Origin of the sequence: Providencia sp. PROV267, assembly GCF_028477825.1 — a bacterium.
GTDB lineage: Bacteria > Pseudomonadota > Gammaproteobacteria > Enterobacterales > Enterobacteriaceae > Providencia > Providencia stuartii.
Genome location: NZ_JAMPLX010000002.1, coordinates 115,344 through 173,014, shown reverse-complemented (window position 1 = coordinate 173,014; position 57,671 = coordinate 115,344). Strand labels below are relative to the sequence as shown.

Below are 57,671 nucleotides of genomic sequence, written 5' to 3'. Positions count from 1 at the left end.
ATCTCATCTAATGGCAAAACGGTAGGTTGGGTCATTGCAAGTAGTGGAGATGGGATTAGCAATGAAATTGACCGCCGTTTTGATGATCAACAGATGCTCACCAGTTGGTTTATTGCTGGCTTATCATTAATCGTTGCCTTGATTGCTACATTTTTCTTAGCTCGTGGTTTTTTAAGACCCATCAAACGGCTGTTAGATGGGACGAACCAACTTGCCAATGGCGACTTTTCAACCCGCGTTCCTGAAGTCGGTCACGATGAACTCGGTCAGCTAGCAAAAGACTTTAATCACCTCGCATCAACGCTGGAAAAAAATGAGCATATGCGCCGAGACTATATGGCAGATATTTCTCATGAACTGCGCACCCCCCTATCCGTTCTGCAAGGTGAACTCGAAGCCGTTCAGGATGGCGTTCGCCAAGCGACACCTGAGACCATCAATTCATTACTGGCAGAGACACACACATTAATCAAATTAGTCAACGACCTACATCAACTTTCCCTATCGGATAGAGGCTCGTTGGTGTATCGCATCCAATCTGCTGATATTGTGCCTTTAATTAATATGACCGTTGGGCAATCACGCTGGCGGCTCGAAGAAAAACAGCTTTCAGTTACGCTAAATTTACCTGAGCAGCAGATCATCAATATTGACCCAGACCGAATCACGCAGCTATTTTACAATTTGATGGAAAATAGCCTACGTTATACCGACCCGCAAGGTGAAATAGTCATTCGAGCCTTGGTTGAAGAGAATCAATTTTCTATTTATTGGGAAGACAGTGCACCGGGGTTAACTATCCAGCAGTGTAGCCACCTATTTGAGCGTTTCTACCGAGCCGAAGGGTCTCGTAACCGCGCTAGCGGAGGCTCTGGCTTAGGGTTAGCGATTTGCTATAATATCATTGAAGCGCATAAGGGAAGCATACACGCTAGCCCTTCCCCTTTAGGCGGCGTGTGTATTGCTATCCACTTACCGCTCAATCAAAAGGAAAGTGAACAGTGACAGTGTTAGAGCCTTCAAGTGCCAACGTATTAGTTGTTGAGGATGAGCCAAAACTTGGGCAACTGCTTTATGATTACCTTCAGGCGGCAGGTTATCAGCCTTCAATATTGCAGCGTGGTGATGAAGTCATTGACTATGTGCGTCAGCAACAACCCGACATTATCCTCCTTGATTTGATGCTACCGGGGATGGACGGGCTAACAATCTGCCGTGAACTGCGCAAATTTTGCGAGATACCGATCATTATGGTGACGGCTAAAACGGAAGAAATTGACCGCCTGTTAGGGTTAGAAATTGGTGCCGATGACTATATCTGTAAACCCTTTAGTCCTCGCGAAGTAGTCGCAAGGGTGAAGACTATTTTACGGCGTTGCCAACGCGCGGCTTCTCCGGATAAAAGCAGACCCCAGCTCATTATCGATGAAAATGCGTTTCAAGTCCGCTATGGCGAACAACTGCTTGAGTTAACTCCCGCCGAGTTCCGTTTACTCAAGTTTATGTCGGACAACGCTGGCACCGTCTTTTCCCGTGACCAGCTATTAGATATTCTGTATGACGATCACCGCATCGTCACCGATAGAACAATTGATAGCCATGTTAAAAACTTACGGCGTAAACTCGAATTACTCGATAACGAGAAAACATTTATTCGCTCTATTTATGGTTTAGGTTATCGCTGGGATGAGGTGTAATCCTAGACATTGAGGCAAGTCAGTTATACTTACTATTTGTAGGGAATATTTTGATTTCCTGAAAAATAGAGTTAAAATCAGCTCCCTTTAAAATGCTTATCCGCCCTAGGGTAAGTACTGACTTGATATCAGACTGAGAAGCAACATGTTTACACCAGAATTATTATCGCCCGCAGGTTCATTAAAGAACATGCGTTATGCTTTTGCTTATGGCGCAGATGCCGTTTATGCAGGGCAACCTCGTTATAGCCTTCGCGTGCGTAACAACGAATTTAACCACGAAAACCTTGCTAAAGGGATCCAAGAAGCCCACGAACTTGGCAAAAAGTTCTATGTCGTTGTTAACATCGCACCGCATAATGCCAAGCTAAAAACCTTTATTCGCGACCTAACCCCTGTCATTGAAATGGGGCCAGATGCGTTGATCATGTCAGACCCTGGTTTGATTATGATGGTTCGTGAAGCCTTCCCTGACATGGATATTCATTTATCCGTACAAGCAAACGCAGTTAACTGGGCATCGGTAAAATTTTGGAAGCAAATGGGTCTGACTCGCGTCATTTTATCACGTGAGCTTTCACTTGAAGAAATCGCTGAAATTCGTAAACAGGTGCCTGATATTGAATTAGAGGTATTCGTTCACGGTGCACTGTGTATGGCCTACTCTGGCCGTTGCCTACTGTCAGGTTATATCAATAAACGCGACCCAAACCAAGGTACTTGCACCAACGCCTGCCGCTGGGAATATAAAGTTGAAGAAGGCAAAGAAGATGATGTGGGAAATATCGTGCATATGCATGAGCCTATCCCTGTCAAAAACATAGCGCCAACTTTAGGTGAAGGTGCCCCGACCGATAAAGTGTTTATGATCGAAGAGGCTAAACGTCCGGGTGAGTATATGACCGCCTTTGAAGACGAACATGGCACTTATATCATGAACTCCAAAGATTTACGCGCGATAGAACACGTTGAAAACTTGACTAAAATGGGTGTGCACTCCTTAAAAATTGAAGGACGCACAAAATCATTCTATTACTGTGCACGTACAGCACAAGTCTATCGCCGTGCAATTGATGATGCGGTTGCCGGTAAGCCATTCGACCCAACTCTCCTTTCGACCTTAGAAGGCTTAGCTCACCGTGGCTATACCGAAGGCTTTTTACGCCGTCACACCCATGATGCCTATCAAACCTATGAATATGGCTATTCGGTTTCTGAAACTCAGCAATTTGTGGGTGAATTTACGGGTAAACGTGTTAACGGCCTCGCAGAAGTTGACGTCAAAAATAAATTTAGTCTAGGTGATAGCTTAGAATTAATGACTCCAGCTGGAAACATTGTGTTTACCCTTGATGCGCTCCATAACCGTAAAGGGGAAGCCATTGACGTGGCACCGGGCAACGGTCATATTGTTTATCTGCCTGTTCCTGATGATGTTGATCTAAATTTTGGCCTGCTAATACGTAACCTATCAGGCACAACGACTCGCTCACCACATCAAACTGAATCATCAACTACGGCTTAATTTCGTTACGCATTAAGCTAATTGATTATAATGCTAGAATTCATTAATTTAATTGATTGAATTTCTAGCATTTTTTATTTTTCCGTTTCAAACTATCTCAGTATAAAACATCAACTTCAATTGATAATCATTCTCATAAATAGTGTTTTACCGTAAAAATGTATTTAATATCCATTTTTATGCAATAGATCACAACAATTAGCTATTCAATGTCGTATAGTCACAATCGAAAATGAAGAACTAGAAAGTCATAAAATAAGACTAGGAACCACCTCCTTGGCTGGCTCAATCTCCCTTGAGCTAGCCATTTCTTTTTTATCTCCCCTATAGAATGATTTAATCTATCAATGTGATTATTGAATTATTGTCATTTATCCCTCCGTTGTGTCTATACTGTGATCACTGTTGTTATCACTACAAGGATCAAAATGGCTATCGATAAACTTCATCGCGCACTTATCATCCTCAACGGTAAACAATCTGCCAACCCTGAGCTAAGAAAAGCCATCTACCAGCTACGTGAAGAAGGTCATACAATTTTGGTGAGGATCCCATGGGAAACCAGTGAATTACCTACTTTTATTGATGAAGCAATCCGCGAAGGTGCAGAAACAATTATCGCCGGTGGCGGCGATGGCACAATTAACGCTGTAGCCAGTGCGTTAATGCGCTTACCTGAAAAGCAACGCCCCGCGATTGGTATCTTACCGCTAGGTACAGCTAATGATTTTGCTACTGGCGCCAACATCCCTATGGATATCCATGCTGCTTTAGCATTAGCAGTAAAAGGCAAATCAGTGGCGATAGATATTGCTAGAGTCAATCATGATGCTTTTTTTATGAATATGGCCACGGGGGGGTTTGGCACTCGGATCACAACAGAAACGCCGGATGCTCTTAAGTCAGCACTGGGTGGCGCAGCTTATGTTATTAATGGCTTGTTGCGCCCTGACACACTGAAAACCGACACCTGTCGAATTGAAACAGAACATTTTCATTGGGAAGGCGAAACTCTGGTTGTTGCTATCGGTAATGGAATACAGGCGGGTGGTGGACAACAATTAACCCCCGATGCATTAATCGATGATGGTAAATTGAATTTGCTCATCATACCCGCTCGCGATGTGATACCCGCTCTACTGACCAATTTGTTCAGCAATGATAAAAATCAGCATTTAATTGAAAAAACAACTCGTTGGGTAAAAATTTCATCGCCCCATGAAATGGTATTTAATTTGGACGGAGAGCCGCTTTCTGGTGAAACTTTCACCTTTGAATTGCTACCTGAAGCGATCCACTGCCGGTTACCGCCTCAATGTGGCTTGTTATCTTAAATTTTATGATTAACATCCCCTAGACTTTTGTTAAATGGAGGAAGTCATGACTGATATCGCTAAGCTGTTAGGTTCCGAAGCTTCAACTCTTTTAGACCATCGTTGCCAAACTATCCCTCGTGAAAACCTTTATCTGCCTGGCTCAGATTTTGTTGACCGTGTGATGATCGATAATAACCGCCCCAATAGTGTACTTCGTTCAATGCAGACTTTATTTAACCATGGTCGCTTAGCTGGCACAGGTTATCTGTCTATTCTTCCCGTTGACCAAGGCGTTGAACACTCAGCCGCTGCCTCATTTGCTGCCAACCCGCTCTATTTTGACCCTAAAAATATTGTCGAATTAGCGATTGAGGCTGGTTGTAACTGCGTAGCCTCTACCTATGGTGTCTTAGCTGCCGTTTCGCGCCGCTACGCGCATAAAATTCCTTTCTTAGTCAAACTGAACCATAACGAAACCCTCAGTTACCCTACTCAATACGACCAAACCTTATATGCCAGTGTTGAACAAGCGTTTGAAATGGGTGCCGTTGCGGTCGGTGCGACTATCTATTTCGGCTCTCCTGAGTCTCGTCGCCAAATTGAAGAGATTTCTGCGGCATTTGAACGAGCACATGAACTCGGCATGGTAACCGTTCTATGGGCTTATTTACGCAATTCCGCATTTAAAAAAGATGGCGTTGATTACCACGCAAGTGCCGATTTAACGGGGCAAGCAAACCATATCGCGGCAACTATCGGTGCAGATATCGTAAAACAAAAAATGGCTGAAAATAACGGCGGCTATAAAGCGATTGGCTTTGGTCACACCGATGAGCGCGTGTATACCAAACTCACAACCGATAACCCAATCGACCTTGTTCGTTATCAATTAGCGAACTGTTATATGGGGCGTGCAGGTCTTATCAACTCAGGTGGCGCTTCTGGACAAAATGATCTGAGCGAATCAGTACGCACTGCGGTTATCAATAAACGTGCAGGCGGCATGGGGCTCATCTTAGGCCGTAAAGCCTTTAAGAAATCCATGCAAGAAGGTGTGGCATTGATCAATGCCGTACAGGATGTTTACCTCAGTAAAGACGTGACTATCGCTTAATTCGCCTCGCATATGCCCTCATACGAGGGCATTTTCAATCTATTCATTACCACCATGCATGAAAATGGTGAACCGGCCCAATCCCCGACCCCACTTCTAAGCTATCTGCTTGCTCTAACGCCGCTTGTAAATAAGCTTTTGCTTCCGGAACAGTCTGTTGCCAATCCTTAAAGCGTGGCCTTAATGCAGCGAGTGCAGCAGACAATGTACATCCCGTACCGTGTGTATGACGAGTATTCACTCTTGGTGAGGTAAAACGCCATTCACCTTCTGAAGTTATTAACCAATCAGGGCTTTCACTGTCGCTAAGATGCCCCCCTTTCATCAAAACAGCTTGGCACCCCATATCCAGTAATCGATGCCCTTGACTTAACATTTGAGATTCTGTTTTGGCAGTGTGTTCACCTAATAGCGAGGCAGCTTCAGGTAAATTCGGGGTAATCAATGATACCAATGGCAACAGCTTTCGTCTCATTGCATCAACGGCATCAGGCTGTAGTAGAGGATCGCCACTTTTGGCAATCATGACCGTATCTAAAATCACATGAGGGATGTTGTACTGCTCTAAAGCCTGAGCAACGACCGCAATCACTTTCTGATTAAACAGCATGCCAATTTTAGCACTGTCAATGCGTACGTCACTGAGTACGGATTCAAGTTGTGCTGCCACGAACGTCTCAGGGAGTTCATGAACTGATTGAACACCACGGGTATTTTGCGCCACCAACGCCGTCATGACACTCGTGCCATAAGCACCAAGAGCCGAAAAGGTTTTTAAATCTGCTTGGATCCCCGCTCCACCCGATGGGTCTGTTCCCGCGATGGTTAACGCATTGATTCTCATGAAATCTCACTCCTAAGCACAACGTAAGGAGCGGTCTTATTGGAAGGTTTATCATTGACGCTTCCGACTTCCCTACGCTGGCATTATCCAGATCAGGTAATACGGGTGCTTCTCAGTCTTTATCGACGCCCCGAGCCAAAAATACTTATAGAGTATCGCATTTTTCCTTGCTACAAACCAGCCTATCCACCACTTGCTGACGCCTGTTATTCAGGAAAAACCGAATAATACTCGCATTAGTATCTAAATAATTAAGACTATTGCCAATATTAGTAAATATCAATTAATGCTGTTATATCGCACCTAGGTAATCTAAAATAATTAATGAGCACAATCATTTCGTGAGCAGTGATATTTTTGGCTCACTACCTCAATCTACAATATCCAAAACATGCATTAACCTGAGTCGGATTTACCATGAGAGTTAACAAAAAATTGCAGCAAGTTGTAGGGGCATCAGCCTTAATGATGACCTCCTTCTGCTTTGCTTCATCCCCTTCTACTGATAAGGAGTCTGAGGGGCTATGGGATAAATTTACCCGAAATGTCAGTACCACTTGGGATTCAAATCAATACGATATCTATGTTCCCGTTTTAACATGGCATAACCGCTTTACTTACGATAAAGAGAAAACCGATAGTTATAACGAAACCCCATGGGGATTTGGGCTAGGTAAATATCGCTATGATGAAGACAATGACTGGCATGCACTATATGCTATGGCATTCATGGACTCTCATAATAAAGTAGAGCCAATCGCGGGCTATGCTTATCAAAAAATGTGGATCCCTGGGGAACTAGACGGTTTTAAAATGGGGGCTGGCTTCACCTTGAGTGTAACCGCGCGTGATGATTATTATTACATCCCGCTGCCACTTCCTCTTCCATTAGTTTCTATGGAGTATGACAGATTAGCACTGCAAGCAACCTATATCCCTGGAACATATAACAACGGTAACGTGCTCTTTGCTTGGTTACGTTGGCAATGGTAATACCAACCTTTTATTAAGCACCTAAAAAAATAGCCAGTCACAACGCTCTGTCACTGGCTATTTTATTGTTTAAATGAAGTTATTCAGCAACTTTCCGATAAGTTAAATACCCGATAACGCCACCACCGCCATCTTTTGGGTGATTTACGCCATCCATCACATTGACTGTCTCGAAATCAAAAGGTGAAACACCCTCTAGGCAAGCCACATTGACCCCATACTGTTCAGGGTTTGAACGTCGTTGATGAAAGGTATAAATGCCACACATTGAGCAGAAAAAGTGGGCGGCTTGGCGTGTATTGAAACGATACTCCGTCAATTTATCTTTGCCTTCGATAATTTCAATACCTGATAACGGAGCAGAGACCGCAATTGCTCCCCTCATACGACAGTAGGAGCAATTGCATCTTCTTGCGGTATTCAATCCATCGGATAGTGTGACTTTGAATTTAACGCTGCCACAGTGGCACTGAGCAAACCGTGTATCCATAGTGTCTCCTATCAATGTATTGAATAATTACACTAATTGATATGAGTGCTAATTAATTAGCTGTCGATGCCTTCTTTTTCGCCATTCCTTGTTTTTTCGCACCTGAGAATTGATAGCCAATCCACAGGACGCCTATCCATAATGGCATAATCAGTACAGAAATTCTCAAACTCTCCATCATCAAAATCACAATCAAGATCAATGCCAAGAAAGCGAGACACAAGTAGTTGCCGAACGGATACCAGATACTTTTAAACTTAGTTTCAATACCTTGCTTGTTCATTTGCGCTCTAAACTTTAAGTTAGAAATACAAATCATAATCCAGTTAATGACTAGCGTTGTCACAACTAATGACATTAAAAATACAAAGGCTTTCCCTTCCATCACAAAATTGATCAAGATACCTACCGAAGTCACAATACCTGAAACAATTAATGCCATAATAGGTACACCACCTTTATTGACTTTCGCCAGAAACTTAGGTGCATTATCTTGTTGAGCAAGGCCAAATAGCATACGGCTGGTACAGTATACGCCGCTGTTATAAACGGACAGCGCCGCTATCAACATAACCACATTTAATGCGTTGGCGACCAGAGCATCACCTAAATTATGGAAGATGATATAGAATGGGCTTGTATCGTTATCTAATTTAACCCATGGGTACAACAGCAATAAAATTAATATCGAGCCTATATAGAAAATCAAGATACGATAAACAACTTGGTTAATCGCTTTAGGAATGCTTTGTTCAGGTTTTTCAGCTTCTGCGGCGGTGATCCCGACCAACTCTAAGCCACCAAATGAAAACATAATAATAGCAAGAGCCATTAATAAACCAAGAAAATCGTTAGCAAAGAAGCCGCCATATTCCCATAGGTTAGACAGCCCAGATTCTGAACCACCTCGCCCACTAAACAGTAAATAACAACCAAAGAGGATCATCGCAACAATTGCAACCACCTTGATTAAGGCAAACCAGAACTCAGTTTCACCATAAGCGCGCACATTAATAAAGTTGACCGCATTTACAACGATAAAAAAGACGATGGCAGAAACCCAAATCGGTAAATCAGGCCACCACCCTTGCATATATTTCCCCGCGGCAGTCAGTTCCGTCATCCCAACGAGGATAAACATAAACCAATAATTCCATCCGGAGAGGAAGCCTGCAAAGCCTCCCCAATACTTAAATGCGAAGTGGCTAAATGAACCTGCAACAGGCTCTTGAACGATCATTTCCCCTAACTGGCGCATGATCAGAAAAGCAATAACCCCACATAATGCATACCCTAACAATACCGAAGGGCCTGCCATTTTGATGGTTGTTGCTATTCCAAGAAACAGCCCTGTGCCAACGGCACCTCCCAAAGCAATCAATTGGATATGCCTATTCTTTAATCCACGCTTTAGCGTTTGCTGCTCTTGCGCCATAACTTTACCCTTATCATCCTATGTACTTGCTTGTTATCTCTATTGATTGAGCTAAGCATACAAGTTTATTTGAATTTTATTATTAACACTACTGAAACACATACTCTGCCCTATCTTGAGCCTTTATCATATTAAATATTGATGTTATCTGATAAAGATGCGCAAGACGCACAGTATGGCGTATTAAAGGATAAAATCAAAACGGTAACAAGTCAGTTATTTGACATATTCCAAATATAAAATTTTCACCACCTTGGTCGCAAAGGCTATCCATGGCTAAAAGATATAAAAAAATACAGGTTATCACGATGCATACACCGATGATCAATTTGTATTTCAACAATACTCTCCCTTAAAAAAACAGCACCATAATTATTAATTATCAATAAATTACGGTAAAGCTAAGATAAACAGAATGATACTATTGGCGAATAGACTATGTTTTGATGCCAAATGTTACCTCAGCCATCAGAATAAAATTTGAGGAAAATAAGCAGTTCATGTCAATTTTCGTCTTTATGCTTATTTTTCCTACTCATTGCCAAAAATTGTGTTTAATTGGCTTTTTTTTCATCAATTTAATCGTAATACCGCACAAGCGGCCTTTGTCATGATCAAATGAAGTTGTGTATACTTCAGCTACCTTATTTAGCCCATTAGCTATTCGTGTTTATTTTTTAGTCTTACCAATAAATACTTAGCTAATCTCTAAATAAATGAAGCTGGGTAGATACGTTTATGCGAGATCGCTGTACCATGCTAAAAGGGGTATAAACTCGCCCTATGGGGTTCGGATGCAATCTGTTTTACTATTGTTTTCTATTACGTGATTGAGGAATAATGCTTTCGTTGACTCAATTCGACAAAACAGATGTATTTTGAACAAAAATCTAACACCAAAAGGTCAACGACCTCAGTAATTGAATCGAGATGCCACAAGACAACCACTTAGCACTTGTTGATGCTCTAAGCAAATGGATCGAAGAACATTTAGGTCGTGTTATCCATTTGGAAGAGCTTGCCGCCTACTCAGGCTACTCCCTCTGGCATATGCAGAAAATCTTTAAGGAAGTCACAGGGATTTCATTAGGTAAATATATTCGCCAACGTCGACTGGCGGGTGCAGTCAACCTATTAAGAAATAGCGATCAGTCTATTTTTGATATCGCCTTAGACTTTGGATTTGGCTCACAATCACATTTTACCTATATGTTTAGAAAGGAATACGGCATTACACCGTTTGATTTCAGACAAAATGTTGATATTGATTTAGATGTAAAGGAGCCACTGCATTTAACCCATAACGGTGAGTGAAGATGCCTTATTTGCGTTGAGGCCCCTCCCCCTACATCACCCAATGCCATAAGCCATTGTCACTTATGCCGTTTTATTTTCTAACTCAGTTAGGTTATCAATAAGCGGCAAAAATCATTTACTTAATCATTTTAAGATCGTGGCGAACGATAAAATGGCTCATGTTGCACCGGTTTCTCGTTATTGCTCTTTTTTAGCTAATTTACATTTTGTGTAAATAGAGTAAGGTATTTCAATAAAACATCATTAACCGGAGGCGTTGATGTCTATCAAACTGGTAGCGATTGATTTAGATGGCACTTTACTCAACTCTCAACACCAAATCACCCCTGCTGTTAAAGAGGCGGTTATTCAGGCAAAAAATAAAGGTGTCCGTGTCGTACTTGCATCTGGGCGGCCATTTTCTGGGATCTTCCCCTACCTTCAAGAACTTGGGCTAGATAATGCATCAGATTATTGCATCAGCAATAATGGTAGTGTGATACATCAAGCCAATGATGGTACCCATTTAATTGAAAACCTTCTCGATTTTGAGGATTACCAATATTTTGTTTCTCTCGCTAACGATGTTGGTGTGCATATGCATGCACTTGCACAAAACACCATGTTCACCGCCAACCGTCACATTAGCCATTACACCGTCCATGATGCTTATTTGACAAATACTCCACTCGTATATTGTCCAGCAAACGAAATGGATCCCAGTCTCAAATTTACTAAAGTGATGATGATAGACCAGCCTGAAAAGCTGAGCGTTGGGATCAGTTATATTCCTGAAGATACTTTTGAAAGTTATTCTCTCATAAAAACCAGCCCTTACTTTTTAGAAATCTCCAGTAAAACGGCAAGTAAAGGCGCAGCACTACAGCTAATTTGTGAAAAACTCGGCATTACACCTGATAAAGTCATGAGTATTGGCGATCAAAATAATGATATACAAATGCTGCAATACGCCAAATTTCCCGTCGCTATGGGAAATGCTATCGATAACGTTCGTGATATTGCAAAATTTGTCACTGCCACCAATAACGAAGACGGTGTCGCCGTTGCGCTAAATAAATTTATTAACCAACAATAATCTTTTTGGCAGTGATATTCACTGCCAATTAATCATATCTTACAGAATCAGACTGCTTGTTTACCCATTCCCTTCCCTATTTCCCTACATCCAAAAGCCAAATGGATGACTAAAACCTTACTTAGCTTTCTAAATTTGATACTATCTGCCCCCTTAAAAATACTGTAATACTAAAATATTCATTGCAAAATATACATTACAAACAGGTAGTAACATGTTTTCGACTAAAGATATGGTAATTCTTGGGATGATGGTCTTCGCGCTATTTTTAGGCGCAGGAAACATTATTTTCCCTCCTATGGCAGGCTACCAATCGGGTACAGATTGGTTCAGCACATCGCTTGGCTTTATTATTACGGGTGTTATCCTGCCCTTTATGACTCTGGTTACCGTCGCCGTTAAAGGCCGTGGTGAGCGCCTGTCTGTGGATTTACCTAAGTGGGTTGCTGTCATTTTTTGGGTGGCGCTATACTTAATTGTAGGTTCAACCTTTGCGATGCCAAGGGTGACAAATACGGCTTTTGAAATGGGCTTCATTCCATTAGGTTTCATTGAAAAAAGCACCACCTCACACCTTACCTTTGCCTTGATTTTTAACGTGTGCTCTTTGTTCTTTATGCTTAAACAAGGCACGATGATCAGCGCAATCGGCAAGTTTATGACCCCAGCCTTGCTTATTCTATTGGTTGTGGTCGGGATCGCTGTGGTGGCAGAGCCATTATCTCCGATTAATGCACCAGTAAAACAATATGCCGATTATGCCTTTTTTGGTGGGGTAATTGATGGCTATCAAACCATGGACGTGCTATCTGCCATGGCCTTTGGTGGGATTGTCGCTCGTGCTTTAGCATCAAAAAATATCACTCAGCCTCGCCAAGTGGCTTTTATTACCATCAAAGCAGGCTTAATCTCTGTTAGCTTACTCGCTGCACTCTATATTTGCTTATTCTATCTTGGCGCAACCAGTGAACTTGTAGCCAATACAGCAACCAATGGTGGTCAAATATTCTCACGTTACGTGGATACATTATTCGGCTCAATTGGCACATGGATCATGTGTGGGATTGTCTTATTAGCTAGCATGACAACCCTTGTTGGCGTAACGAGTGCTTGTGCTGACTACTTTGCGACTTTCCACCATCGCTTAGGTTACCGTTTTTGGGTGGTCTTTTTCACATTGCTGACCACCATTGTCTCTACTTTCGGCCTAGACACATTATTAAGAGTGACTATTCCTGCGCTATTAATGATCTACCCATCTTCGGTCACCATTGTATTCCTGCAATTTGCAAGACGTTATATGGCTGCACCAAGAGTCACTTACGGTATTACTATCGCTGTTATCGTCTTTATGAGCCTATTAGATACATTAAATAATATGACGTTGCTAAGTGATAATGTGAAGGGCTTCCTTGTTTCAAACTTACCACTATTTGAACAAGGTATGGGCTGGTTAATACCGGGGGTTATCGCTTTCATAATTTCACTGTTTGTTGGCAACCTCTTTTGCAACAAAACCGTGCAATTAACCGATGAAAAAGCATAATTAATTACCAACGATAGCGCCCTACTTTATTGGGCGCTTTTTACCTTAGATGGCCGCCGAGTTGCAAGAAAGCAGATAATCGACCCAAGAGTTACCATTACCACTCCTTGCCAAAAACCTAATGTCAGCGCAGTGCTTAATAGAATTGACGAAAACGCCGTTGATATGACAGGTGTAAAGTAAGATAACGTACCTAATAAAGCGACATTGCCTCGGATCACAGCGAGCGTCCATAACGCATTCGCACCGCCTGTTGCTAAGGATGCCACTAACAGTAATGTGATACTGTGCCATGAAATATTAAATTGCTTATTAGGTTCAAACGCAAAAAGTATCCATAACCCTATCGCAGTGAGTAGAAAAAATAGCACCATTCCATTATGCCCCCCAGAAATACGCTTAGTCACATTGCTATAAAACGCCCAGAGGACAGCTCCAATAAAAGCGAGTAAATAACTTAATGGGTTACTTGAAATATTATCCGCAATTGCCGCGACTGAAATAGGTTGATCACCCGAAATGACCCATATTAACCCAGCAAATGCTAACAGTAGCCCAATACCAAGCAATAGAGTAAACCGCTGGCGATTAAACAAAACAGCTAATGCTATCGTAAAGCTGGGCCATAAATAATTCACCATCCCTAATTCAATAGCCTGTTGTCGGTCTTTTGCCAACCCCAGAGCTAATACAAAACACATTTCATAACTAACAAAGAGTAATGTTCCCCAAATTAAGTAGCGCTTAGGATAAGCACGAATTTTGGGAAACCCCATAAATACAACCAGAATGGCAGTACCAAGGCTATAAATTAATGCGGCTCCACCAACAGCACCAAAGTTTTCACTCGCACTTCGCACTAAACCAACAATCGTACTCCACAGTAAAATAGAGACTACGCCATAAAATGTTGCTGCATGTTGCCCTAATTTCATTGTTTACTCAATTTAACCGTTAGTTTTGAATTTATGAGAAAAACCTTAAAGCTCAGCCTATTAGAAAGCAAGTATTATTGATAACCTTTATTAAATTGAGTGAAAATGGGCTAGCTGACATCGGCGTCAATAAGAGGGAAATAAGAGCCAGCCAGAATGACATGACTCTTATTTTTATGATGATTAAATAGATTTTTGCTTATCCCACTGGGCTACATTTTCCTTATCCCAAATCCCCTCTTCTACCTGCGTTTTTAATTCAGGGTGCTGAGCAATATCAAATGTAGGAATTTTTCCTGCTTTCCTTTGCAAGTTATAATCTTTGGTTAATTTAAACGCGATACCAGACAGTAGCAAGATGGCAATTAAATTAGTAATTGCCATCAGCCCCATCGATAAATCCGCCATTTTCCATATCAATGGCATCTCGGCTAAGGCACCAAACATCACCATGCCTAATGCAGCTAGGCGCAAGATAAGCAAACCTGCGGTGTGATTATTTTCTAAGAATATCATATTGCTCTCTGCGTAAGCATAGTTGGCAATAATTGAAGTGAATGCAAAGAAAAAGATTGCGATTGCGATAAAGGTTGAACCCCAACTTCCCACAACAGATGACAAGGCCTGCTGCGTTAATTCAATTCCGCTGATTTTATCCATTGGGTTTTCAAGTACACCAGACGAGAGAATAATGATCGCCGTCGCACTGCAAATAACAATCGTATCCATAAAAACACCCAGCATTTGCACATAACCTTGTGAAGCAGGATGTGGGGGATATGGAGCGGCAGAAGCGGCTGCATTCGGTGCAGACCCCATCCCCGCTTCATTCGAAAATAACCCGCGCTGGATACCTTGAGTCATCGCTTGAGCAACACCGTAACCAATTGCCCCCCCTGCCGCTTCCTGTAACCCAAAAGCGTTGCGGATAATCATCATAAAGACGTCAGGTAAGCGTTCAATATGATGTCCAAGTACCCAAAATGCTAGCAGTAAATAAGCCAATGCCATAATAGGAACGATTAGCTCAGCAACCTTTGCAATTGATTTTAATCCGCCAAAAATAACAACACCACTCATCACCACAAGCGCAATGCCAACATATAGAGGGTTAAAATCAAATGCTACAGCAGTTGCTTGTGCAATTGAGTTTGCTTGAACGGCATTGAATACCAATCCAAATGCAATAATTAAAAAGATGGAAAATAACACGCCCATCCAACGGCGGTTTAACCCTTTTTGCATATAGTAGGCAGGACCGCCTCGATAATTTCCTTGGTCATCTTTTGTTTTGTACAATTGAGCGAGGGTTGATTCAATAAATGAGGTTGCCATCCCTAACATCGCAACCACCCACATCCAAAAAATGGCTCCAGGGCCTCCTGCCGTTATCGCAATGGCAACACCGGTTAAGTTCCCTGTTCCCACCCGAGCCGCTAAGCTGGTACACAATGCTTGAAAAGACGATATCCCTGCTTTATCGGCTTGATTACTATTTTTTAAAACACCAAACATATGACCAAAATGGCGAAACTGAATAAATCCTGTACGAAGTGTAAAGTAAACACCTACGCCAAGTAATAAATAGATGAGGAGCGACCCCCAAACAATGTCGTTTAGATAATTTACGATTTCTACCAAACCATTCCCCTTACTTTATTATATGTAAATAAAGATCGCTGTATAATTAATGATAATCTTTGTAATGTTTCATCTCACCAAGCACCCTTTCGATTATAAGAAACCAATCCCTAAACGTGCACAATGAAATACAAAACAAAGAGTCATAAAACTATATTTTTTTATCTTCCGTGTAAAACATTTTTTAAGTTTAAATTTTAAGATTGATATTTGTTATATAAATACCTAATATAAAGATGTGTGCTAGATAATATTTTTGATTTAAAATCAACAAATTGCACTCACAACAAGAGTGAACTCATAAAGTTAATCATTTGATTTTATGATATTATCGCTTTATTCACCAACTTGGTTATATAATAATCAAAATCTTATATTATTCCCTTTTATAAATACATATTTCTTTATTATTAATAATTCCTGCTCTACTAATAAAATGAATAATTTAATTTCACCAACATATTCAGTTTATTATTCAATAAATTTATCGCCTTATATTAAGGGTGAATACCCTCAAACTGTTTATTAAACAAGCAAATAGAACATTTAAAAAAACATCGTAAAAAGAGCATTGAAAAATGATTATTGCTTCTATTTATACATCACCATAAAATTTACAATTAAATCGAAACCCTATTTAAGGTTAAAAAATGAAAATCACCATTAAAATCTCTGATGATGCTGTATCCCAAAGCCTTTATGACGCATTTGCTTCAGAACTAAGAGCAAGGGTATTAGAAGTTTATCCAGGTAGCGATCTCTATATTATTCATGATACTGGAGCAACTACATTTGAAACTTCTGGTTTTCATGATGACAAAGAAGCTCATATCGTTCTTCATGAATTAGTTGAAGACGTTCTCCATCATGGGCATTGGTCAAAATAATTATTCGCCTATGTTTTAGCCAGCCTTTACTTATATTCATTAAATTAAAGGCTGGTTACTCTCTCCTCCTCCATCTCTCCATAATGGCAATTGCTGATCAAGATCATATTTGTTACAAAATAAGCTAATCTTAGTCATAAAACCGCTTTTCTTATTACCGTTGTATGATAAATTATATAACGTAATTTTCATTTACATTGCTTTTGCTCAATATGGCAGCCAGTGTTTTTACTGGCTCTTTTTTTGTTTCAAAATGCGAAATAATACTTAGGACACCCTCTTTTCGGCCTATTCTGCTATAGTCTCTGTCTATTATCCGATAAAGTTAAAATTCATTTAGTGTAAAACTAGAGGTACTGCCATGAAACGTCTTTTACTTGCTGTATGCTTTACACCGATTATCGCACTAGGCGCTAATGAACCACTAAATATTAGCCAAACTGCCATTGATTATTGTGATATTACAGGCCAAACACTCAATGATGCCTATCGTTCAGATAAAAGCAGCAACGAATTAGCAGCAGATGCACTTACTCAGCTAAAAAGTAAAAATGTTGATCTCGCTAAATTAGAGACAAACGAAGCTGATTTACAAAAGAACTTGGCTGTTGTCATTAAAACCATCCGCGATAATAAAGGTAGCTTTAAGAGCCAGGACGAATTCGCGAAATCGCTAAATGACTCAATCTCCGCTTGCAAAATCCAAACTGAGCTTCTGTTGAACAAAACGAAATAAGCATCAATCTATAAAAATGTACCCAGTCTCTATCGAAACTGGGCACATTCTATTATCTCATGAGCTGTTATGGTTGCTCTTTTTGGCATATCGTCTTGATAGAGGCCTGAATGTCCTCGTTATCGCTCAACAATAACTGATTCTTCCCTGAAAATTGCCCGTCACGAATATCAATATTAGCAACAAAAAGTAGTGCACGACCATCATTACCGACCTGATATGTGCCGCATACGCCTACACTTTCACCTTCTTTGTATTGATTCCGCTTAACAACCTTAACGTCATTGAAGTTCACTGGTTGCTGTGAGGCGAGTTTATTTTCGACCAATTGCTGAGCCATTTTTTGAATGTCGGAGTCATGAATTGCTGTAACATATTGATATACAAAGCCAGCAATAATAATCAAAATGACGATAAACAGTTTGGTTTTTATTCGTTTCAATACATAATCCTTCTTGGCATTTAGCTAGTCAGACTAATTATAACGATATTAACTTGTTTTATGTGAACAAAATGAGCCAAGTTCGCTAAAATTTGATTTATTGGTGAATACAACAAGCGTGTTCTATAAGCCGTTATTAAGGATATCTTATCTTTTATTAATTAACTTATAATATTGTCAATTTAATTAATTTTTCATTCAATATAATATTCCATCACATTAATTTGATATTTAATTTTTATATTTTTTCATTATTCATTAATAAAAAAAACGTTTTCTAATTTCACTCATAATATTATAATCGAGAAATGATTATCATTTAAATATGGGAATAGAATAAAAGAGAGGATCGTAAAAAATCTTGTTGAGCTTACTTATGGTACTAACAACGATGTAAAAATAGCGGCAATTAATGCTTTAGGTGATTATAAATGTTCAATCGAGCAAGAAGACGCTATTGATAGATTGTTAGTTTTATGTGACGATTATAATAAAGAGATTGCCGTCGCTTCAATTAGTTCATTGAGTAAATTAGCGAAGTTTTTCTCTGATCTATAACGGTAGCGTGCCATAACCAATTTAACCCGTGCCAATCAACATAAAAATCACTTATAAATCAATTAATTGTAATTGAAAGAAGAAGCGTATTCAAAATACCAATATTTTTATTACGTATTACTGCCTATAAAAAATAAAAATAGTTACTTTATTTTAAAGATCAATACAACTTTTTTTCATTGTGAAGGAAATAAGAGTAGTTAGTGATGAAACTATGATATATCTCTTTATTTAGGTAAATAACATTGAAATAACAAATAAAAGAGCCAAAATAATTATTAGTCGGTACCCAACAGGAGTATAAATATGAATTATTTAAAGCCTCTTTTTATTTCAGCAAGTTTATTTGCCATTAGCTTTTCTTCTTTCGCATATAACGATAATAATTATTGTGATGGTGCTTGGCATAAAAATGGTTATCACAATCAGCAACAATATAATGACCGCCCTTGTGATAATAACCGTCACTACAACGGTTCTGGCCGTCACTATGGTCGCCATAATGGAGCAATGCAATATTCAACGTCAATTCAGACAACTCAGCCAGATGAGACCCTGAAAAAAATTGCAGCTGATGCGCCAAAGGGAGAAAGTGGTAAACAATACGTTGTTCGAGTCTCCGTTATTGAAATTTCAAACAATAATACCCCTCAACAGCGATAAACGAATTAGGGCAGTTAACACTGCCCTACAACTCACATCATCAAACTACCTACGAGATAAAAATCATATACCGATAGGCTGATAGCCTTGCCATTCAGGCTTAAAATGCTCACCGTCTGGCTGAGGGATAAGGTGAATATAATAATTGCCAATTTGATCCAATAAGAGACAATCATCAACATCCTTTAAATTGTCTTTATGCTGCTGTTGGCAATTAACTAATAATGCATTAATCGCTTTTTGCTTTGCTTCCGCCGCCGATTCAGCAACGAATAGATCAAACTCATGCAGTTCGGCCAGAGTAGATGGCTGATACCCTCCAACATTAATAAAGTATAGCCGCTGTGTCGTTAAAGAAGGCTCCTGATGTAGTTCGATTTTAAATCCACCCACCCAATTAATCGTTGCATAGCCGTCGATATGGATCTTATCCTTATCGCCAAACCAAGCTTCCCGCAATGCAGGCCAAGCATCTGTCGGTTTTTCGGCTACAACGAATTGAATATCATGAACTTCTATATTTGACTTCCCTGCATTGCCACCAACATAAAACATAAATAACTTCATTTTATCATCCAAATTATTATACAACCCTCGATATGTAATTCATTATACAACCATTGATGTATGAAAAGAAATTTTTTATCACAACAAACCATAAATTCTGAGTGATTATTTATATTTATCAATATATTAAAGTAATAATTAACCTGTATTTTGCTTAAAGTCCGATCTTAACAAAATGAATAAATAATCACTTGTGATAAATAATTATTTACAACAAATCTATTTTCAGTAATCTAATGATTACTATTTTTTTGCAAGGAAACACCATGGATCGTCGTTCTTTTCTAAAAACAAGCTCAGCCATTATGGGCGGATTAGCTGTAAACTCTCTTTTCAATCAAGCTGTTGCGGAAACAAAAACGCAATTTTTGCTTGATGCGCAACACCCTTTGCTGCTTAATTTTAATGAAAATTCACTCGGCATGTCGCCAAAAGCAAAAGATGCCGTTATTGCCGCTCTACCCGGTTCATTCCGCTATCCTGATGATGCTAGAGCTGACCTAATTGCAGCACTAGGTAAACACTATCCCTTGACCGACAAGCATGTCACATTGGGAAATGGCTCTTCAGAAACCATCCAAGCTGCCGTTGCGATGCTAGCAGCAAAAGCACGCCAACAAAATCAAGGACTTCAACTTATTACGCCCGACCCAACATTCAATTACGCCGAGTTATATACTCAATCATTTGCAGGTAAAATCACTAAAGTTCCGTTAAAAGAAGATTTGTCATTCGACCTAAAAAAAATGGAACAACTTGCTGATGAATTTGATGGGTTATCAATCATTTATATTTGTAACCCAAATAACCCAACGGCGATGATCACACCAGCAAGCGAATTAAGCGAATGGATGCATAAATCTTCAGATAAACAATTTTTCATCGTAGACGAAGCCTACGCTGAATTCGTTGAAGACCCGAAATTTATCAGTGCCATTGAGCTTGTGAAACAGGGTAAAAATAACCTTGTTGTCACTCGCACCTTTTCAAAAATTTTTGCGTTAGCAGGACTGCGTGTTGGTTACGGTATCGCAACCCCTGAAGTTATTGCTGCCATTGATGCGTTTTTACCTTTAGATAATACCAATACGGCTGGCGCCGTTGCCGCTCTTGCTTCTTTGCAGGATAAATCATTTATTGCATATAGTCTGAAATCCAATAACTTATCTAGAAAAATCGTTGAAACCGCATTAGATGAACTCGGTATTACCTATGCCCCTTCACAAGCGAATTTTATCTTTCATAAAGTTAAAGGTGATGTCAAAACATACCAAAAAAGAATGGCCGATGCGCACATTATGGTTGGACGTGAATTTCCACCAGCAATGGGTTGGAGCCGTTTAACGCTAGGTACCCCCGAAGAGATGGAGCAATTTGTTATTGTATTAAAACAGTTCCGCGAGAAAGGTTGGGTATAGTCGCTCGTCTCTCCCCTATATTTAAGACAGGGGAGAGACATATTTAAGCCCTTAAAATGGGCCTTTGAAGATAAAAAAGGCGCCCGCAAAGATCAAAATAAAGCCAATAATATGGTTTATCGAAATACTCTCCCCAAGATAAAGCACAGAAAACACCACAAAGACACAAAGTGTGATAACTTCCTGCATCGTTTTTAATTCAGCTGCACTATAATATTGATGCCCTAGCCGATTGGCTGGAACCGCAAAGCAATATTCTACAAATGCAATTAACCAACTGAAAAAAATGATGCTATACAGTGGCTTATCTGTAAACTTTAAGTGTCCATACCATGCAAACATCATAAAAACATTCGAAATCACTAATAATAAAATAGGATAAGATTTAGCAAGCATTTTGGTTAACGTTGAGCAGATAATTTTGACCATTATGAGATCAAAACAAATAAAATTCATTAGAATTTATTTTTCACTCTCACTATCGACACTGCGGATCCTTATTGGTAAAACCACCTGCTATATTCATCAATAAATGAAGAGATTTTGAGGAATCGTATTATGATCCAGTACCGATTAATGGAAATAACGGATTGTGAAAAAGTTGCCCAATTGTTGCAAATTAACGCACAATCACAAGGTGGTGGGTTATTAGGTGAGTACCCTTTAGGTAAAGTTAAAGGGATGTTTGCTAGCGCAAGTCATACCGTTGTAGCCTATGAAAATGAACATATTGTTGGCGTCGTTTTTAGTTTTAGCCCTCTCGCTAAAGCCCTCCCTGCATTGGCGCAATATATCACCCAACACTTTGCCCCCATTATAGAAAATAATTGGTTTTACGGTCCCGTATGTATTGATACTGCATATCGAGGGAAAAGTATTCTTAAATCCCTGTATGACACGATATGTGCTAAACAGACCGGTCAACCCGTCGCATTTATTAATAGTAGTAACATACGCTCTTTAAAAGCACATCAGAAATTAGGTATGCAGAAAATTGCTGAATTTACCTTCGAGCATATTCTCTACTATTTAGTTAAACCATAAACCATCATAGCGCTACAGTTCCATTTTCCACAATACCCCATTAAATGTACCAAGCAGTACATTTTTGTTTTCATTCCTCGTTTCTTACGTTACATTAGTAAAATAATGTTTTGAGGAGTTCTTTTTATGACTGATTTTTTAGCCGCTAATCAAAAAGCATGGGATAAGCAAGCTTTACTGCAACAGCCTTGGTCAATTCCCGTTGACTCTCCGACCATTGCAAAAGCAAAACAAGGTGAATGGCAAGTTCATTTGACGCCTTCACCATTACCTAAAGCGTGGCTTGGCGATATAAAAGGGAAAAAAATTCTATGTCTAGCCTCAGCAGGAGGGCAACAAGCCCCTGTTTTATCTGCTGCTGGTGCTGATGTCACTGTTTTTGACCTATCAGATAAACAATTAGAACAAGATAGACAAGTTGCTATTCGTGAGAATTTAAAACTAGAAACTATTCAAGGTGATATGCGAGATCTACACGTATTTCCAGATAACCACTTTGATCTCATTTTCTACCCTATTTCTAATCTTTATATACCGGATGTAAATCCTGTTTGGCGTGAATGTCATCGTGTTTTAAATACACATGGCAGACTACTATCTAGCTTTTTTAACCCAATCGTTTTTGTCGGTGACCGTGACCCACAATATAAGGAGCAACAAATAATTAAGCCGACTTATAAAATGCCTTTTTCTGAAATAGAGGCATTAACCCAGGAACAAATCCACTTGAAACAGCAAAATCAAGAAGCTTTTGTTTTTGGTCATTCATTAACCGATTTAATTGGTGGACAAATAAAGGCCGGTTTTCAGCTCGCTGGGTTTTATGAAGATTGGCAACCTAACCCTCGATTTGTTATTGACCATTACCTGCCGACTTTTTTAGCGACATTTGCGATTAAAACCGCCTAGTCATTTAGAAATGATGAAGGCTGATTTTTTGATAAATCAGCCTGCTTGTTTGGCTGGCAATATTTTTCCCATACAAATTCAAATTGTTCTATTGGGATAATGTCATCAATTTCTTCAACAAAAGGAATGGATACCATCGTGTTACCTGACGCATTTTTATGGGAGCGCACGATAAACCGTTTAAAGCCATAGGGTAACTCATTTTTAAACCCAAATACTTCACCACAATAATAACCCGTTTCTTCACCATCCTGGGTTTTATTCAGCACATGGTAATTAACATTTCGATACTTAGCCGCCGTTGGGTAAGCGAGAAAATCTTCTACTGAGTTTTCAATTTTCTTTTTAGTGTCGAATTCTGATACTTGAGCGATATTCGTCATAATACCCGCAATATAAGCACCACCAACCATAAGCAACAGAACTAGGCTTCTTAATAACATTTTTACCACAGCGATTTTTTATAAAACGTACCTAATTACTATATTGAAATTGTAACAAAATGCGACAAATAAGTGAGTGCAGAATGAATTATTTACATTAAAAAATAATTATTCCTGATAAGTAGACATATAACACTGTCTTTTGTGAATTATTGATACATTCTCCAGAGGTAGATCAATATCGCCGCTGAGAGACACCAGACAACCGTCGCAGACCCTAAACAAAACCACGCTGAAAATTTTGTGGCGAGCCAATAGACTGTCAGTAAATACAATAGATATGGAATTAATGACCATATACCAAATAATGCTGTCTTACGTAGTGCTAATGCTCCCTGCTCTTGAACAATGATCACATGGGCGATCAAGGCAAATGTTGGGAACAAAGGTACTAAACCTGCTATATAAAATGTCTTACTTTTTGATAGTAAAGCAATAATTAAAACGGCTAATGCCCCTAATGAACACTTTAAGAACAATGAAAGCATAGTGGTATCTTATTATTTAATAACATTAACAGTTATATTATCTCTAAATATAAAAAAGTAATCAGTTATTTTTTTGCTTAGGTATATTGCTGTGCCGCCAAAAAATAATCATTATGAAACAATAAGTTAATTTCAATTCCCTCGATTAAGCCCTCGTTATATTTCGGTTAGCATTCAGTTTGAATATAAAGTATACGCATTTCCTGCCGATACCATTAGGGAATACCTACACCTGACTTCTGTATGACCACCATAAGGTGTGTAGCAAATCACTTAGCGATTTGATCATCACCTTATATCAAATAAGTCGTTTATTTGTACGTGTTGAAACATGTTACCGACAGTATGTAAGGAAATAATAATGATGTTCGCGACTTCACAAAAAACTGATTCCCCTTTTTCCCGGTTCTCATTTTCAGGTCTTAAAACAACAACTCTCATTTGGATATTATCTGGATTACTGATCCTACTATTACTCTCTTCATGTTGGTTATTTTTTAGTTATCTTAAAAATTATCAAACGGCACTGGAAAGACTAGATGATATTTATCAAGAGCAGTCTGCACTAAATGATACATGGCAATCTCTTTTACAGGCTCGAAATACCTTAAATAGAGCCAGCTCAAGACATTTGTTAGTGATAAACAAAATGCAAACTGCTAATACTGATATTGATAGTTTAGTTCAACAATTTCAGGAGAAGATGAATAAAACCGAATCACAATGGGCAACTTTTACAGAATTAACACAAAATAAAAACGAATTAGCATTTAATGAGTTACAACAAAGCTATACTCAATTACATTCAGCGTTAATGGAACTATCTCTATTTTTAGTTCAAGGAAAAACTTATGAATTCTTAAATCAACCTACACAAGGTTTTCAAGATACTTTCGAACAAAATTTCAATTATTATCATCAGCAGTTAAATCAGGGTTATCATGATATCACCGCGGCAAGCGAAGAATTGTATCGCAAAAGTCTGATTGGTATTATCGCGGTGATCATTAGCCTAACATTGGTAACCTTACTCGTACGTTTAGTTCTACAACATTTATTTATTCGCCCTCTTAATCAAGTCATTGATGGCATAGAAAAAGTCAGTCAAGGGGTCCTTCACCATCATTTTGACAATAAAGGGTTAGCAGAAATTAAACTGTTGAAACAGCATGTTTCGAATATGCAGAGTAAGTTAATTAATATCGTCAAAAATATCTATTCTAATACCCATACTATCAAAGATGAGATCGGTGATATCACTCAAATGAATCAGGACCTATCTATTCGTGCAGATCAACAAGCTGCTGCTATTGTGGAAACGGCTGCAAGTATAGAGGAATTAGATTCATCCTTTAAACTTAATAGCGCCCATACTCATGAATCCTGCCAACTAATGGCACAGAACGGCATTACTATTGATAAGAGTAGTGAACTTATTTCTGACGTCGTTGAGAACATGGATGATATCGTCGATTTCTCTAAAGAGATCAGCAAAATCACATCAACCATTGATAATATTGCCTTTCAAACTAATTTATTGGCTTTAAATGCCGCAGTAGAGGCCGCCCGAGTTGGCGAGCATGGCAAAGGTTTTGCTGTTGTTGCAAATGAGGTACGTGAGCTGTCGATGAGCTGTAATCAAGCATCTAAAGAAATCAAAGTGCTGATTGATAATTCAAATGAAAAAATTCATCACTGCTTCCAATTAGCCGCTGATGCTAACGATAATATTGTGGCTATCGCAAGAAGTACCGCTAATATTAATGAAATGATACAGAACATCTCGCATGCGTCTAATGAGCAGACTCATGGTGTTGGACAAATCCATATTGCAATTAATGAACTCGATAACACCACCCAAGCGAATGCGGCAATGACGAAAGAATTGCAAGGTTCATTACAATCCTTAAAAACTCAGTCTGAATTACTTGAGGAGATCATTGCGACCTTTCACATTGAACCTACCTCTACGCCAACCAAATCGCATAACCAAGAATAAGCCATACTCGTCCAAACAAGGTAGTTACTCAGTAACTGCCTTTACGACTGTCTAGAAAAGCATTTTTAATTGGATATTCATTGCTTTTTGTCTGATATAACAGTAAGACTAATTAGCTATTCACCAATTAAATAATGAGTAAAAATGACAATAAAAATATCTGTACTTGTTGATAACAATACCCTTATCGATAGCTACTTTTGTGGTGAGCCAGGTGTTTGCTACCATATCGAAGCTGATGGCCATAAAATTCTTTTTGACACTGGTTACTCCGATATTTTTATCGATAACGCACACACATTAGGGATAGACCTTGCTACGATCACTGATTTAGCCCTGTCTCACGGACATAACGACCATACATGGGGACTAAATCATTTAATACAGTACTACGATAGACGTAATTGCTATTTTCCACAAAAGATCCGCTTGATTTACCATCCAGATGCACTTCTTCCAAAGCAATTTGACACCAAAGTGATTGGTGCCAATATCCCCAAAGATGTATTAAAGGCTTATTTTGATAACTATGAAACAGATAAGCCGTTTTACCTTTCCGACAATGTTATATTCTTAGGGCAGATCCCGAGAAATAATACTTTTGAAGGGAAAGAACCTATTGGAACGACGATTAATGCAGACCATCAAACTATTGATGACTATGTTTGGGACGATAGTGCATTGGCAATAAAAACCACGGAAGGGTTGATTATAGTTACCGGATGTTCGCATTCAGGTATTTGCAATATTGTTGAATATGCAAAACAAGTGACAAAAATAGATAAGATAGTGACAGTCATCGGTGGTTTCCATTTACAAGAAGCCTCTGATGAGGTTTTAAATCAAACTGGGCACTATTTTAGCCAACTTAATGTCGATCAAATACATCCCTGCCATTGTACGGATTTAGCGGCTAAAATTCATCTTTCCAAGTTTGCAGCCATTAAAGAAGTTGGCGTTGGATTAGTGTTAACTTACCCTTCATAATCAAATTAAATTGAGTGACGATAAAAATCTTTTTCGTCACTCTTTATGTTTTTCAGCGAAATAACAGTAAAAAAGTCACCATTGCAACATGGCGTTAACATGATTGACTTATTTTCAATGTTTTTAGCAATTTAATGATAGTGCTATAATTAAACTCGAGAGCCAAGGTCACCATCTGCTTTTTCACCAGCAATCATGCGTGTTAATTCTTCACAACGCACGATTTTCCCTTCAGATAAATGGAAGCAGGCAAATACTTCAAATTCACTGACATCGCCGCTCTTTTTCTCAGCATGTGCAATATGTTGGGTATGTACACAGTCTTGCCCTTCGGCAATGGATTTTATGGTAATACTAATATTATTCGTGGCCTCTTTTAATACCTTAAGATGCGCAACAAATTCTTCATAATTAATTTTTTTACCGTCGACAATTTGTATGTAGTTTGGCGAAAAATATTGTTCAATCACTTCCACTGAACCAATCTCTTTGCCAAGCACATCCGTTAGAGCTTGTTCAACAAATTTTATCTTATTCATTCTTCATCCCATTTAATTTATATATCATGATTTGATAGATATCTTGGCATCGACGTATTATTTCAAGCTTACCTTTAAAAAATTATCATAAAATGCCTAGAAACAGATAAAAAGTGCGAACAAAAGCCGACAAAAAATATTTTATTGTTTATGGTTTTTAGCCTTTTGCGGAAGGATGATATAATAATTCGGCTCACACATTTATTTGAGGGTAAACAGTCGGTTCTATAACCGCCATTGAAGATAAGTTAACTCAAAATATAATAAAACAGGGCTTCACTAGATATGAAACCCTTTAATTTAACCTGAGCTTATTTTAATTTACTGTTACACAACTCTTGTAGCCGATTAATAAAGCGTGCAACATGGAAGCCATCACAAACTGCATGATGAACCTGTACTGAGAGCGGCAATAACAGTCTATCCCCTTCTTGCTGATATTTTGCCATTGTTATAATGGGTGCAAAATAATCGGTAAAATTAGCAACATTTAAATTAAAGCTATCAAAATTAACCCAAGGTAATGCTGAAATATTTAAATGATTTTCTGGTGTTACCCCTTGAGGAAATAACTTGGTATCACTTTTATAACGTTCCATTACCGATAAATAATTCACCATAAATTGATCAATATCGGATGAGTATGGGCAACTCAGTGCTGAAAATGTCTCTGTTTCTTGATGGAATACGGTGAATTGTGGGTCGACTGAATCCCATACGATCAATTCATCATCTTTTATCGCCATTCTCAACTCATCAAATTGATTCACGGCCTGAGCAATCAGATAGATCATTACCGGATAAAACTTATACGCTGAATCATCCAATGACTTTTTTAACGTCGTGATATCAATTTTGCTTGTTAAGCTAAAACCACATGGTAAACGATGCCGATAAAACTCAAAATGCTCACGGCGAACCCAATTTTTTACATCAAATTTTGTATAGTTCATAACATATCCCTTCTGAATTTTTATTTACTAAATGACTTTAATCAGAAGGGCATTCTCTCTGTCTGGATGGATAACATTTTCCCTCCACTTTTAGCTCAAAATACGATAGGTAACAATAATAGCAAAATTCTGCACAAACACTAAACCCTAACTAAAAACATCCATCATATTTCTAGCATGTCTAAATGATCCCGTCATTTTTATCGCTGTTGCTCACGATAATCAGCTACATTTCCCGAGCAATTCGCCTTAAGAAGCGGGTTATCTGTAGCAAAAGAGAATATAAATTATTACTACCAATACGATAAGAATGATTATACTAAAAATTATCAAGGTCATCCTTTCTTCATTATCAATCTGTTTCGCTATTACCTCTGGCTTCTCTATTTTCTCCATTTCACGTTGATACTTTGTTACTGAGTGCTTCTTTGCTTCCCTGCTTCTATCAAACAGTGACAAAATAATAACCGGAAGGATAAGGACCAGAGCAATAAAACCGATAATGATTGAGAATGTAATAACAATTAGCCCATCCATAAAACTCCTGTTATTAATATGTTATTGTATTACTTTTATACCAATACAAACCAACAAATATTTTTATATCTTCCCCATATATTTTTTTCTAAGCTCTTCAATACTAGGTCTATCACTTTTGTCTTTTGGTAAATTAATTATGGTAGAAATAATATAATACCTACCTTAAGGCAGGTAACCCAAAAAGAACAATCAAATTAATTTAAGACAACAAAAAACGGGAGCCATTACGCTCCCGTTATTAATTATATTACGCAACAAATTACATATGGCTAATAATTGCGTCGCCGAACTCGCTACATTTCAGTAGTTTAGCGCCGTCCATCAGACGTTCGAAGTCATAAGTTACGGTCTTAGCTTCGATTGCGCCTTCCATACCTTTAACGATTAGGTCAGCCGCTTCTGTCCAGCCCATGTGACGTAACATCATCTCTGCGGAAAGAATAATTGAACCTGGGTTCACTTTATCCTGACCTGCATACTTAGGTGCTGTACCATGTGTTGCTTCAAACAGTGCACATTCTGAACCAATGTTTGCACCTGGAGCGATACCGATACCACCAACTTGTGCCGCCAATGCATCAGAAATATAGTCACCATTTAGGTTCATACATGCGATAACATCATATTCCGCTGGGCGCAGAAGAATTTGTTGTAAGAACGCATCAGCAATCACATCTTTGATAATGATGTCTTTGCCATTTTTTGGATTCTTAATTTTCACCCATGGGCCGCCATCAAGTAGCTCACCACCGAACTCTTCTAATGCCAGTTGGTAACCCCAATCTTTAAAGGCACCTTCAGTGAACTTCATAATGTTGCCTTTATGAACCAAAGTCACTGAATCACGACCGTTATCGATAGCATATTCAATCGCAGCACGAACTAGACGTTTTGTTCCTTCTTCTGAGCAAGGTTTAACGCCAATACCACAATTTTCTGGGAAACGGATCTTAGTTACACCCATTTCATTTTTCAGGAAATTAATGACTTTATCTGCTTCTGCGCTACCTGCTTTCCATTCAATACCCGCATAGATATCTTCTGAGTTTTCGCGGAAGATAACCATATCAGTGAGTTCAGGTTGCTTAACAGGACTTGGCGTACCTTTATAGTAACGCACAGGGCGTAGACAGATATAGAGGTCGAGTTGTTGACGTAGCGCTACGTTCAAAGAACGAATACCACCGCCAACTGGGGTTGTCAGAGGGCCTTTAATTGAAACACGGTAATCACGGATTAAATCGAGAGTTTCTTGCGGTAACCAAACATCTTTACCATAAACTTGAGTAGATTTTTCGCCGGTATAGATTTCCATCCAAGAAATCTTGCGCTCGCCGTTGTAGGCTTTTTTAACTGCTGCATCAACCACTTTCAACATCGCTGGCGTCACATCAACACCAATACCATCACCTTCGATGTAAGGAATGATCGGGTTGTTCGGAACATTCAGTTTGCCTTTAGCATCAATGGTAATTTTAGCGCCTTCTGCCGGAACTACTACTTTGCTTTCCATTAACCTCTCCTTTCACTTGCGCATTTGCTTGTTAATTTTTTGTAAGAGACCTGTCAATACTACTTCAAACTTTCTCTAACGCCAATGGTTAGTCGTTCAAGGTTTTATGCGGATCGCATTAAACGTACTAACTGACTCACATTTTTTGTTGATTTAGTTAACACATTTCCCATTAAATCAACAAGGTACGATAAAAGTCTAATCTTAAAGAAATTACGTAACCAAGATGTTGCTTCGATGATTTAGTGAATAAATGAATAGTTGTTGAAAAAAGAGACTATTTGCAGTTTATCTTAAATGCTATTAAGAAAAATTCGTTTTGCTCACATAAACTAGGTTTATTAAAGCAATTTATCATTGTAAATTAATAGGTTTTAACAGATTTAATGATTTTAAAGTTTTTTATTATATTATTTGTTTTTTTTAATTAATAACCACTGATAAAAATAATCTCTATTATTCTTCTATTAAGTTTATCAATAAGATAAGCTCATGCGCCTTAGATGTATAAAATTAACATCTCTAGATAGAGATACAACTTTAAATATAAAAAATTATTCTCAAGCTTAATAAATAATAAACTATCTCCGTCTCCTTATACTTTTATATCTTTCATTTTGAACTTTTTTAAATGCCCCTCTTTAAATGACATTTTTTATCTTCTCTTTGTGATTGACAATAAACCTCATCTCCCTCCTTGCTCTTTTGTGTCATTTTTCTTAAAAATCAACTACACTGAAAGCTCAGCCAACATTTTGTTGGCCTGTTTTTATCAATATTTAGTTAATCTGTTAAAATGGATTCTCATGTCTACATCGAATTATAAAGCTAGACCACCAGCCAGTAAGAAAGCGCCGCGCAAGTTTGGGTCAAAAGCCACCTCTGAGCATTTTCGTTCTTCATTGTCATCTCGGACTCAATCTAAGCCCCTTACGTCGCGTAAAGTGATCTTATTTAATAAACCTTTCGATGTATTACCGCAGTTTACCGATGAGCAAGGCCGAGATACCCTAAAAAAATATATTCCAATAACCGATGTTTATGCGGCTGGCAGGTTAGATCGTGACAGCGAAGGATTACTCATTTTGACTAATGATGGGAAATTACAAGCGCGTTTAACACAACCGCAAAAAAACACTAATAAAGTCTATTATGCGCAAGTTGAAGGTATCCCTGATGACGCGGCTCTTGTGAAATTTCGCCAAGGTCTGACTCTTAAAGATGGTCCGACACGCCCTGCTGGTATAGAACGAGTCAATGAACCTGATTGGTTATGGCCGAGAACCCCACCAATTCGTGAACGTAAGAACATCCCGACTAGCTGGCTAAAAATCACACTTAGTGAAGGAAGAAATCGTCAAGTTAGGCGCATGACGGCGCATATTGGTTATCCGACTTTGCGGCTAATTCGCTATCAAATTGGTGAGTATACTCTTAATAATTTAGCACCTGGTGAATGGAAGGAGATCACTCTTGTTTAAACCTCATGTTACTGTCGCAACGATTGTCCATGCGAAGGATAAGTTTTTGGTTGTTGAAGAATGGGTTAATGGCAAACCGACGTGGAACCAACCCGCAGGTCACCTAGAAGCAGATGAAACACTATTAGCCGCTGCTGAACGTGAATTATTCGAAGAAACGGGCATTAAAGGGCGACCGCAAAAACTGCTTAAAATTCACCAATGGATAGCTCCCGATAACACCCCCTTTATTCGCTTTCTCTTTGCATTGGAACTGCCTGAGCGTTGTGATACCCAGCCACAAGATAGCGATATCACTTGCTGCCATTGGGTGAACGCGCAAGATATTTTGAACAGTGATTGCTTGCGTTCACCGCTTGTCGCCGAAAGCATACGTTGTTTTCTCGAAGGCACCCAATATCCACTTGATGTGTTATCCGCATTTGGGGAGCACTTTGGCTGATTCACGTTGTGTCACAACACGGCTGGCTCTAAGCGCTAACAGATACTTATCGTTTGCGGGTATGCCAATACCCATTTCGAGCAGAAATCATGATTAGAATATTCCCCCTGCTAACGCTGGCGTAACAAGGGTACAACATGGTAAAGTATGGGGCTTAATTTTTCCGCAGTGAGAGTATTCCATGTCAGATAACAGCCAAAAAAAAGTCATCGTCGGTATGTCCGGAGGTGTAGACTCATCCGTTTCAGCTTATTTGCTTCAACAGCAAGGGTATCAGGTTGTTGGTCTGTTCATGAAAAACTGGGAAGAGGATGATGACGAAGAGTATTGTTCCGCCGCGACCGATCTTGCTGATGCACAATCTGTTTGCGATAAATTAGGCATTGAACTTCATACCATTAATTTTGCAGCAGAATATTGGGATAATGTGTTTGAACACTTTTTGTCCGAGTACAAAGCAGGCCGTACGCCAAACCCTGATATTTTGTGTAACAAAGAGATCAAATTCAAAGCCTTCCTTGAATTTGCCGCAGAAGATCTCGGTGCCGACTATATCGCAACGGGCCATTATGTGCGCCGCCGCGATGTGAATGGTAAAAGCCAATTGCTTCGAGGCTTAGATAACAATAAAGACCAAAGCTATTTTCTCTATACCCTCAGCTATGCGCAAATTGCTAAAAGCCTATTCCCTGTTGGTGAATTAGAGAAACCAGAAGTCCGCCGTATTGCAGAAGAAGTCGGTTTAGTCACCGCAAAGAAAAAAGACTCTACGGGGATTTGCTTTATTGGTGAGCGTAAATTCCGTGATTTCCTTGGGCGCTATTTACCTGCACAACCAGGCCCTATTGTGACCGTTGATGGTGAAACCATTGGTCAACACGAAGGTTTGATGTACCACACGCTAGGCCAACGTAAAGGGCTGGGTATTGGTGGTATGAAAGAAGGCTCGGATGAACCTTGGTACGTTGTCGATAAAGACGTTGAAAATAATCGCCTAATTGTTGCACAAGGGCATGAACATCCTCGTCTGATGTCAACAGGTTTGATCGCCCAACAATTAGATTGGGTCGACAGAGAGCCTTTAACACAAACATTACGTTGTGCTGTCAAAACCCGCTATCGTCAAGCTGACATCCCCTGTACTGTCACGCCACTTAATGACGGGAAAGTTGAAGTTATTTTTGATTACCCTGTTGCAGCAGTGACTCCAGGTCAATCAGCCGTATTTTACCTTGATGAAGTGTGTCTAGGTGGCGGTATTATCGAATCTCGTATTCAGGAGTAGTTGTGGCTAAAAATTATCGCGATATTACACTTGCGCTCGCGGGCATCTGCCAAGCCAGTTACATGGTTCAAAAACTTGCACAAGAAGGTAGTTGTAACGACCATGATCTTGAAGTCATGGTCAATAGCTTAACCAACATGAATCCATCTTCCACCATCGATGTTTATGGGAATGACCCTGTCAACCTAAAAACAGGTCTTGGTGCGATGCTTGGCATGCTATCTGGCGGCAATAACGCAAGCGCATTATCCGCTGAAGTGACCCGCTATATGCTCAGTATTATCGTACTAGAACGCCGCCTCAATAAGAATCAACAAGCTATGGATAAGCTCGGGCAACGAATCGAACAGTTTGAGCGTCAAGCAAGCTATTTTGACCCTATGTCTGACGGTGTTTTTAACGCATTAGCGGGGATCTACGTGGATGTAATTAGTCCACTAGGCCCTCGGATTCAAGTGACTGGCTCCCCTGATATTTTAAAAAATTCACTGGTTCAAGCGAAAGTCAGAACACTTTTGCTCAGTGGTATCCGTAGTGCTGTACTCTGGCAGCAAGTTGGGGGAAGTCGTCTGCAATTAATGTTTTCCCGAAGCCGTCTGAGTAATCAGGCGAAAGAAATTCTGTCTCACTTTTAAAATTTGGAGTTGCTACCAATGGAATTATCCTCACTGACCGCTGTATCCCCGATTGACGGCCGTTACGGTGATAAAGTCAGCGCACTACGCACTATTTTTAGTGAGTTTGGCTTACTGAAATTTCGCGTGCAAGTTGAAGTTCGCTGGCTACAAAAACTGGCGGCAACCGCTCAAATCAAAGAAGTTCCATCATTTGATGATGACGCAAACGCTTACCTAGATGCAATTGTTGCGAACTTCAGCGAAAAAGATGCTATGCGCATTAAAGAGATCGAGCGTACAACTAACCATGATGTGAAAGCCGTCGAGTACTTTCTAAAAGAAAAAGTGGCGCAGGTACCTGCATTACACGCTGTTTCTGAATTTATTCACTTTGCCTGTACTTCTGAAGACATTAACAACTTATCTCATGCGCTGATGCTAAAAACAGCGCGAGAAGAAGTGCTACTGCCACAATGGCGTCAAATTATTGACAAAGTTAAAGCAATGGCTCAGGAATATCGTCACCTACCTTTGCTGTCACGTACCCATGGTCAACCGGCAACACCGTCAACAATCGGTAAAGAGTTTGCGAACGTTGCTTACCGTATGGAGCGCCAATACCGTCAGTTAGAGCAAGTTGAGATCTTAGGTAAAATTAATGGTGCGGTTGGTAACTATAATGCGCATATCGCAGCTTACCCAGAAGTTAACTGGCACGAGTTTAGCGAAACATTTGTCACTTCTTTAGATATTACTTGGAACCCATTCACCACGCAAATCGAGCCGCATGATTATATTGCCGAGCTGTTCGATTGTGTCGCACGCTTTAATACCATTGTGTTAGATTTTGACCGTGATATCTGGGGCTACATTGCACTGAATCACTTCAAACAAAAAACCATTGCTGGTGAAATTGGTTCTTCAACCATGCCACATAAGGTTAACCCTATTGATTTTGAGAACTCAGAGGGTAACTTAGGTTTAGCGAATGCAGTATTGGGCCATTTAGCGAGCAAACTGCCGGTTTCACGTTGGCAACGTGACCTGACTGACTCGACTGTATTGCGTAATCTGGGGGTTGGTCTTGGCTATTCGCTAATCGCTTATCAATCTACCCTAAAAGGTTTAAATAAATTAGAAGTTAATGAGCAACACCTGCTCGATGAATTAGACCAAAACTGGGAAGTACTTGCTGAGCCTATTCAGACCGTTATGCGCCGTTATGGCATTGAAAAACCTTATGAGAAGCTTAAAGAGCTTACTCGCGGTAAACGCGTCACGGCTGAAGGCATGCAGCAATTTATCGACGGACTTGCCCTTCCAGAAGAAGAAAAAACGCGCTTGAAAGGGATGACGCCAGCTAATTACATTGGTTACGCTGTCACTTTTATTGATGAGTTAAAATAATTTTCACCTTTTTAAGTCCTCTCTCTAAGCAAAAGTAGGCAGGAAATATCCCGCCTACTTTTACTGTTTCTGCCCATATCTTGGGTTTGTTTGCCTTTGGTTTACTTAATCACTTGTTGTAAAGCGCTTATCTTTTTACCATAGAGCTTCTAATGCTATTCTTGTTGCAATAATATCGAGCAATTCTCTCTTTTTAATGTGAGGTTTTAGATGCGTATTCTTATCGTTGAAGACAATGCTCTTCTTCGTCACCACCTAACGGTTCAACTCAAAGAGCTTGGTCATCAAGTCGATGCAGCCGAAGACGCTAAAGAAGCTGACTATTTTTTACGTGAAAGCTGTCCCGATATTGCGATGGTCGACCTAGGGTTACCTGATGAAGATGGTTTATCTATGATCAAGCGCTGGCGCAGTACACAAATCAACATTCCTGTACTGGTACTAACTGCACGTGAAAGTTGGCAAGAAAAGGTCCAAGCGCTCAATAGTGGTGCAGATGATTATGTTACTAAGCCTTTTCATCTTGAAGAGCTGGTTGCACGTATGCAAGCTCTGATGCGCAGAAATAGTGGCCTCGCCTCTCAGGTATTAGAATTAGATGGCTTCGTCATTGATTTATCAAGAAAAGAGTTCACGGTAAATGGTGAACCCGTTAAATTAACCGCTTTTGAATACACGATTATTGAAACTTTGCTACGTAACAATGGGAAAGTGGTTAGCAAAGATTCGTTGATGCGCCAGCTCTACCCTGATGCTGAGCTACGTGAAAGCCATACAATTGATGTGTTAATGGGCCGTTTACGTAAAAAAATACAGCAGTTTCATGCTAATGACGTGATAGTGACTGTCCGTGGGCAAGGCTATCGTTTTGATGTGAATGGCTAATATGCGGCTAAAGAAATTTAAATTTAAGCCTTTATCCCTGAGGGCACGCTTTTTGTGTGCGACCTCAGCGGTGATCCTCGCCCTAACGCTCTCCTATGGTATTGTCGCCATATTAGGCTATTTAATTAGTTTTGATAAAACGACCTATACCTTGTTACGTAGCCAAAGCAATCTTATTTATAGTTTAGTGCAGTGGCAAAATAACAAAATTGATATTCGCGTGCCGCCTAATTTCACCTTAAATAATCCAACGTTAATCATAATATACAATGAAAACGGGCAGGTCCTATGGCGCCAACGGGAAATGCCTAACGTCGAAAACCTCATTCGCCGTGATTGGTTAAAAAAAGAAGGGTTGTATGAAATTGACACTGATATCGGTGAAACTCGCCTATTGTTACAAAACAACCCTGAATTTAACAGTAAACTTGATGATATGAACCATAATGACGAGCCGCTAACCCACTCAGTGTCCGTCAATCAATATGGTGCGACAGAAAATCTCCCACCGCTGACTATTGTGGTCGTTGATACATTGCCTCAGGACTTACAAAAAACGGGGTTAGTCTGGGAATGGTTTGGCTATGTACTGCTTGCTAATCTTATTTTAGTGATCCCTCTACTTTGGCTCGCCGCTTATTGGAGCTTGCGCCCCATTAAATCGCTCGTTTCACAAATTAGTAGCCTAGAAAAAGGTGAACGCGAGATGTTGGATGAAAATCCACCTTATGAGTTGCGTGGCTTGGTTCGAAACTTAAATAATTTGCTGACTAACGAGCGTAAGCGTTATAGCAAATATCGCACCACGCTTTCTGATTTAACCCATAGCCTAAAAACTCCTCTTGCCGTTTTACAGTCCACTTTGCGTTCACTAAGAACAGGTAAACAGATGACGATTGAGCAAGCAGAGCCTGTGATGCTTGAGCAAATTGGTCGTATTTCTCAACAAGTGGGTTATTACTTGCATCGGGCTTCTGCTCAAGGTGACAATAACCTTATGTTGCGCGAGATATCCTCAGTTCCCTCTTTGCTCGATAGCCTTGCTAGCGCCTTACATAAGGTTTATCAAAATAAAGGTGTCTCGATTACCGTTGATATTTCGCCTGAAGTGACTTGGCTAGGCCAGCCGAATGACTTTATGGAAGTGATGGGCAACATAATGGAAAACGCCTGTAAGTACTGCCTTGAGTTCGTCGAAGTGACCGCCCGTGTTGGGGATGACCATTTGGTGATCACTGTCGATGATGATGGCCCCGGTGTACCCGAAAGCCAACGTAACCTTATTTTTGCGCGGGGGCAACGTGTTGATACCTTAAGGCCCGGTCAAGGCCTTGGCTTATCTATCGCCGTTGAAATTATTGACCAATATGATGGCGATATTACGATCAGTGACAGCCCGCTCGGTGGTGCACGAGTGGAAGTAACTTTTCGTCGGCAAGAAGTGAATCAAGATAATTAATCTGTGATCATCGCGCTTGTTTAACCCCTGCTATGGCGGCAAATTCAGGTATACTATCAATAGATATGTTAACGCAGGACAATAAGATGGATTATAAACTGAATCTTGACTGGCAGAGTTTTCTGGATAGTCATTGGCAGAAACGCCCTTTACTCATTAAAAATGGTTTTACACGTTTTATTGATCCTATCTCGCCTGATGAACTCGCGGGACTGGCGATGGAAGATGAGGTTGACAGCCGTTTAGTCAGCCATAAAGAAGGGTTATGGGAAGTTGCTCATGGTCCTTTTGAAAGTTATGACCACTTAGGCGAAGATAATTGGTCTATCCTAGTACAAGCCGTTGACCATTGGCATCATCCCAGCGCGGCGTTGATGAAACCCTTTAGAGTCTTGTCTGACTGGCGAATGGATGACTTAATGATCTCCTACTCTGTTCCTGGCGGCGGTGTCGGCCCACATTTAGACCAATATGATGTTTTTATCATTCAAGGTGAAGGTCGTAGGCGTTGGCGCGTTGGTGAAAAAGTGCCGATGAAACAACACTGCCCTCACCCTGATCTTCTGCAAGTGCAACCATTCGATGCCATTATTGATGAAGAGATGGAGCCGGGGGATATTCTGTATATTCCACCTGGGTTCCCACATGAAGGTTACGCCATTGAGCCTTCTCTCAACTACTCTGTTGGCTTCCGTGCACCGAATACCCGTGAGCTTATTAGTAGCTTTGCGGATTATTTGATTTCCAATGATTTGGGGAGCTACCGCTATAGTGACCCTGACCTCTCATTCCGAGATAACCCAGCTGAAATCTTGCAGGGCGAACAAATCAAGTTACGTGAAATGATGGAGTCCATGCTCCACGACCCTGAGCTTTTCCGTAAATGGCTCGGTGAATTTATTTCACAATCACGCCATGAGCTAGACCTTGCACCGCCAGAGCCGCCTTATGAGCAAGATGAGGTGTACGATCTGCTTAAAACACAGCAAGAGACCTTGTATAAACTCAATGGCCTCAGGGCATTACGTGTCGGCGATCAATTCTTTGTTAATGGTGAATGCTTAGAAACGACTTGTTATGCTGCGGCAGATAGCCTATGCCGTTATGACGCGGTGAATGCTCAGCAGCTTGGTGATGCAATTGATGACGTGAATTTCATTGCGTTAATGACTGCGCTCATCAATAGTGGTTATTGGTACTTTGATGACTAATCAATAATATCATTCTGCACCTTATGGTGAATTCATAAGGTGCAGACTCTTAGCCTACGCCTACGGTTTAATTGCGCGCACGTTCAGCCGTCAACTCAACAATACGCATTATCACGCTTACAGCCTGCTCCATACCCTCTTGGGTAATAAATTCATGCTTACTATGAAAGTTATAGCCACCCGTAAAAATATTCGGGCAAGGTAGGCCTCGGTATGACAGTTGAGCGCCATCGGTTCCACCACGAATCGGCTTCACGATAGGTTCAATACCGCAATCTCTCATGGCTTGGTGAGCTATTTCAATAACATGTGGATGTTTCATTACCTCTTTATGCATATTGTAATAGCTATCATCGATAGTCAGTTCAATGTAGCAGCTTGGGTGTAATCCCTGCCCTACTTTTTCTGCAATACGGATAATATTTTTCTTACGCTCTTCAAATTTTTGGCTATCAAAGTCACGAATAATATAGTTCATTTCTGCTTTTTCAACTGTCCCCTTCATGGAGTTCAGGTGATAAAAACCTTCGTAACCATCGGTATTTTCCGGTGTTTCTTCTCTCGGTAATTCAGCGTGAATACGGTTTGCCAGTGTTAACGCATTCACCATCACCCCTTTTGCCGTACCTGGGTGTACATTATTACCCACGATTTTTATCGCTACATTCGCGGCATTAAAGTTTTCATACTCGAGTTCACCGACCGCCCCCCCATCAACGGTATAAGCCCAGCGTGCGTCAAAGACATTTAAATCAATATATTGAGCACCACGCCCTATCTCTTCATCAGGAGTAAAGGCAAGACAAATTTTACCATGTGGCACATTATTGGCCTTTAAACGCACAAATGCGGTTATTATCTCTGCTATACCTGCTTTATCATCCGCACCAAGTAAGGTTTTACCATCTGTCATGATCAATGTTTTGCCGATCATCTCATGCAATACAGGAAACATCACCGGAGATAGCACCTCATCACCAATGCCTAAAGCAATATCACCACCTCGATAATTTTCTAAAATCTGGGGGGAAACATGTTTACCAGAGCAATCTGGGGAAGTGTCTAAATGTGAAATAAAACCAATAGTAGGAACATCCCAATCAACATTCGTAGATAAACAAGCGGTCACACACCCCTGCTCTGAAAGGGCGACATCTTCAAAACCGAGCTCTCTTAGTTCCTTGACCAGTGCACGAGCAAATTTTAGCTGGCCTGTGCTACTAGGTATTGTTTTAGCATTTAATTTTGATTGTGTATCAAAAGCAGTATATTCAAAAAACCGCTCTAAAAGTTTGTCCATACGTAATTCCCCCAAGTATCAATAAGATTATTATGAGAAAGAACGTATGAACAATTCTTGTTTTAAATCACCTTTGGGGCTAATGGTGGCTTATTTCCGATAAAATAATACTGATAAGATAAATCGAGTACCACTTATTGATAAGTTTTGTCGCCTTATCAATATTTAATAAAATTTATCTTGTTATGGCTTATTGTTGATAAAGTTAGGCTTTATTTGCATTAGCTTCTACTTTCCATTGTGCCTTTTTGACATCAATAGCAACAGGTATTAAACGTATCTTCGCGAAGATATTCGCAATATTTTGTTGCTCTAAAAATGCACTATCACTCATACGAATAAAACCATAATTTGTGCGTTGTAACGCTTTTAACCATATTTTTTTATCGAGCCCCGTTGATGCAGACAAAATTGCAGCCGTTGCTTGCGGGTTGGCATTTGCCCACTCACTTTGCTGGCTCAATTGCGTAATAATCGCTTCAGCGTATTGTGGTTGTTTTTCAGCAAACTGCCGACTAGCAAGGAAAAACGTATAGTGAGAAGCTAAATTTTCCCCATTCACAATTTCACGTACAGGCAAGCTTGTTTCAACTTCTGCTAAAAAAGGGTCCCAAATCGCCCATGCATCGACAGCACCTTGTTCAAAAGCCACTCTGGCATCTGATGGTGGTAAATAAACTGGCGTTATTTCGTTATATTTCAATCCGGCCCGCTGTAAGGCAGCAACTAGCAAATAGTTAACATCGGAGCCTTTATTTAAGGCAACCCGCTTGCCTTTTAAATCACTTACGGATTGAATGGGCGAGTTTTTAGGTACGACAATCGCTTCTGATTGAGGGTTACTGGGTGAATGGCCTAAATATACAAAATCTGCTTGAGCCGCCTGAGCAAATATTGGTGGTGCATCCCCTGTTGCCGCAAGGTCAATACTGCCAATATTTAAGCCTTCTAGCATTTGAGGGCCTGCTGGAAACTCAATCCAGCGAACATTCACATTATATTCTTTAAATACCGGCTCTAGCGTTCCTCGATATTTAAGCAATGCTAAAATATTCGCTTTCTGATACCCAATATTAATCACTTTCGTTTCTGAATAAGCAAAACTGGTAAAGGTATACATAACCCACAATACCATCAATAAAATAAACTTTTTCACCAAGGCTCTCCTAACACGCTAAATAGTGTTGCATTGCCAACAATAATTATTGGCAAGAATCGAATAAAATAGTGAGGCTATTACCCTACACTGCCTGCTTTGGTCGCATGTGGATACCGATCGTTTCACCAAGTGACCTAACGTGTTGCGGTGATACCGCGGCCTCTTTATCCACTAACAGCGGCATCACTAATTCTGCAAATTGATGGGCTTCGTCTAAGTGTGGATACCCTGAAAAAATAAATTTGCTGATCCCAAGCGATTGGTACTCCCTGATACGTGCCGCAACTTGCTGAGGATCGCCCACTAAAGCTGTACCAGCCCCAGAACGCACCAAGCCAATCCCCGCCCATAAATTAGGGGCAATGAAAAGGTTATCTTTTGAACCGCTGTGCAATGATTGCATGCGTTTTTGGCCGGCGGAGTCCATCCGAGAAAAGACCGATTGCGCCTTGGCAATTGTTTCATCATCAATGTGTGAAATAAGGCGGTTGGCGGCATCAATGGCCTCTTGCTCCGTCTCTCGCACAATCACATGCAACCGAATACCAAATTCCACATGATTCCCTTTAGCTTGAGTATGTCTTTTCACCGCATTAATTTTCTCACTAACCTCCGCAAGTGGCTCTCCCCATGTTAAATAGGTATCAATCTGTTCAGCGGCAATCTCCATTGCTTCTGGTGATGACCCGCCAAAATAGAGAGGAGGCCCGTATGGTTGTGCCGGAGGAAATAGCAAACTGGCATCTTCGACCTGTATATGTTCACCCTGATAATCAACCGCTTCCCCTCTCATAAGGCGTCTGTATATATCAAGGAACTCTTTAGTTACTTTATATCTGTCACTGTGATTTAAAAAAATACCATCGCCTCTGTTTTCAACAGGATCACCACCTGTCACCACATTGATTAACACACGACCGTCAGAGAGCCTATCCAATGTTGATGTCATTCGAGCCGCCAATGTCGGTGACTGTAAGCCGGGTCTCACCGCGACTAAAAAGCGTAATTTTTGAGTGACTGAGAGTAAGGATGCCGCCGTTATCCACGGATCCTCACAACTTTTTCCTGTCGGGATCAGGACACCATGAAAACCAAGGCTATCGGCTGCAATCGCAATCTGCTGTAAATATTGGAGTGTGACTGCTCGACCGCCTTTTTGAGTTCCTAAATAACGCCCTTCCCCTTGCGTTGGTAAAAACCAAAACAATTGCAGTTTTTGTTGTATCGTCATCTTGAGATTCCTTATTTTCAGTGATCAAGCAAACTTTCGCTCAGTCAACGCATTGAGTACTTGTGATTCCAAATCAATTAAAAAGGCATTGGTTAAGTTTCTGGGGTAGTTTTCGTTGATATTAATATCCAGATGCAGCATCCCTTCCTTTAGCATCAATACTCGCTCCGAGGTCCATACTGCTTCATGAATATCATGCGTGACCAAAACCACCGTAAATTGATACTGGTGCCATAATTTGATCAGCAGTTGTTGCATTTCCATACGTGTTAAGGCGTCCAATGCCCCAAAAGGCTCGTCGAGTAGTAACAAACGAGGCTGATGGATTAATGCTCTCGCTAAAGCGACTCGTTGTTTTTGTCCTCCTGAAAGTTCTTCTGGCCATTCACCCGCCTTGTCTGACAGACCCACGGAGGCTAGCACCTTAAGTGCCTCATTGTGCGACGTTCTGTTTAACCCAAGCGCCACATTTTCAATCACCGTTTTCCAAGGTAAGAGCCGAGGCTCCTGAAACATGATGCGAATATCCCCATGAAAATTGGATAAAGGCTGTTTTGCCACGGTGATCTCCCCTGATGTTGGCGAATCTAAATTAGCCAACAAACGTAATAAGGTACTTTTTCCGCAACCACTGTGCCCCACGATGGTCACGAATTGCCCAGCGGGGATAGCAAAATTGAGTGACCGTAAGACGTTATTTCCCCTAAAGCCTTTTATCACGCTCTCTAATTGAATTGGGATCCCCGTATTGGCTGCAAAACATTGTGTTTTCGTTATCATGCTGTGACCTCTTTTTTATGCCATTTGGGATGCCATTGAAGTAGAACTCTTTCGAGTAAATAGGTGAGTGTATCGGCTGTTTTTCCTAATAAGGCGTAAATAATTAAGGTGAAAACCACGATATCCGTTCTTAAAAACTCGCGAGCGTTCATCGCTAAGTAGCCGATCCCCGCATTAGCCGAAATCGTCTCTGCAACAATTAATGTCAGCCACATCAAGCCCAATGAAAAACGTACCCCTACAAATATTGCAGGTAGTGCTCCCGGAAAAATAACATGGCGAAATAGGCTATAACCGTGTAAACCATAGCTTTTTGCCATTTCAATTAATTTATGGTCGAGATGTTTAATACCATGCAACGTATTCAAATAAATTGGGAAAAAGGTTCCTAGTGCGACAAGAAATATTTTTGCCGATTCATCAATACCAAACCAAAGGATCACCAAGGGAATTAGTGCTAAATGGGGCACATTACGGATCATTTGAATGGAACTATCTAATAAGAGTTCACCTAATCGAGAAAGTCCTGTTATTAATCCCAATATTAATCCGATTGAGCTGCCAATAATAAATCCAATGCCCGCACGTAATGCACTAATTCCTAAGTTCTCCCAAAGTTCACCATTTTTTATAAGGTTCCACCCCGCACTAAAAACTTGTAGAGGTTCAGGTAATATTCGGCTCGAAAGCCAACCTGTACTGACTGAAAATTGCCAAACGATTAATAAACTCAGTGGCACTAACCAACTCAAAATAACAATACGTGAGTAGCCCATACTTAAAGCCTCATTTCATTGATTAATGGTAATTGAGTCTGATAGTTAATATGCTGAAAATAATTTTTATTTAACGTGTGATAAAAAGCCTGTAAATTACTATTTAGTCGCTCAATTATTTCTTGGGAAATAAGATATTGATGCGTATTTTCTGAATACTGAAAATGCTGGTCACTAGTATAGATGCCACTAATAATCTCTTCTGCTTTCAATGCGGTAAGTAATGGTTTAAAGGCATAATCTAATGCTAGCTGATGATGTTCACTCCCCCCTGTCATGATGGGTAATACTGTTTTATGTAATAAAGAGCGTTGAGGTAATAGGTCTATCACAGCTTTAAGTACGCCGCTGTATGAGGATTGGTAAACCGGCGACGCAATAATAATACCGTCAGCTTCTTTGACTTGTTGGATAAATTTTTGAATTTGTGCATGTTGATATTTACCCTGTAACAGCACACTCGCATCAAATTCATTCACACTTATCCGTTGAATTATCAAATTAAACTGACTCAGCCATTGTTGAGCATAATCAAGCAATGCTGATGAACGCGACTTTAGCGCGGGGCTACCTGAAATGATTAAGACATTCATATTTATCTCGCATTAAGAACTAACCGTCCTTAATCTTTATCGAGTTACTCTGATAAACAGAAATAATTATTTGTTCTTAGTCAGAACATATTTATCATAAGCATATTTATTTATATCTAATAACAAATAATAAATTCCATAAAATAAATCGCCTAACCCTATTTTTGATAGCAGCATTCAACAAAATAAAACTATTTTTATACTTATTATTATCCAGTTATCAGGGGATTATTATTTTTTAGTCAACTGTTTAACTTTGCCTATTATTTATTTTAGCCATCGCTGAATTAAAGCTTATACTTCCCAATAGCATTATTTTTATTCCTCTATTATTATCTATGCAAGGCAAACCATCGCGACGGTATCTATTTCATTCAGCTTAAAATAAAGAGAATATCGATGACAAGAAAATTTTTAGTTTATGGTGTCAGTAAAGGGTTGGGAAAAGCATTAATTGAAGGTATTCCTACCGCACAAGATACTATTTATGGCGTTTCTCGCTCTATGCCTTCTTTCTCCAATAACAATTTTCATTGGATCCAAGCTGATTTATCGGAAACGAATTCTGTACAAACCGTAAAGAGCACCCTGCAAGATAGCCCGATTGATTGCCTAATTTATAATGTCGGCATTTGGGAAAAATATGCGTTCACCGACGATTATCGATTTGAATCAACGGATGATGTTGAACTGCTCACGATGATCCAAACCAATATCAGTGCCTGTATCTTGCACCTCAAGGCAATGTTGCCTAATTTACGACTTGGCCAAAATAGCAAAATTATCTTAATTGGCTCAACGTGGGGATTAGATAACCATAACGCTCATGAAGTGGCTTTTTCTGCCTCAAAGTATGCACTACGCGGTATTGTTCACTCGCTAAGGGAGACATTACGCCAAGATAAAATAGCTATTTCTGTGATTAATCTCGGTTATTTAGCAACGGAATACCCCCTATCAGTGCCTGTCGATGACGTTATTTCACGCACTGAAGGTGCATTAATCCCCTTGCAAGACGTCCTTAATGCCGTCAAGTTTGTTTTAAGTACGAGTAACGCAACTTGTGTAAAAGAGATTACGATGCCTGCTATGTTAGATGAAAACGTCTAACATCACGCCATGCAAGAAAGTGATATGATGAAGGGGTTTTACCCCCCTTCATTAAATCGCGTGTTAAATCTTGCTTTCACTCGCCATCGTCAGTTCGGCAATAAGATGCTTCACATAATCAACCACGACCTCACTAGCCAAACCATAATGTTTTTCTTCAAATTCACTCTCAACCTGACTTGGCTCTAAATTTAGCTCGACAGTATGTGCACCATTTAGCCTTGCCTCATGCACAAAACCTGCCGCAGGATAGACGTGACCAGACGTGCCAATTGCGATAAAGAGTGTCGCATTCTCAATAGCCTGATAAATTTCATCCATACCTAATGGCATCTCACCAAACCAAACTATATGCGGCCTTAGCGGTTGAGGAAATTGGCAACAATGGCAGCGTTCATCTGTGGATAAATCCTCTTTCCACTCTAATACCTGATTTGACCAACTACACCGGACTTTTAATAACTCACCGTGCATATGAATAATACGCTTACTACCCGCACGCTCATGTAAATTGTCGATATTTTGAGTCACTAGCAGAAAATTATCCCCTAACAAATCTTCTAATTGCGCTAAAGCATAATGTGCAGGGTTTGGTTTAATATTCTCTTGTTGAAGTTGGCGGCGGCGTTCATTATAAAAACGCTGCACTAATTGTGGGTCACGAGCAAACCCTTCCGGTGTTGCCACATCTTCAACGCGGTGTTCTTCCCATAAACCATCCGAAGAACGAAAAGTTTGAATGCCTGATTCAGCAGAAATACCCGCCCCAGTTAGTACGACGACTTTCACATTTTTCATATTGGTTATTCTATTTTCACTGTAAAAAAAACGATCGCGAGCTCGTTGACGACGTAACATTTTAATTTTTTTAAGTTTCTTTAGCCTATGACGAAATCGCAACATCAATAAATACCTTTTTCTTCCATGTTGTTATCGCCGCGAGTTTTATACCTTACTCGCAATGATCATAATCGTTACCCAAACCTAATTCGAATGTCAGTATAACGCAACAAATAACAAAAGGAATTGTGAGGCTAAATGTTTATCTATCACTTATCTTAAACGCCACTAAACCATAATAATACGTTTTTCTCAGTGATTATATCTTCATAACCAAACTAAATATCGCAGTCTGAATTTAGACTCGCTAAAATAGACGAGTTTACTTTTAACACGATTAATTCATCACACAGTAAAAGGTTTATATGGAAAAATTGTTTGAAAAGACGCTGTATGCATCACGTTGGTTACTTGCCCCTATCTACTTTGGCCTATCACTGACTCTATTTGCATTAACGATTAAGTTCTTTCAAGAACTATGGCATGTGATCCCCAATATTTTCTCAATCCCTGAGGCAGATTTAATTCTGATACTATTATCATTAATTGATATGGCGTTAGTCGGTGGTTTACTCGTAATGGTGATGTTTTCAGGCTATGAGAACTTTGTTTCCCAGCTCAATATCCCTGAGAATAGCGAAAAATTGGGTTGGTTAGGTAAGATGGATGCAACCTCATTAAAAAATAAAGTAGCTGCTTCTATCGTAGCCATTTCATCAATCCATTTGTTAAAAGTTTTTATGAACTCACAGAATATCCCTGATAACAAATTAATGTGGTATGTCATTATCCATTTAACATTTGTTTTATCCGCATTTGTGATGGGTTACCTTGATCAATCTATTATGAAAAAAAGCAAATAGCACATCTAAATCGGAGGGAAAGACTATTTTTCCCTCTTTTTATAAGTTGTACTCTTTCGCATTTAAATACCTGCATTGTTCCACAGCTTAGAAGAAAATACCTTGCCCCATAAATAAAACTAGGAATTACCATGAGTGAACATTTTGTTGGTCAATATGAAGCCGAAATTAAATTTAGATTGCCTGACCCAAACCGTTTTTTACAACGGATCATGGCTGATGGCGCTGAAGTCTTTACGGAAAATAATACGGAAAAAGATGACTTTTTTGATATGCCTGATGGTCAGCTTGCGCAGCAAGGAATAAGTCTGTCAGTCCGTGAAATGTTCCCTTCAGGCATTAAATTATGGATAGTCAAAGGCCCTGGCAGTTCAGAATGTAAAGCGATTAATATTGAAGATTGTGCTCACGTCAAAAATATGCTGACAACACTTGGCTATCAATGCTATTTCGCCACCAGCAAACAACGTAGCATCTATTTTCTTGGCGATGTACATATCACTATTGATTATTTAGAGGGTATTGGCTGGTTTGCTGAATTTGCCATAATGACAGACACGCTTTCACTGCTCCCTCAGCTCACACAGCAGTTGATGTCTCTCGCTCAGCAATATGATTTCAATGACACATTGATAGAAACGCGCAGTTATAAGCAGATACAACTTGCGCGTCGCAATGGGGAGCAATAAAACAAGCTGGGTAACGATAGGCTACCCAGTTAGTTATCATTGACCACTCAGGATACGAGCTGGGTCAAGTTTACTTGCTCGGCGTGCAGGATACCAACTTGCCAACAAACTTAATACCACCGTTGTCAGCAACACATACACCACATCTAATAGGTGCAATTGAGAAGGAAGGAAGTCGATAAAATAGACATCGCCTGACAAGATAGGATGCCCGATAACATACTCAAGTCCTTTGATTATGGTGGTTAAATTTAATGAAACAACCACGCCAAGTATTGCCCCTATTAAGGAGCCAACGAGTCCACTTAGCAAACCATACCACAAAAAAATCGCCCGAATTTGCCTGTCTTTAGCACCAAGTGTCCGCAATACAGCAATATCACTACTCTTATCTTTGACCGCCATGACCAACGTAGACACGATATTAAAACAAGCAACCCCTATCACGAGGATCATAGCCAAGTACATGATACTACGTACCATCTGAATATCGTTATACATATAGCCGTAGTCGCCAATCCAACTTTTCACAACCACATGATGCATGGTTTTCAGGCCCGCGTCATAAACAACTTTATCCGCATTAAATGGATTATCGGCTTTTATTTCAAACCCTGTAATGCCATCACCATAGCCTAAATACGCTTGCGCATCGGCAATAGGGATCAGCGCTAATTGGTGATCTAATAGCCCACTTAAACGAAAAACACCTGAAACTTGAACACGGATCCGTTTAGGTTGTTGGATTTTTAAACTCGCATCTGTATTGGGGATCATGATGGTTACCCAATCCCCAACTTTAACATTCAGTGAGTCAGCAACACCTTGCCCTAAAATAATCGATTGTTTCCCTGCTTTAAAATCTTTCCACGCATCATCGAGTACAAATTTAGGCAATGCACTGACTTCTGACTCGGTTTTCGGCGAAACCCCCATAACCTGTATTGCTTTGAGATTAGCTCCGCGCTCCAGCAAGCCAGTAAACCCAACATACGGACTCACTGCTTTAACCCCAGGAGTATTGCGGATCACATTCTCAGCATATTGCCAATCTTGATATGGGGCTTTCACCGCATAGATTTGCCCATGTGGCACCACCGATAAAACGCGATTTTCAAGTTCGCGCTCAAACCCATTCATGGCGCTCAAACCTATAATCAAGACGGCCACACCTAAAACAATACCAAGTGTTGAAACGATAGAAACCAGTGATACCATCCCTGTACGGCGGCGACCACGGCTAAACCGTAACGCTGTAAGTAAAGTCAGCGGTAATCCAGACATTACACTGCCCCCAGTGTGATATCTTGTTGAAGGTGCCCGTCACGCATCTCAAGTTGGCGCGATAAACGATGCGCTAGCTTCATATCATGAGTCACCACCAAGAATGCGGTGCCTTGGGTTTTATTTAACTCACCGAGTAACTCAAAAATCGCATCTGCATTACGTAAATCAAGGTTCCCTGTTGGCTCATCCGCAAGTACCAATGCAGGCTGATTAACTAATGCTCGAGCAATCGCCACACGCTGCCGCTCACCACCAGAAAGCTCGGATGGCCTATGCCCTGAACGGTGGGCTAAGCCAACCGCATCCAGCATTTTAGTCGCTCTATCAAAGGCTTCTGATTTATTCATACCACCAATCAGTAATGGCATAGCCACATTTTCTAATGCCGTGAAATCGGGTAATAAGTGGTGAAACTGATAAATAAACCCCAAATCTTTGTTACGGATGGCGGCACGCTGATCCGATGAGAGGCGGTTAATATGTTGCCCCCGAAAAATCACCTCGCCTTCAGACGGGGTGTCAAGGCCACCTAATAGGTGCAGTAAGGTACTTTTCCCGGAGCCTGAACTACCAACAATTGCCATCATTTCGCTTTCATTAATCGAAAAACAGACATCTTTTAATACTTGCGTCGACAATGCGCCTTCCTGATAGACCTTGCTTAAATGTTCACAGATAAGAAGTGGTTGTTTATTCATAACGTAACGCCTCAGCAGGTTGCACAGCCGCCGCACGCCAAGAAGGATAAAGCGTCGCAAGCAGCGAAATGAGCATTGCGGATACCGCAATAATTAAAATACCATAAAAATCAAGCACAATGGGTAAGTGAACCCCTTTTGGCAACATGCCAAATAGCGGCATCAAGAAATTCAATTGGCTGGAAATTAACATACCAAGCAGTGAGCCTATTAATGCGCCAATGATCCCCGCACCTGCCCCTTGGATCATAAAAATCGCCAAAATGCGCCCACGCTTTAAACCTAACGTTTTTAAAATGGCCACCTCAGCTTGCTTTTCCATAACTAATAAAGAGAGTGAAGTAATAATATTGAAAGCAGCGACAGCAATGATGAGGCTGAGCAACAGACCCATCATATTTTTTTCCATTTTGACCGCTTGAAAAAACTCACCTTTGCGTTCACGCCAATCGGTCCAAATCAGTCCGTCAGGTAAATTTTGTTGGCTCAACGTATCGACCTTTAACGGTTCATTCAGAAATAACCGCCAGCCTGTAATATGCCCTGCGGGATAGCGCATCATCCTAGCAGCATCATTTTGCGCAACAATCAGTTCGCTGGCATCGGCCTCACCATTGGTTTGGAACACCCCTGCCACCGTGAATAAACGTTGGCTCGGAATACGCCCCATTGGCGTAAGCTGACTGACTCCAGGGATAATCAAACGAACTTCATCGCCACGCTTTAAACCTAAATTTTCCGCCAGCTTATTCCCCAAGAAGACACGATATTGCCCCTCGACTAATTCTGAGCGCTGCCCGTCAATCAAGTTATCTAATAGTGGTGATCGTTCGTCAGAAGTGATGCCAAGCATCATGCCTACCCCGACATTCGAGCGGCTTTGCAAAACAACATCCGACTGCACAAGCGGTGCAATATGAGAAACACCTTGCAGGCCCTGTAGATCTGCAATGGGGTATTTTTGTGGGTCAATATGCCCCGTTGCCGACGTTAAAACGGCCTGCGGCATATAAGAGAGTATGCTATCTTGTAACGATCGTTCGAATCCATTCATGACGGAGGTCACGGTGATCAATGCCGCAACCCCTAGCGTGATACCAATGGCTGATAAACTGGATACAAAACGGCCGAATTTGTCGACAGCTCGTCCGCGCATGTAACGCAGACCTATAAATATTGAGACAGATTGAGACATGAAATCTGTAACGCCCCTGTTGCCAAAGCGAAGTGTTCAGCGATAATAAAGGGTACGAATGATGAATGGAACCACCCGGCCCCGGTTTTGTGGATTTTTTTCTTATTGGCACGGCCTGTTTGTCTTACTTTCAGACAATTGTACGGGGTAAAACAGGTCGTTTAGCCATTATGCTTTGAGAAACCGAATATTTTTATGTCTTCAAAATTTCGTTATGAACTTCCTACACGCGGTGGTGATGTCCGTCATCTTGGATGCTTGATTGGGGCCGCGGGTGCACTTGAATGTGCAGAGATGATAGAGCGTCATCAAGGGCCTGTGGTCATTATCACAAGAGACATGCAAAACACCTTGCGTCTCCGCGATGAAATTCAACAGTTTACGCAGCTGCCAATTGAAACATTGTCCGACTGGGAAACCTTGCCTTACGATAACTTTTCACCACATCAAGAAATTATTTCACACCGTTTATCAACACTGTATCGCTTACCTACTATGCAAAAAGGGGTTTTGATCCTTCCGGTCAACACCTTAATGCAGAAGGTTTGCCCATCTGAATTTCTGGCTAGCCATGCACTCGTGATGGCTAAAGGTGACAAACTTTCGCGCGATAACTTGCGCGACGAGCTAGATAAGGCAGGCTATCGCCATGTTGAACAAGTTTTGGAACACGGGGAATACGCTACACGTGGCGCATTATTAGACCTGTACCCAATGGGGAGCGCACTCCCTTACCGAATTGATTTCTTTGATGACGAAATTGATAGTCTGCGTACCTTTGATGTCGATAGCCAAAGAACGCTTGAAGAAGTTGAGAGCATCAACCTGTTGCCTGCACACGAGTTTCCAACAGACAAAGATGCCATCGAACGCTTCCGTAGCCAGTGGCGTGAACGATTCGAAGTCAGGCGTGACCCTGAACATATCTATCAACAAGTCAGCAAAAAAACACTTCCCACAGGGATTGAATACTGGCAACCGCTCTTTTTTAGTCAACCTTTGCCATCGCTATTTGACTATCTACCAACAAATACGCTGTTTATCTCACAGCATTATCAAGAAGCTGCCGAACGTTTCCAAAGTGATACCCAACAACGTTTCGAAAGCCGCGGTGTTGACCCGATGCGCCCCTTGTTGCCACCGACAGATTTATGGCTGACCGTCGAGCAACTCAATCAGGCATTAAAAAAATGGCCGCGAGTACAGCTATCTGTTGAAAAATTAGCCGATAAGGCAGCTAACACTAATTTAGATTACCTACCGTTGCCAGATATCGGTACACAAGGGCAAAGTAAACAGCCGCTTGAAAAATTGCGTCAATTTGTTGAACATTTTGATGGCACCGTCATTTTCTCTGTTGAAAGTGAAGGCCGGCGCGAGACAGTCACTGAATTATTGGGAAGGATCAAAATTCGCCCTGAGACTATTAGTCACTACTCCAGCCCAGTAAGCAACCGTTTTGCCATCATGATCGGGGCTGCTGAACACGGTTTTATTCAATCAGTACAACACCGTGCGTTGATATGTGAAAGTGATTTATTAGGGGAACGTGTTGTTCGTCGCCGCACAGATAACCGCCGAACCATCAATACTGATACGCTGATCCGTAACTTAGCCGAACTACGTCCTGGGCAGCCAGTTGTTCATATTGAGCACGGAGTGGGTCGTTACCAAGGATTAACAACACTTGAAGCAGGTGGAATTAAAGCGGAATATTTGATCTTGACCTATGCGGGTAACGACAAGCTATATGTTCCTGTCTCATCCTTGCATCTTATCAGCCGTTACTCCGGTGGTGCAGATGAAAATGCCCCGTTACACCGCCTTGGTAGCGATAGTTGGGGGAAAGCGCGGCATAAAGCCGCAGAAAAAGTCCGTGATGTCGCGGCTGAACTACTTGATATCTATGCTCAGCGAGCCGCCAAACCCGGCTTTGCCTTTAAACATGACAAAGAGCAGTACCAAGAGTTTTGTCAAGGCTTCCCTTTTGAAACGACCCCCGATCAAGAGCAGGCAATTAATGCCGTGCTTAGCGATATGTGTCAACCTATCGCAATGGATCGCCTTGTGTGCGGTGATGTCGGTTTCGGTAAAACCGAAGTCGCTATGAGAGCAGCTTTCTTAGCGATCAATAACAATAAACAGGTTGCGGTGCTTGTGCCTACCACTTTGCTGGCTCAACAACATTTCGATAATTTCCGTGACCGTTTCGCAAATTGGCCGGTAAGAATTGAAATGCTCTCTCGTTTCAAAACCGCCAAAGAGCAGCAACAGATACTCGAAGAAACCGCTCAAGGGAAAGTCGATATTTTGATTGGTACCCACAAGTTACTGCAAAGTGACTTAGTGTGGCATGACTTAGGGTTGCTCGTGGTCGATGAAGAGCACCGTTTTGGTGTCCGTCATAAAGAGCGTATTAAGGCTATGCGTGCGGATGTGGATATTTTAACGCTCACCGCAACCCCTATCCCTCGTACACTCAATATGGCCATGAGTGGCATGCGGGATCTGTCGATTATCGCAACGCCTCCTGCTCGCCGTTTAGCCGTGAAAACCTTTGTACGCCAATATGATGACCTTGTGGTTCGTGAAGCCATTTTGCGTGAAACATTACGTGGAGGCCAAGTTTATTATCTCTACAACGATGTTGAAAATATTGAAAAAGCCAAAAAACGTCTGGAAGAATTAGTACCAGAAGCGCGCTTTGTGGTCGGTCATGGGCAAATGCGTGAGCGCGAACTGGAGCGTGTGATGACCGATTTCCACCATCAACGCTTCAATGTCCTGATTTGTACGACCATCATTGAAACGGGTATCGATATTCCAACAGCGAATACCATCATTATTGAACGTGCAGACCATTTTGGTTTAGCGCAGCTACACCAGCTACGAGGTCGTGTAGGCCGCTCTCATCATCAAGCCTATGCCTATTTATTAACGCCACATCCAAAAGCGATGACTGCTGACGCACATAAACGTTTAGAAGCTATCTCTTCCCTTGAAGATCTTGGTGCGGGATTTGCCCTTGCCACTCATGATTTGGAAATTCGGGGTGCAGGAGAATTGCTCGGTGAAGATCAAAGCGGGCAGATGACGACGATCGGATTTACGCTGTATATGGAGTTACTGGAAAGCGCGGTAGAGGCATTAAAAGATGGGCGTGAGCCTTCATTAGAGGACTTAGTTAATCAGCAAACAGAAGTTGAACTGCGCATGCCCGTGCTGCTTCCCGACGATTACATTCATGATGTTAATATTCGTTTATCGTTCTATAAGCGTATCGCCAGTGCTCATAATGAAGATGAGTTAAATGATCTTCGTACTGAGCTGGTTGACCGTTTTGGCACATTACCCGATGCTGGACGTTTCTTACTTGCCAGCGCCGCTATCAGGCTCGAAGCGGAAAAATTAGGTATCAAGCGAATTGAAGCTCATGAGCAAGGTGGATTTATTGAATTTGGTGAAAAACATAAAGTCTCGCCAAACTTCTTAATCAGTCTATTACAAAATCAACCGAAAACCTTCCGCCTCGATGGTCCTGTAAGGTTGAAATTTGTGCATGACCTCAGCGAGCGCGTGACACGCATTGAGTTTATCAAACAGTTGTTGCGTGACTGTGCGGATAACTTACTAGAAGCATAATCTATGATGCGTTAGAACAAATGAAAAGCCCCAGCCACATAATAATGTCACTGGGGCTTTTCCGCTCATTTTTATTCAAAATAAGCATAGGTGTTTTTTCCCGCATAAATCTCTACGGCATTATTCATATTCAGCGAGTTTCGGCTAGCTTCATCAAGTTTGACGCAATAAAACGGCACTAATGCATCAGTCTGGTTACGTGCCGCTTTACAAAGTTGACTACTAGAGGTACTTAAATCTAATCGCCCATTTTCATCAAGGGGGATAAATAGCCCTGGATCATAAACGGTGCGTACTTTGCCTAGGGTATTACCAATACGGTATACCACATCATAACCCACAATAATTTGTTCTACTTTTTCTGTTACTATGCATTTACGATTGTCACGTTCAAGTAGTGATGATAAGGAGTCCTTTTGGAGTGCCTCAATCATAAATACCATCTTACATTCACTTTGAGCTGGGTGATAGCGCGATAGATATTCCTGATTAAATCCATCAAATATCCCCATAACTGAACAATTCTCCTGTTCAATCAGCCGATGCGATTTTATTGGCTCTATCGAAATTACCGTCGCCAACCGACTTTCATCCTTGGAGAAACGCAGCGAAGTTATTGATACAATAATAATAAGGCAAATAACTATTGCTGCTAATAACACCTTATATGTTAGCTTCATAGGCTGCCCTTATTAATGACAATGTTAGTGAATAGTCCCATTGTAACTTTTCGCTTTAATAATTCGATAGTTACTGGCAAAACAATCAAAAGATTTAGAGTTTTCTTAATCAAGAACAAGTCAATAAAAATTTAACTTACTCCTGTTGGTTGTTAAGTCAATAAATTAAATTTTAATCTATTTTCACATATTGATTACGATCAATTTTTGGTAATTATAATTATAAAAAAGTCTTTTTTACACTTATTTTAAGTAATAACACGAAGATATCTTTTTATTAATTTCTATCAATTTCCCCCTTTATTTTTTTATTTCTCATTCAATGAATGCAAACGACCTTTTTAATTTTCATCAGAGAACACGACTAGCATTTTTTATATTACCTTTTCTTACCTACCGCTTTAACATGATTTCACCCCATTTCTATTTAACTAACGGTAACGCCCATTGAGAGCGGTTTTAGGTGACACTATGAGGTTGATACTCACATGACTCAACGGATACTTTTATAATTTTATATAAAACAAAAATTCCACATAATAGAAGGTAGCAACTGCCAATAATAAGTATATTAGCTTATAAGCTAATCCAGAATTTAATTAAAATGGCATATTTAAATTAATGCCGCTTCATATCAGGCATCTTTATAGTGTACCTCCTATAATGTATTTAATCGTTGGGGTTCGCTCAAAATAGTTTATTCATAAATAATCAATCAATTGATTAAAGTTTATATTTAAAAATACTTATAAAAAAATCCCCGTTTAATGAAAAACGAGGATTTTTCCTATTTATTGCGACTGACTAAAACGTTAGTGAAGTTTTAATTTCGGACGAATAATGCGGTTAATACTTCCGACTAACATCATTAACCCTGTTTTCACATAGCCATGAAGCGCAATTTGGTGCATTCGATACAATGAGATATACACAAAACGTGCAATACGCCCTTCCACCATCATATCCCCACGCATCAAGTTACCCATTAAGCTACCCACGGTACTAAAACGCGATAAAGAGACTAAAGAGCCATGGTCTTTATAGATATAATCTTTTAGTGGCTTATCTTTTATCATCGCCAAAATATTATCATAACAGCGGCTCGCCATTTGGTGTGCAGATTGCGCTCTAGGTGGCACAAAACCACCGTCAGGCTTAGCGCATGAGGCACAGTCACCAATCGCAAAAATGGTATCATCGCGGGTTGTCTGTAATGTCGACTTAACGACCAACTGATTGATACGATTCGTTTCTAACCCCGCAATCTCTTTCATAAAATCAGGTGCCTTGATACCGGCTGCCCATACCATTAAGTCAGCACGAATTTTCTCACCCTCTTTTGTATTCAAGCCATCGTCATCAGCGCTGGTCACCATCGTTTTAGTTAGCACTTTTACGCCTAACTTATTTAACTCTTGATGTGCTGC

The 57,671-nt window shown here is 40.4% G+C and carries 57 protein-coding genes and 1 riboswitch (2 of these 58 cut by a window edge); of the genes, 30 read left to right on the top strand and 27 right to left on the bottom strand.

The genetic code is table 11. The features are described from left to right. The 5 genes from baeS to fbaB all read left to right on the top strand — a co-directional run. On the top strand, window positions 1-1,005 hold the 3' portion of the coding sequence (gene baeS / locus PR709_RS01640) for a two-component system sensor histidine kinase BaeS (RefSeq protein ID WP_004920685.1). It extends 390 nt beyond the left edge of the window; only the last 1,005 of its 1,395 coding nucleotides appear in the window; the start codon falls outside the window, past its left edge; its stop codon occupies window positions 1,003-1,005. Continuing rightward, the gene (gene baeR / locus PR709_RS01635; protein WP_004920688.1) at window positions 1,002-1,697 is read left to right on the top strand and encodes a two-component system response regulator BaeR; all 696 of its coding nucleotides are present in this window, start codon (window positions 1,002-1,004) and stop codon (window positions 1,695-1,697) included. The genes baeS and baeR overlap by 4 nt, the downstream gene beginning before the upstream one ends. 145 nt (window positions 1,698-1,842) lie before the next feature. Continuing rightward, a complete protein-coding gene (trhP, locus tag PR709_RS01630) occupies window positions 1,843-3,222 on the top strand; it encodes a prephenate-dependent tRNA uridine(34) hydroxylase TrhP (RefSeq protein WP_004920692.1) in 1,380 nt (459 codons plus the stop codon). Between the two features lie 428 nt (window positions 3,223-3,650). Next, a complete protein-coding gene (gene yegS / locus PR709_RS01625) occupies window positions 3,651-4,556 on the top strand; it encodes a lipid kinase YegS (RefSeq protein WP_004920694.1) in 906 nt (301 codons plus the stop codon). Between the two features lie 46 nt (window positions 4,557-4,602). Then, window positions 4,603-5,652: a class I fructose-bisphosphate aldolase gene (gene fbaB, locus PR709_RS01620; RefSeq protein WP_036940565.1), complete on the top strand. Its 1,050-nt coding sequence runs from the start codon at window positions 4,603-4,605 to the stop codon at window positions 5,650-5,652. A 46-nt stretch (window positions 5,653-5,698) separates the two neighbouring features. Here fbaB and thiD read toward each other — a convergent pair whose 3' ends face one another. Continuing rightward, a complete protein-coding gene (gene thiD, locus PR709_RS01615; protein WP_004920698.1) occupies window positions 5,699-6,496 on the bottom strand; it encodes a bifunctional hydroxymethylpyrimidine kinase/phosphomethylpyrimidine kinase in 798 nt (265 codons plus the stop codon). A 52-nt stretch (window positions 6,497-6,548) separates the two neighbouring features. Further along, a riboswitch (TPP riboswitch) is annotated at window positions 6,549-6,639 on the bottom strand. A gap of 274 nt (window positions 6,640-6,913) precedes the next feature. Between thiD and pagP the strand changes: the two genes are divergently transcribed. Then, complete coding sequence (gene pagP, locus PR709_RS01610) at window positions 6,914-7,489, top strand: lipid IV(A) palmitoyltransferase PagP (protein WP_004920699.1); 576 nt, start codon at window positions 6,914-6,916, stop codon at window positions 7,487-7,489. A 79-nt stretch (window positions 7,490-7,568) separates the two neighbouring features. Here the strand turns inward: pagP and PR709_RS01605 are convergent, their stop codons facing one another. The 3 genes from PR709_RS01605 to mgrB form a co-directional block, all read right to left on the bottom strand. Further along, complete coding sequence (locus PR709_RS01605; protein ID WP_036940567.1) at window positions 7,569-7,979, bottom strand: GFA family protein; 411 nt, start codon at window positions 7,977-7,979, stop codon at window positions 7,569-7,571. A gap of 52 nt (window positions 7,980-8,031) precedes the next feature. After that, window positions 8,032-9,414, bottom strand: coding sequence for an amino acid permease (locus PR709_RS01600; RefSeq protein ID WP_004920703.1), 1,383 nt, complete (start codon window positions 9,412-9,414; stop codon window positions 8,032-8,034). A 196-nt stretch (window positions 9,415-9,610) separates the two neighbouring features. Then, on the bottom strand, window positions 9,611-9,721 hold the full coding sequence (mgrB, locus tag PR709_RS01595) for a PhoP/PhoQ regulator MgrB (RefSeq protein ID WP_376738365.1): 111 nt from the start codon (window positions 9,719-9,721) through the stop codon (window positions 9,611-9,613). A 623-nt stretch (window positions 9,722-10,344) separates the two neighbouring features. Here mgrB and PR709_RS01590 point away from each other — a divergent pair. The 3 genes from PR709_RS01590 to brnQ all read left to right on the top strand — a co-directional run bounded on the left by PR709_RS01590 (window position 10,345) and on the right by brnQ (window position 13,352). Next, window positions 10,345-10,728: a helix-turn-helix domain-containing protein gene (locus tag PR709_RS01590; protein ID WP_004920708.1), complete on the top strand. Its 384-nt coding sequence runs from the start codon at window positions 10,345-10,347 to the stop codon at window positions 10,726-10,728. Window positions 10,729-10,990: 262 nt separating this feature from the next. Next, a complete protein-coding gene (gene yidA / locus PR709_RS01585; RefSeq protein ID WP_004920710.1) occupies window positions 10,991-11,806 on the top strand; it encodes a sugar-phosphatase in 816 nt (271 codons plus the stop codon). A 214-nt stretch (window positions 11,807-12,020) separates the two neighbouring features. Beyond that, window positions 12,021-13,352, top strand: a complete 1,332-nt coding sequence (gene brnQ, locus PR709_RS01580; RefSeq protein ID WP_004920713.1) for a branched-chain amino acid transport system II carrier protein — start codon at window positions 12,021-12,023, stop codon at window positions 13,350-13,352. Between the two features lie 26 nt (window positions 13,353-13,378). Here brnQ and yddG read toward each other — a convergent pair whose 3' ends face one another. Beyond that, window positions 13,379-14,287 carry an aromatic amino acid DMT transporter YddG gene (gene yddG / locus PR709_RS01575; RefSeq protein WP_004920715.1) on the bottom strand — a complete coding sequence of 303 codons (909 nt, stop codon included), beginning with the start codon at window positions 14,285-14,287 and terminating at the stop codon, window positions 13,379-13,381. A gap of 183 nt (window positions 14,288-14,470) precedes the next feature. Further along, complete coding sequence (locus tag PR709_RS01570) at window positions 14,471-15,928, bottom strand: alanine/glycine:cation symporter family protein (RefSeq protein WP_004920719.1); 1,458 nt, start codon at window positions 15,926-15,928, stop codon at window positions 14,471-14,473. Window positions 15,929-16,578: 650 nt separating this feature from the next. On the opposite strand from PR709_RS01570, the gene PR709_RS01565 reads away from it, so the two are divergent. Beyond that, complete coding sequence (locus PR709_RS01565; protein WP_004920724.1) at window positions 16,579-16,815, top strand: DinI-like family protein; 237 nt, start codon at window positions 16,579-16,581, stop codon at window positions 16,813-16,815. Window positions 16,816-17,176: 361 nt separating this feature from the next. Then, a complete protein-coding gene (locus PR709_RS01560; RefSeq protein ID WP_004920727.1) occupies window positions 17,177-17,551 on the top strand; it encodes a hypothetical protein in 375 nt (124 codons plus the stop codon). Window positions 17,552-17,618: 67 nt separating this feature from the next. On the opposite strand, the gene PR709_RS01555 is transcribed toward PR709_RS01560, so the two are convergent. Further along, window positions 17,619-17,993, bottom strand: a complete 375-nt coding sequence (locus PR709_RS01555; RefSeq protein ID WP_014656135.1) for a hypothetical protein — start codon at window positions 17,991-17,993, stop codon at window positions 17,619-17,621. Window positions 17,994-18,329: 336 nt separating this feature from the next. On the opposite strand from PR709_RS01555, the gene PR709_RS01550 reads away from it, so the two are divergent. Together PR709_RS01550 and PR709_RS01545 are read left to right on the top strand one after the other, a co-directional pair. Further along, entirely contained in the window at window positions 18,330-18,551 is a 222-nt protein-coding gene (locus PR709_RS01550; protein ID WP_004920733.1) for a hypothetical protein, read from the top strand. Between the two features lie 306 nt (window positions 18,552-18,857). Next, window positions 18,858-19,214 carry a hypothetical protein gene (locus tag PR709_RS01545; protein WP_004920739.1) on the top strand — a complete coding sequence of 119 codons (357 nt, stop codon included), beginning with the start codon at window positions 18,858-18,860 and terminating at the stop codon, window positions 19,212-19,214. Between the two features lie 63 nt (window positions 19,215-19,277). Here the strand turns inward: PR709_RS01545 and PR709_RS01540 are convergent, their stop codons facing one another. Next, on the bottom strand, window positions 19,278-19,781 hold the full coding sequence (locus tag PR709_RS01540) for a DUF1543 domain-containing protein (protein WP_004920742.1): 504 nt from the start codon (window positions 19,779-19,781) through the stop codon (window positions 19,278-19,280). Window positions 19,782-20,047: 266 nt separating this feature from the next. Here PR709_RS01540 and PR709_RS01535 point away from each other — a divergent pair, with 266 nt between their 5' ends. Next, complete coding sequence (locus PR709_RS01535) at window positions 20,048-21,199, top strand: pyridoxal phosphate-dependent aminotransferase (protein WP_042116658.1); 1,152 nt, start codon at window positions 20,048-20,050, stop codon at window positions 21,197-21,199. Between the two features lie 51 nt (window positions 21,200-21,250). Here PR709_RS01535 and PR709_RS01530 read toward each other — a convergent pair whose 3' ends face one another. Further along, a complete protein-coding gene (locus PR709_RS01530) occupies window positions 21,251-21,595 on the bottom strand; it encodes a DMT family protein (protein ID WP_036943916.1) in 345 nt (114 codons plus the stop codon). Window positions 21,596-21,757: 162 nt separating this feature from the next. Here PR709_RS01530 and PR709_RS01525 point away from each other — a divergent pair, with 162 nt between their 5' ends. Next, window positions 21,758-22,243 carry a hypothetical protein gene (locus PR709_RS01525; protein WP_014656139.1) on the top strand — a complete coding sequence of 162 codons (486 nt, stop codon included), beginning with the start codon at window positions 21,758-21,760 and terminating at the stop codon, window positions 22,241-22,243. A 126-nt stretch (window positions 22,244-22,369) separates the two neighbouring features. Further along, complete coding sequence (locus tag PR709_RS01520; protein WP_004920753.1) at window positions 22,370-23,152, top strand: class I SAM-dependent methyltransferase; 783 nt, start codon at window positions 22,370-22,372, stop codon at window positions 23,150-23,152. On the opposite strand, the gene PR709_RS01515 is transcribed toward PR709_RS01520, so the two are convergent. Then, window positions 23,149-23,595, bottom strand: a complete 447-nt coding sequence (locus tag PR709_RS01515) for a hypothetical protein (protein ID WP_004920756.1) — start codon at window positions 23,593-23,595, stop codon at window positions 23,149-23,151. The two genes, PR709_RS01520 and PR709_RS01515, sit on opposite strands and share 4 nt — an antisense overlap. Window positions 23,596-23,744: 149 nt before the next feature. Next, a complete protein-coding gene (locus PR709_RS01510; RefSeq protein WP_004920759.1) occupies window positions 23,745-24,083 on the bottom strand; it encodes a GlpM family protein in 339 nt (112 codons plus the stop codon). A gap of 361 nt (window positions 24,084-24,444) precedes the next feature. Here PR709_RS01510 and PR709_RS01505 point away from each other — a divergent pair, with 361 nt between their 5' ends. After that, the gene (locus PR709_RS01505; RefSeq protein ID WP_036940590.1) at window positions 24,445-26,082 is read left to right on the top strand and encodes a methyl-accepting chemotaxis protein; all 1,638 of its coding nucleotides are present in this window, start codon (window positions 24,445-24,447) and stop codon (window positions 26,080-26,082) included. Window positions 26,083-26,226: 144 nt separating this feature from the next. Further along, the gene (locus PR709_RS01500; RefSeq protein ID WP_004920763.1) at window positions 26,227-27,069 is read left to right on the top strand and encodes an MBL fold metallo-hydrolase; all 843 of its coding nucleotides are present in this window, start codon (window positions 26,227-26,229) and stop codon (window positions 27,067-27,069) included. Between the two features lie 149 nt (window positions 27,070-27,218). On the opposite strand, the gene PR709_RS01495 is transcribed toward PR709_RS01500, so the two are convergent. From PR709_RS01495 to icd, 4 genes are all read right to left on the bottom strand, one after another. Continuing rightward, on the bottom strand, window positions 27,219-27,608 hold the full coding sequence (locus tag PR709_RS01495; protein WP_004920765.1) for a nuclear transport factor 2 family protein: 390 nt from the start codon (window positions 27,606-27,608) through the stop codon (window positions 27,219-27,221). Between the two features lie 311 nt (window positions 27,609-27,919). Next, window positions 27,920-28,561, bottom strand: a complete 642-nt coding sequence (locus tag PR709_RS01490; RefSeq protein WP_004920769.1) for a type A-3 chloramphenicol O-acetyltransferase CatIII — start codon at window positions 28,559-28,561, stop codon at window positions 27,920-27,922. A gap of 261 nt (window positions 28,562-28,822) precedes the next feature. Beyond that, complete coding sequence (locus PR709_RS01485) at window positions 28,823-29,098, bottom strand: hypothetical protein (RefSeq protein ID WP_004920771.1); 276 nt, start codon at window positions 29,096-29,098, stop codon at window positions 28,823-28,825. 262 nt (window positions 29,099-29,360) lie between these two features. After that, window positions 29,361-30,614 (bottom strand): NADP-dependent isocitrate dehydrogenase, encoded by a 1,254-nt coding sequence (gene icd, locus PR709_RS01480; RefSeq protein WP_004920773.1) that lies wholly within the window; start codon window positions 30,612-30,614, stop codon window positions 29,361-29,363. Between the two features lie 806 nt (window positions 30,615-31,420). Here icd and rluE point away from each other — a divergent pair. The 8 genes from rluE to PR709_RS01440 all read left to right on the top strand — a co-directional run bounded on the left by rluE (window position 31,421) and on the right by PR709_RS01440 (window position 39,401). Beyond that, window positions 31,421-32,095 carry a 23S rRNA pseudouridine(2457) synthase RluE gene (rluE, locus tag PR709_RS01475; protein WP_014656147.1) on the top strand — a complete coding sequence of 225 codons (675 nt, stop codon included), beginning with the start codon at window positions 31,421-31,423 and terminating at the stop codon, window positions 32,093-32,095. Next, window positions 32,088-32,537 carry an NUDIX domain-containing protein gene (locus tag PR709_RS01470; protein ID WP_004920777.1) on the top strand — a complete coding sequence of 150 codons (450 nt, stop codon included), beginning with the start codon at window positions 32,088-32,090 and terminating at the stop codon, window positions 32,535-32,537. Before rluE ends, PR709_RS01470 begins: the two co-directional genes overlap by 8 nt. A gap of 181 nt (window positions 32,538-32,718) precedes the next feature. Next, window positions 32,719-33,822 carry a tRNA 2-thiouridine(34) synthase MnmA gene (mnmA, locus tag PR709_RS01465; protein WP_004920779.1) on the top strand — a complete coding sequence of 368 codons (1,104 nt, stop codon included), beginning with the start codon at window positions 32,719-32,721 and terminating at the stop codon, window positions 33,820-33,822. 2 nt (window positions 33,823-33,824) lie between these two features. Next, window positions 33,825-34,457, top strand: coding sequence for a high frequency lysogenization protein HflD (hflD, locus tag PR709_RS01460; protein ID WP_004920781.1), 633 nt, complete (start codon window positions 33,825-33,827; stop codon window positions 34,455-34,457). An 18-nt stretch (window positions 34,458-34,475) separates the two neighbouring features. Continuing rightward, window positions 34,476-35,846, top strand: a complete 1,371-nt coding sequence (purB, locus tag PR709_RS01455) for an adenylosuccinate lyase (protein WP_004920784.1) — start codon at window positions 34,476-34,478, stop codon at window positions 35,844-35,846. A 210-nt stretch (window positions 35,847-36,056) separates the two neighbouring features. Further along, a complete protein-coding gene (phoP, locus tag PR709_RS01450) occupies window positions 36,057-36,731 on the top strand; it encodes a two-component system response regulator PhoP (RefSeq protein WP_004920785.1) in 675 nt (224 codons plus the stop codon). 1 nt (window position 36,732) lies between these two features. Further along, the gene (gene phoQ / locus PR709_RS01445) at window positions 36,733-38,190 is read left to right on the top strand and encodes a two-component system sensor histidine kinase PhoQ (protein ID WP_169342236.1); all 1,458 of its coding nucleotides are present in this window, start codon (window positions 36,733-36,735) and stop codon (window positions 38,188-38,190) included. A gap of 86 nt (window positions 38,191-38,276) precedes the next feature. Next, window positions 38,277-39,401 carry a ribosomal protein uL16 3-hydroxylase gene (locus PR709_RS01440; RefSeq protein WP_014656150.1) on the top strand — a complete coding sequence of 375 codons (1,125 nt, stop codon included), beginning with the start codon at window positions 38,277-38,279 and terminating at the stop codon, window positions 39,399-39,401. Window positions 39,402-39,468: 67 nt separating this feature from the next. Here PR709_RS01440 and pepT read toward each other — a convergent pair whose 3' ends face one another. The 6 genes from pepT to ssuE form a co-directional block, all read right to left on the bottom strand. Continuing rightward, entirely contained in the window at window positions 39,469-40,701 is a 1,233-nt protein-coding gene (pepT, locus tag PR709_RS01435) for a peptidase T (protein WP_150375610.1), read from the bottom strand. 205 nt (window positions 40,702-40,906) lie between these two features. Beyond that, entirely contained in the window at window positions 40,907-41,836 is a 930-nt protein-coding gene (locus tag PR709_RS01430; protein WP_004920794.1) for a sulfonate ABC transporter substrate-binding protein, read from the bottom strand. Between the two features lie 106 nt (window positions 41,837-41,942). Then, complete coding sequence (ssuD, locus tag PR709_RS01425) at window positions 41,943-43,091, bottom strand: FMNH2-dependent alkanesulfonate monooxygenase (RefSeq protein WP_272570691.1); 1,149 nt, start codon at window positions 43,089-43,091, stop codon at window positions 41,943-41,945. Window positions 43,092-43,115: 24 nt separating this feature from the next. Beyond that, window positions 43,116-43,871 (bottom strand): ATP-binding cassette domain-containing protein, encoded by a 756-nt coding sequence (locus PR709_RS01420; protein WP_076914074.1) that lies wholly within the window; start codon window positions 43,869-43,871, stop codon window positions 43,116-43,118. Continuing rightward, on the bottom strand, window positions 43,868-44,647 hold the full coding sequence (gene ssuC / locus PR709_RS01415; RefSeq protein ID WP_004920799.1) for an aliphatic sulfonate ABC transporter permease SsuC: 780 nt from the start codon (window positions 44,645-44,647) through the stop codon (window positions 43,868-43,870). The genes PR709_RS01420 and ssuC overlap by 4 nt, the downstream gene beginning before the upstream one ends. 2 nt (window positions 44,648-44,649) lie before the next feature. Further along, a complete protein-coding gene (gene ssuE, locus PR709_RS01410; RefSeq protein ID WP_004920800.1) occupies window positions 44,650-45,240 on the bottom strand; it encodes an NADPH-dependent FMN reductase in 591 nt (196 codons plus the stop codon). A 399-nt stretch (window positions 45,241-45,639) separates the two neighbouring features. On the opposite strand from ssuE, the gene PR709_RS01405 reads away from it, so the two are divergent. Further along, on the top strand, window positions 45,640-46,350 hold the full coding sequence (locus PR709_RS01405; protein WP_272570690.1) for an SDR family oxidoreductase: 711 nt from the start codon (window positions 45,640-45,642) through the stop codon (window positions 46,348-46,350). Between the two features lie 63 nt (window positions 46,351-46,413). Here PR709_RS01405 and cobB read toward each other — a convergent pair whose 3' ends face one another. Further along, on the bottom strand, window positions 46,414-47,250 hold the full coding sequence (gene cobB / locus PR709_RS01400) for a Sir2 family NAD+-dependent deacetylase (protein WP_080997986.1): 837 nt from the start codon (window positions 47,248-47,250) through the stop codon (window positions 46,414-46,416). A gap of 305 nt (window positions 47,251-47,555) precedes the next feature. Here cobB and PR709_RS01395 point away from each other — a divergent pair, with 305 nt between their 5' ends. Both PR709_RS01395 and PR709_RS01390 read left to right on the top strand, forming a co-directional pair. After that, the gene (locus PR709_RS01395) at window positions 47,556-48,053 is read left to right on the top strand and encodes a TIGR00645 family protein (RefSeq protein WP_004920804.1); all 498 of its coding nucleotides are present in this window, start codon (window positions 47,556-47,558) and stop codon (window positions 48,051-48,053) included. A 131-nt stretch (window positions 48,054-48,184) separates the two neighbouring features. Then, window positions 48,185-48,742, top strand: a complete 558-nt coding sequence (locus PR709_RS01390; protein WP_036940758.1) for a class IV adenylate cyclase — start codon at window positions 48,185-48,187, stop codon at window positions 48,740-48,742. A 36-nt stretch (window positions 48,743-48,778) separates the two neighbouring features. On the opposite strand, the gene lolE is transcribed toward PR709_RS01390, so the two are convergent. From lolE to lolC, 3 genes are read right to left on the bottom strand one after another with little or no spacing between them, the layout of a single operon-like run. Further along, window positions 48,779-50,026 carry a lipoprotein-releasing ABC transporter permease subunit LolE gene (gene lolE, locus PR709_RS01385; RefSeq protein ID WP_014656158.1) on the bottom strand — a complete coding sequence of 416 codons (1,248 nt, stop codon included), beginning with the start codon at window positions 50,024-50,026 and terminating at the stop codon, window positions 48,779-48,781. Beyond that, entirely contained in the window at window positions 50,026-50,727 is a 702-nt protein-coding gene (gene lolD, locus PR709_RS01380; RefSeq protein WP_004920807.1) for a lipoprotein-releasing ABC transporter ATP-binding protein LolD, read from the bottom strand. Before lolD ends, lolE begins: the two co-directional genes overlap by 1 nt. Beyond that, window positions 50,720-51,922: a lipoprotein-releasing ABC transporter permease subunit LolC gene (lolC, locus tag PR709_RS01375; RefSeq protein ID WP_014656160.1), complete on the bottom strand. Its 1,203-nt coding sequence runs from the start codon at window positions 51,920-51,922 to the stop codon at window positions 50,720-50,722. Before lolC ends, lolD begins: the two co-directional genes overlap by 8 nt. A 195-nt stretch (window positions 51,923-52,117) precedes the next feature. Between lolC and mfd the strand changes: the two genes are divergently transcribed. Continuing rightward, a complete protein-coding gene (gene mfd / locus PR709_RS01370; protein WP_004920809.1) occupies window positions 52,118-55,564 on the top strand; it encodes a transcription-repair coupling factor in 3,447 nt (1,148 codons plus the stop codon). Window positions 55,565-55,635: 71 nt separating this feature from the next. On the opposite strand, the gene umoD is transcribed toward mfd, so the two are convergent. Both umoD and PR709_RS01360 read right to left on the bottom strand, forming a co-directional pair. Further along, window positions 55,636-56,244 carry a UmoD family flagellar biogenesis regulator gene (umoD, locus tag PR709_RS01365; RefSeq protein ID WP_004920810.1) on the bottom strand — a complete coding sequence of 203 codons (609 nt, stop codon included), beginning with the start codon at window positions 56,242-56,244 and terminating at the stop codon, window positions 55,636-55,638. Between the two features lie 812 nt (window positions 56,245-57,056). Continuing rightward, a protein-coding gene (locus PR709_RS01360) for an NAD(P)/FAD-dependent oxidoreductase (RefSeq protein ID WP_004920811.1) crosses the window boundary here: on the bottom strand, window positions 57,057-57,671 show its final stretch. 690 nt of this gene lie beyond the right edge of the window; 615 of the gene's 1,305 nt are visible here — the last part of the coding sequence; its start codon lies off the right edge, out of view; it ends in the stop codon at window positions 57,057-57,059.

Excerpts from the sequence above, each read along its gene's own strand:
- fbaB (WP_036940565.1), top strand. The coding sequence starts at position 4,603 with ATGACTGATATCGCTAAGCTGTTAGGTTCCGAAGCTTCAACTCTTTTA.
- purB (WP_004920784.1), top strand. The coding sequence starts at position 34,476 with ATGGAATTATCCTCACTGACCGCTGTATCCCCGATTGACGGCCGTTAC.
- PR709_RS01430 (WP_004920794.1), bottom strand. The coding sequence starts at position 41,836 with ATGGTATTGTGGGTTATGTATACCTTTACCAGTTTTGCTTATTCAGAA.
- umoD (WP_004920810.1), bottom strand. The coding sequence starts at position 56,244 with ATGAAGCTAACATATAAGGTGTTATTAGCAGCAATAGTTATTTGCCTT.
- PR709_RS01405 (WP_272570690.1), top strand. The coding sequence starts at position 45,640 with ATGACAAGAAAATTTTTAGTTTATGGTGTCAGTAAAGGGTTGGGAAAA.
- PR709_RS01490 (WP_004920769.1), bottom strand. The coding sequence starts at position 28,561 with ATGAACTATACAAAATTTGATGTAAAAAATTGGGTTCGCCGTGAGCAT.
- PR709_RS01495 (WP_004920765.1), bottom strand. The coding sequence starts at position 27,608 with ATGAATAAGATAAAATTTGTTGAACAAGCTCTAACGGATGTGCTTGGC.
- PR709_RS01530 (WP_036943916.1), bottom strand. The coding sequence starts at position 21,595 with ATGCTTGCTAAATCTTATCCTATTTTATTATTAGTGATTTCGAATGTT.
- PR709_RS01600 (WP_004920703.1), bottom strand. The coding sequence starts at position 9,414 with ATGGCGCAAGAGCAGCAAACGCTAAAGCGTGGATTAAAGAATAGGCAT.
- PR709_RS01515 (WP_004920756.1), bottom strand. The coding sequence starts at position 23,595 with ATGTTATTAAGAAGCCTAGTTCTGTTGCTTATGGTTGGTGGTGCTTAT.
- trhP (WP_004920692.1), top strand. The coding sequence starts at position 1,843 with ATGTTTACACCAGAATTATTATCGCCCGCAGGTTCATTAAAGAACATG.
- brnQ (WP_004920713.1), top strand. The coding sequence starts at position 12,021 with ATGTTTTCGACTAAAGATATGGTAATTCTTGGGATGATGGTCTTCGCG.
- PR709_RS01390 (WP_036940758.1), top strand. The coding sequence starts at position 48,185 with ATGAGTGAACATTTTGTTGGTCAATATGAAGCCGAAATTAAATTTAGA.
- PR709_RS01395 (WP_004920804.1), top strand. The coding sequence starts at position 47,556 with ATGGAAAAATTGTTTGAAAAGACGCTGTATGCATCACGTTGGTTACTT.
- PR709_RS01545 (WP_004920739.1), top strand. The coding sequence starts at position 18,858 with ATGAATTATTTAAAGCCTCTTTTTATTTCAGCAAGTTTATTTGCCATT.
- PR709_RS01565 (WP_004920724.1), top strand. The coding sequence starts at position 16,579 with ATGAAAATCACCATTAAAATCTCTGATGATGCTGTATCCCAAAGCCTT.
- PR709_RS01485 (WP_004920771.1), bottom strand. The coding sequence starts at position 29,098 with ATGGATGGGCTAATTGTTATTACATTCTCAATCATTATCGGTTTTATT.
- PR709_RS01590 (WP_004920708.1), top strand. The coding sequence starts at position 10,345 with ATGCCACAAGACAACCACTTAGCACTTGTTGATGCTCTAAGCAAATGG.
- PR709_RS01440 (WP_014656150.1), top strand. The coding sequence starts at position 38,277 with ATGGATTATAAACTGAATCTTGACTGGCAGAGTTTTCTGGATAGTCAT.
- thiD (WP_004920698.1), bottom strand. The coding sequence starts at position 6,496 with ATGAGAATCAATGCGTTAACCATCGCGGGAACAGACCCATCGGGTGGA.
- PR709_RS01420 (WP_076914074.1), bottom strand. The coding sequence starts at position 43,871 with ATGATAACGAAAACACAATGTTTTGCAGCCAATACGGGGATCCCAATT.
- PR709_RS01525 (WP_014656139.1), top strand. The coding sequence starts at position 21,758 with ATGATCCAGTACCGATTAATGGAAATAACGGATTGTGAAAAAGTTGCC.
- PR709_RS01535 (WP_042116658.1), top strand. The coding sequence starts at position 20,048 with ATGGATCGTCGTTCTTTTCTAAAAACAAGCTCAGCCATTATGGGCGGA.
- phoQ (WP_169342236.1), top strand. The coding sequence starts at position 36,733 with ATGCGGCTAAAGAAATTTAAATTTAAGCCTTTATCCCTGAGGGCACGC.
- pagP (WP_004920699.1), top strand. The coding sequence starts at position 6,914 with ATGAGAGTTAACAAAAAATTGCAGCAAGTTGTAGGGGCATCAGCCTTA.
- ssuC (WP_004920799.1), bottom strand. The coding sequence starts at position 44,647 with ATGGGCTACTCACGTATTGTTATTTTGAGTTGGTTAGTGCCACTGAGT.
- mfd (WP_004920809.1), top strand. The coding sequence starts at position 52,118 with ATGTCTTCAAAATTTCGTTATGAACTTCCTACACGCGGTGGTGATGTC.
- PR709_RS01520 (WP_004920753.1), top strand. The coding sequence starts at position 22,370 with ATGACTGATTTTTTAGCCGCTAATCAAAAAGCATGGGATAAGCAAGCT.
- mnmA (WP_004920779.1), top strand. The coding sequence starts at position 32,719 with ATGTCAGATAACAGCCAAAAAAAAGTCATCGTCGGTATGTCCGGAGGT.
- ssuE (WP_004920800.1), bottom strand. The coding sequence starts at position 45,240 with ATGAATGTCTTAATCATTTCAGGTAGCCCCGCGCTAAAGTCGCGTTCA.
- yddG (WP_004920715.1), bottom strand. The coding sequence starts at position 14,287 with ATGAAATTAGGGCAACATGCAGCAACATTTTATGGCGTAGTCTCTATT.
- PR709_RS01605 (WP_036940567.1), bottom strand. The coding sequence starts at position 7,979 with ATGGATACACGGTTTGCTCAGTGCCACTGTGGCAGCGTTAAATTCAAA.
- lolE (WP_014656158.1), bottom strand. The coding sequence starts at position 50,026 with ATGTCTGGATTACCGCTGACTTTACTTACAGCGTTACGGTTTAGCCGT.
- PR709_RS01500 (WP_004920763.1), top strand. The coding sequence starts at position 26,227 with ATGACAATAAAAATATCTGTACTTGTTGATAACAATACCCTTATCGAT.
- PR709_RS01540 (WP_004920742.1), bottom strand. The coding sequence starts at position 19,781 with ATGAAGTTATTTATGTTTTATGTTGGTGGCAATGCAGGGAAGTCAAAT.
- yidA (WP_004920710.1), top strand. The coding sequence starts at position 10,991 with ATGTCTATCAAACTGGTAGCGATTGATTTAGATGGCACTTTACTCAAC.
- rluE (WP_014656147.1), top strand. The coding sequence starts at position 31,421 with ATGTCTACATCGAATTATAAAGCTAGACCACCAGCCAGTAAGAAAGCG.
- lolD (WP_004920807.1), bottom strand. The coding sequence starts at position 50,727 with ATGAATAAACAACCACTTCTTATCTGTGAACATTTAAGCAAGGTCTAT.
- PR709_RS01510 (WP_004920759.1), bottom strand. The coding sequence starts at position 24,083 with ATGCTTTCATTGTTCTTAAAGTGTTCATTAGGGGCATTAGCCGTTTTA.
- pepT (WP_150375610.1), bottom strand. The coding sequence starts at position 40,701 with ATGGACAAACTTTTAGAGCGGTTTTTTGAATATACTGCTTTTGATACA.
- PR709_RS01505 (WP_036940590.1), top strand. The coding sequence starts at position 24,445 with ATGATGTTCGCGACTTCACAAAAAACTGATTCCCCTTTTTCCCGGTTC.
- phoP (WP_004920785.1), top strand. The coding sequence starts at position 36,057 with ATGCGTATTCTTATCGTTGAAGACAATGCTCTTCTTCGTCACCACCTA.
- PR709_RS01560 (WP_004920727.1), top strand. The coding sequence starts at position 17,177 with ATGAAACGTCTTTTACTTGCTGTATGCTTTACACCGATTATCGCACTA.
- yegS (WP_004920694.1), top strand. The coding sequence starts at position 3,651 with ATGGCTATCGATAAACTTCATCGCGCACTTATCATCCTCAACGGTAAA.
- lolC (WP_014656160.1), bottom strand. The coding sequence starts at position 51,922 with ATGTCTCAATCTGTCTCAATATTTATAGGTCTGCGTTACATGCGCGGA.
- ssuD (WP_272570691.1), bottom strand. The coding sequence starts at position 43,091 with ATGACGATACAACAAAAACTGCAATTGTTTTGGTTTTTACCAACGCAA.
- icd (WP_004920773.1), bottom strand. The coding sequence starts at position 30,614 with ATGGAAAGCAAAGTAGTAGTTCCGGCAGAAGGCGCTAAAATTACCATT.